This window comes from Promicromonospora iranensis (genome assembly GCF_028994775.1).
Taxonomy (GTDB): Bacteria; Actinomycetota; Actinomycetes; order Actinomycetales; family Cellulomonadaceae; genus Promicromonospora; species Promicromonospora iranensis_A.
Genome location: NZ_JAJQMN010000006.1, coordinates 1 through 56,842, shown reverse-complemented (window position 1 = coordinate 56,842; position 56,842 = coordinate 1). Strand labels below are relative to the sequence as shown.

Genomic DNA, 56,842 nt, shown 5'->3' with positions numbered 1-56,842 from the left:
CGCGGCAGGCGCCGCGCTGCGTCACCGCGAGTCCCTCATGGCTCAGGTCGCCACGCTGCGCGCCGAGCGCGACGCGTGCGTCGACTGGCTGCGCGCGCAGCGGCTCCCGAGCGGCCTCCCGTTCGAGGTCGCCGACACCGACGCCAACTTCGTCCTGTTCGGCAGGTTCAGCGATCGGCACGCCGTGTGGCAGGGTCTCCTGGACCGCGGTGTCCTGATCCGCGAGACCGGCCCCGAGGGCTGGCTGCGGGTGTCGATCGGCACGTCCGCCGAGATGGCCGCGTTCCGCGCGGCGCTCACCGAGGTCCTGCGGCAGCAGGGAGAGGAACAGTCATGAGCAGGACAGCACGCGTCGAGCGCGCCACCTCCGAGTCGAAGGTGCTGGTCGAGCTCGACCTGGACGGCACCGGGCGGACCGAGATCAGCACGAGCGTGCCGTTCTACGACCACATGCTCACCGCGCTCGGCAAGCACTCGCTGATCGACCTCACCGTGCAGGCGACCGGTGACACCCACATCGACGCCCACCACACGGTGGAGGACGTCGCCATCAGCATCGGCGAGGCGCTGCGTGAGGCGCTCGGCGACAAGGCGGGCATCTCCCGGTTCGGTGACGCCCTCGTGCCGCTCGACGAGGCGCTCGCCCAGGCCGTGGTGGACGTGTCGGGCAGGCCCTACCTGGTGCACGAGGGGGAGCCCGCCGGCCAGGAGTACCACCTCATCGGCGGCCACTTCACCGGCTCGCTGACGCGGCACGTGCTGGAGTCGATAGCCCACCACGCGGGTATCTGCCTGCACGTGCGGGTGCTCGCAGGCCGGGACCCGCACCACATCGTCGAAGCTCAGTTCAAGGCGCTGGCGCGTGCGCTGCGCGCCGCCGTCGCCGTCGACCCGCGGGTCGACGGCATCCCGTCCACGAAGGGTGCGCTCTAGCAGCCATGTCCGACAGCACCAGGCCCGAGAACGACGGGTCCAGCAGCAGCAGCACGCCGGCCGGCGACGACCTGCCCGACTTCGACCTCGACAACCTCGAGATCCCGGACGACCTGTCGTCCCTGACCGGTGGCGGCCAGCCCGAGTTCGCTGCGGTCATCACGCAGATCGCCGGCGCCGAACCGCTCGCGGCGGCCAGCTCCCTGGCACAGCTCGACCTCGACGCGGTACCCACGTCGATCGGCGCGGTCGCGGTCCTCAAGGACCTCGCCGGCGACGCCCCGGAACAGGCCGCCGCGGCGATCTCGCAGCTCGTGCGGGGTGTCCCGCTCGTCCTCGTGACCCGCACCGGCGAGCAGATGACCGCCGTCCGGTTCGCCGACGGCGTCCGCGGCGACGAGCTCGCCCCGGGCCTCGTGCTGGGCGGCGCCCCCGACAACGTGGTCGACCTGCTGACGGGTGCCACCAGCGTGGCCGACCTGGACGGCGTGGTCGGCTCCACGTCGATCAGCAAGTTCAAGGCGGTGTGGATGCTGACGTCCGCGGCCCGCAAGGCCCGCAAGGGCATGGGCAAGGGCGAGCCCGGCTCGGGCAGCACGGACGGGGCCTGAGCATGGGCGCAAGGGTCGTCGTCCTCGACTACGGCTTCGGCAACGTCCGGTCTGCCGTCCGCTCCCTGGAGCGGGTCGGCGCGGACGTGACGCTGACCGCCGACCGGGCGGCCGCGCAGGAGGCCGACGGCCTCGTGGTCCCGGGCGTCGGCGCGTTCGCAGCGTGCATGGCGGGCCTGAAGGTCGTCCGCGGGCACGAGGTGGTGGGCCGCAGGCTGGCCGGCAACCGTCCGGTCCTCGGTATCTGCGTGGGCATGCAGGTGATGTTCGACGCCGGGGTGGAGCACGGTGAGCGGGCCGAGGGCATGGGGGAGTGGCCCGGCGTCGTCGAGCGGCTGGGAGCCCCCGTCGTACCGCACATGGGCTGGTCGCCCGTGGAGGTGCCCGCTGGTTCGACCCTGTTCGAGGGAATCGCCGACGAACGCTTCTACTTCGTGCACTCCTACGCCGCGCAGACGTTCGCCAAGGGGCACGACGAGAACGCGGTGGGGGTCTTCTCGCCGCCGAAGGTGACCTGGGCCGACCACGGCGGGCGCTTCGTCGCAGCGGTGGAGGACGGCCCCCTGGCGGCGACCCAGTTCCACCCCGAGAAGTCGGGCGACGCCGGGGCGCGGCTCCTGGAGAACTGGGTCCGCTCGCTCGCCTGACCGCACCACTGCACGACCACACCACCGCACCACCCGCTGAGTGCTGGATATCTGTCGGCCTACGAGGGCCGATGCAACAGATACCCAGCACTCAGCTCCGACAGACACAGACCTTGGAGAGACATGACCGACCGCCTCGTGCTCCTGCCCGCCGTCGACGTCGCCGACGGCCAGGCCGTCCGCCTCGTCCAGGGCGAGGCCGGCTCGGAGACCTCGTACGGCGACCCCCTGACCGCTGCCCTGGACTGGCAGTCCGGCGGCGCCGAGTGGGTCCACCTCGTGGACCTGGACGCCGCCTTCGGGCGCGGTTCCAACGCCGAGCTGCTCGCGCGGGTCGTCGGTGAGCTGGACGTGCAGGTCGAGCTGTCGGGCGGTATCCGCGACGACGAGTCGCTGGAGCGCGCGCTCGCGACCGGCGCGCGGCGCGTCAACCTGGGCACCGCGGCGCTCGAGGACCCGGCCTGGACGGCCAAGGTCATCGCCCAGCACGGTGACCGCGTGGCCGTGGGGCTCGACGTGCGCGGCACGACGCTCGCCGCCCGCGGCTGGACCAAGGAGGGCGGCGACCTCTGGGAGGTCCTCGCCCGCCTGGACGAGGCGGGCTGCGCCCGCTACGTCGTCACCGACGTGACCAAGGACGGCACGCTGCGCGGCCCCAACCTCGAGCTCCTGTCCGACGTCGCCGCGCGCACCACCGCGCACGTCGTCGCCTCGGGCGGCATCTCCTCGCTCGACGACCTGACCGCCCTGCGCGCGCTCGGCACCATCGAGGGCGCGGTCGTCGGCAAGGCGCTGTACGCCGGGGCGTTCACCCTGCCCGAGGCGCTCGACGTCGCCGGCCGCCCGGCCGCCGAGGTCGGAGAGTGAAGTCGATCCAGCCGTCCAGCCAGTTCGCGGACGACGACGGCTCGGCCGACGATGAGCTGACCCGGCTGCTCGCCGGCTACACGACCGGGACCACTCCGCTGCGCGACGTCGTCCTGCGGCTGGCCGAGACCCGGGTGCTCGTGCCGGTCCTGGCCGAGCTCGGCGTCGCCGAGCAGAACCCGGACGGGCTCACCGTCGACAAGGAGGCGTCGTCCGGCGTCGTGGCGCTGGAGGCCCCGGACGGCCGCCGGGCACTGCCCGTGTTCACGTCGGTGGCGGCCATGCAGGCGTGGCGGGCCGACGCGCGGCCCGTGCCGGTCGAGGCGTCGCGTGCGGCGCTGTCGGCGGTCAACGAGAACTGGGCGCTGATCGTCGTCGACCCCGCCGGTCCGTCGACGGCGCTCGTACCCCGGCCCGCCGTATGGGCGCTGGCGCAGGGCAAGGAGTGGCGGCCGGCGCTGGTGCCGCACGAGGACGGCCTGGCGGTGGACCCGGAGGTCGCCGCGGAGGTGGCCGTCGCCGCCGCCCCGGTGCAGCACGTGGTGCGGGCGCACGCCGAGCCCGGCCGCAAGGCGGAGGTCGCGGTGGTGCTCGGCCTGAACCCGGGCCTGGACCGGGCCGGCCTCGATGCGGTGCTGGCCCAGGTCAACGCCCGGCTCGCGGCGTCAGAGGTGATCTCGTCGCGGGTGGACTCGCTGGAGCTGCGGATCGGCGCGGCCCGCTGACCGCCCGGACGGGTCCAGGCGCTCAGCAGCCCTTTGCCGGGGTGAATGCCGTGTCGTCGGCCAGCATGTCCTGGAGCGTCGACAGCGGCACGAGCAGGCTGTTGTCGTCCGCGGTCTTCGCATAGACGACGCCGATCACCCGCCCCTTGTCGTCCAGGGCCGCGGACCCCGACGAGCCGGGCTCGACGGGAGCGTCGGTGAGCAGCACCTCGCCGAGGTTCGCGTTGAGCGGGTCCCGCGTGGTGCCCATGACCTCGCCCTCCGTCACGGTGAGCTCGCCGCCTGCCGGGTAGCCCACCACGGTGACGGGGTCGCCGGGTTTCGGGTCGGACCCGGCGAGCTCCGGGTGCGACGGCAGGGGATCGGTGGTCCGGACGACGGCGAGGTCCGCGAGACCTGCCGTCGAGGTGGCACCGACCGTGATGTCATGCCCGTCGTACGTGCTGACCTCGAGATCCTTCGAGTCGGCGACCACATGCTTGTTCGTGATCAGCGTGTGCTCGTCGATCGCGAAGCCGGAGCCCGTGGACAGCTCCTCGCAGCCCACGTTGCGGATCCGGACCGCCATGCGCTCGACGGCGTCGAAGCCGTCGGGGCTCAGGGCGTCGCCGCCGGCAGCGGGGGAGAGCCCGACGGGGGTGGACGGGACGATGTCGCTCGGGACCGGCTCCGGCATCGGCGGCAGCACACCGCAGCCGCCCAGCGCACCGGTCAGGAAGAGCGTCCCGACGACGAGGGCGCGGCGCGCGAGCGAGCGCGGCCCCGACCTCACGGGCGCAGCTCCCGCTGCAGCGCCTGGTTCGCCTGCTCGGCGTCCTCGCACAGCGCGCCGACCTGACGCTCGTAGCGGCCCAGGTCGGCTGCCTCGTACTGGTCGGCGTCCTTGAGGTAGCCGACCAGCTGCTCCTGGCCCGACACGCACTGCCCGAGCGCCGAGGCCACGGTGGCCGCTGCCGCGCTGACCTGGGTCTGGTAGTCGAGGTACTGCTGCGACGCCACGTTCTCGTCACCGAGCTGGGCCTTCTCGTTCGCCAGGTCCGTGATCCGCGCCGTCGCGGTGGACAGCTGGTCGCGGGCGGCCTGCAGCTCGGTGTTGGCACCGTCGAGCTGCATCCGCAACGACGCCACCTCCTCGGCGTACTCGTGCGCCTTGCCCTCCCACTCGGCGGAGCTGCGCTGCCAGCGGACGGTCGTCACCCACAGGTAGGCGCCGACGGCGATCGTGGCGACCAGCAGTACGGCGAGCCAGCGTGAACCACGGCGCGGCCCCGGTGCCCGAGCAGGGCCGGGGGCCGCCACGACGGGGGCCTCGGTCATCAGACGACGGAACCCGTGTACTTCTCGCCCGGCCCCTCGCCCGGCGCGTCGGGGATGACCGACGCCTCACGGAACGCGAGCTGGAGGCTGCGCAGGCCGTCACGCAGCGAGCGGGCGTGCTGGTTGCCGATGTCGGGCGCGCTCGCGACCACCAGCGCGGCGAGCGCGGTGATCAGCTTGCGGGCCTCGTCGAGGTCTTTGAGCTCCTCGGCGTCGTCGCCCTCGGCCAGGCCGCACTTCACGGCGGCGGCACTCATGAGGTGCACGGCGGCGGTCGTGATGACCTCGACGGCCGCGACCTCGGCGATATCGCGTGTTGCCTGGTCAGGGCCTACCGGAGCCTGGAAGTCGGCAGGGGTCTCGTCGATGGAGCTCATGGAGACCATCTTTCCATCCCGACAGGGGTGCGGGTGAACATCTCTTCTGGGCTAGCCTGCCACCGTTCAACGGTGACACAGGGGAGGCCCTTCGATGCATGACGACATCACACTGACCACCGGGCGCGTACAACGCGTGCTGACGGAGCGCATCTGGCCGGCGGTCCACGGGACGTCCGTCCCGCTCGGCGTCGAGTGGCACGTGCTTCCGGGGGAACCGGTCCCCCCGCAGGAGGGCCTGGCCCTCGCCATGGAGCCCTACGAGGTGGGTACGCCGTGGGGCAGGGCCTGGGGCACCACCTGGTTCCGGCTGACCGGATCGGTGCCTGCCGAGTGGGCGGGCCGCGCCGTCGAGGCGGTGGTCGACCTCGGCTTCGACGCGAGCATGCCGGGCTTCCAGGCCGAGGCGCTGGTCTACCGGCCGGACGGCACCACGGTGAAGTCGATCAACCCGCGCAACCAGTACATCCCGGTGGTGGACGCCGCGGTGGGCGGCGAGCAGGTCGAGCTGCTCCTGGAGGCGGCCTCGAACCCGGTGCTGCTCGGGCACGACATGTTCCGGCAGACCCAGGAGGGCGACACCAGGACGTCCTCGCCGCGTCCCCTGTACACGACGCGGCGCATGGACCTCGTGATCTTCGAGGCAGAGGTGCACGGTCTCGCGCTCGACGTCGAGGTGCTGCTCGAGCTGCAGGCCGAGCTGCCCACGGGCCGGCGCCGCATGCGGATCCTGCAGGCCCTCGACGACGCCCTCGACGTGCTCGACCTGCAGCGCATCCCCGAGACGGCGGCGGCCGCCCGGACGGCGCTCGTGGACGTGCTCGCCAGCCCCGCGGAGGCGAGCGCTCACGAGATCTCGGCGGTCGGGCACGCGCACATCGACTCCGCGTGGCTGTGGCCGGTGCGGGAGACGATCCGCAAGGTCGCGCGGACCACGTCGTCCATGGCGGACCTCATCGACCGCACCGACGACTTCGTCTACGGCATGTCGTCGGCGCAGCAGTACGCGTGGGTCAAGGAGCACCGGCCCGAGGTATGGGCCCGGGTCAAGGAGGCGGTGGCGTCCGGGCGGTTCCTGCCGCTGGGCGGCATGTGGGTGGAGTCCGACACCGTGATGCCGTCGGGCGAGGCGCTCGCGCGCCAGTTCTCCCAGGGGCAGCGGTTCTTCGAGCGCGAGTTCGGCCTGCGGTCGCACGGCGTCTGGCTGCCGGACTCGTTCGGCTACTCGCCGGCTCTGCCGCAGCTCGTGCGCCGCGCCGGGTTCGACTGGTTCTTCACGCAGAAGATCTCGTGGAACCAGGTCAACAAGTTCCCGCACCACACGTTCTGGTGGGAGGGCATCGACGGCTCGCGGGTGCTGACCCACTTCCCGCCCATGGACACCTACAACTCGCAGCTCTCGGGCGAGGAGGTCGCCCGGGCGACACGCCAGTTCAACGAGTCCCGGCACGCCACCGGCTCGATCGCACCGGTCGGCTATGGCGACGGCGGTGGCGGCACCACCCGCGAGATGACCGGCAAGGCCGAGCGGCTCGCCGATCTCGAGGGCAGCGCGAAGGTCCGCTGGGAGCACCCGGACGCGTTCTTCGAGCGTGCTCGCGAGGAGCTGGCCGCGCACGCGACCAGTGACAGCGCTGTCTGGGTGGGCGAGCTCTACCTGGAGCTGCACCGGGCGACGCTGACCTCGCAGCACAAGACCAAGCAGGGCAACCGCCGCAACGAGCAGCTGCTGGTCGAGGCGGAGGTGTGGGCGGCGACGGCGTCCGCCCGGACCGGTGCGGACTACCCGTACGACGAGCTCGACGCGCTGTGGCAGCAGGTGCTGCTGCTGCAGTTCCACGACATCCTGCCCGGGACGTCGGTCGCGTGGGTGCACCGGGAGGCCATGGAGCAGCACGCGGCGATCACGGCGGGTGCGCAGGAGATCATCGAGCGCTCCCTGCGGACGCTGGTGGGCGAGGGCGACACCGCCCTGCGGGCGAACCCCGCGGTGTTCGCGCAGGCGGGGGTGCCGGCCCTGGGCGTGGCCCCGGCGTCGGGCCCGGCCGCCGCGGCCAGCACCCTGACCGAGCTGCCCGACGGCGGCTACGTGCTGGCGAACGACCTCGTCCGGGTCACCCTGGACGGGGCCGGGCACGTGACGTCCGCGATCGACCTGGCCACCGGCCGCGACGCCGTCGCGCCCGGCCGCGAGGCGAACGTGCTCCAGCTCCACCAGGACTTCCCGAACAAGTGGGACGCCTGGGACGTCGACCGGTTCTACCGCAACTCGGTGACGGACCTGCGTGCGGCCGAGAAGGTCACCGCCACCGTCGACGAGGGTGTGGCGGTCGTGACCGTGCGCCGGACGTTCTCCTCCTCCACCCTCGAGCAGGTGATCACCCTCGCGCCGGGCAGCCGGACCCTCGAGGTCGCGCTGGAGACCGACTGGCACGAGGCCGAGAAGTTCCTCAAGGTCGCGTTCCCGCTCGACGTGCGCGCCGAGCACATGGCGGCGGAGACCCAGTTCGGGTTCCACAAGCGGGTGACCCACACCAACACCAGCTGGGAGGCGGCCAAGTTCGAGACCTCCATGCACCGGTGGGTGCTCGCCGAGGAGCCAGGCTTCGGCGTCGGCCTGGTCAATGACTCGGTCTACGGGTACGACGTGACCCGTGAGGTGTCCGACGACGGGGTGGCGCCTGCGCCGGGCGTCCCCGAGGTGACGACCACCGTGCGCCTGTCGCTGCTGCGCGCGCCGCGGTTCCCCGACCCCGAGACGGACCAGGGGATCCAGACCCACCGGTACGGCCTCGTGGTCGGTGTGGACACCGCGGCGGCGACCGAGGCGGGTGCGACGTTCGGCGCGCGGCCGCGGGAACTGCGCGGTGGTGCCGGCGTCGAGCCTCTGGTCAGCGTGTCGGGCGGCGTGACGCTGTCGGCCGTCAAGCTCGCCGACGACCGGTCGGGCGATCTCGTGGTCCGCGTCTACGAGGCGCTGGGCCGTCGCGCGTCGGGCACCGTCACGGTGGCCGCACCGGTGTCCGGTGCACGCACCGTGAGCCTGATCGAGGACGACATCGAGGGCGGCGCCGCGGACCTGACGTCGGACGGCGCGGTCGCCGTGGAGCTCAGCCCGTTCGAGGTCCGCACCCTCCGCTTCACGCGGGCGTAGCGGGGCCCGGGGCCGGCGGCAGGTGGTCGGTAATTCGTCAGGTGGTCGGCAGTCCGAGCTGCCGACCACCTGACGGACTGCCGACCACTCCGACGGTCCCACGCGCCACCTGCCTTGACAGCAGGTGGGGAGCGCGGGACGCTGATCCGGCTAAAGCGCTTTAGTCGGGCGTCACGCACACGGCATGTCCCCCAGGACGCGACGAGGCATCTGCTGGAAGGAACTGTCATGACGATCACGAGGATCGGGGCCGCGGGAGCGGCCCTGACCGTGCTGGCCGCGATGGGCGGCTGCACCCTCGACGGCGCCGGCGGCACCGCGGGCGAACCCGCCGCGGACGCCGCCGCCACGGCGGCCGACGTGACCGGGGAGGTCACGCTCCAGACCTGGGCGCTCAAGCCGCACTTCACCGGATACGTCGAGGGAGTCATCGCCGACTTCGAGACGACGTACCCCGGTACCTCGGTGACCTGGCTCGACCAGCCGGGCGACGGCTACTCGGAGAACGTGCTCTCGCAGGCGGCCGCCGGCGAGCTGCCCGACGTCACGAACCTGCCGCCCGACTTCGCGTTCTCGCTGGCGCGCGAGGACCTCCTCACGGACCTCACCACCGTCGACGACGCGCTCGGTGACACCTACGTCCCCGGTGCGCTGGAGGCCTACGAGTACGCAGGCATCGAGGGCACGTTCGGGTACCCCTGGTACCTGACCACCGACCTGAACTACTGGAACACCGAGATGTTCGAGGACGCGGGTCTCGACCCGGCGACGCCGCCCACGACCCTCGCGGAGCTCATCGAGCAGGCACGTACGATGAAGGACGTCACCGGCGGCTACCTCATGAGCCGCAAGCCGGGCCTCGGCGACTTCGCGGCAGAGGGCATCCCGGTGCTGTCCGAGGACGGCACGAGGTTCACGTTCAACACGCCAGAGGCCGCCGAGCTGCTCGACGCCTACCGCGACGCGTACGCCGACGGCCTCATGCCCGACGACGTGCTCACCGACGCCTACCTCGGCAACAGCCAGCTGTTCATCGAGGGCAAGGTGGCCTGGTCGACCGGTGGCGGCAACTTCATCGACACCGTGCTCGAGAACACCCCGTCGCTCGAGGGCAAGATCACGTCGTCGCCGTACATGGGCGCCACGCCGCTGTACGTGCAGGGGCTGTCGGTGTCGAACCAGTCGGCCAACCTGCCGACCGCGGTGGCGCTGGCGCAGTTCATCACGAACGCCGCCAACCAGGAGGCGTTCGCGGCGGAGGTGCCCGGCGTCTTTCCGTCGACCACTGTGTCGCTGGAGAAGCCGGAGCTGGCCGAGAGCGACGGAACCCCGCAGGGCGCGGCCAAGCAGATCGCGTTCACCAGCCTCACCACCGCGGGGGTGCTGCAGCCGGTCGAGGTCAGCGAGGCGATGACCACCATCATCAACCAGCAGCTCGCGGCGGCGATCGCGGGGGACACGACGTCGCAGGAAGCCCTGGACGCGGCGGTCGAAGAGTGCAACAAGCTGCTTGCCGACCAGTGACGTCCGTCGAGCGCCCGGGCCGCAGGCCTACCATCGCCGACATCGCCGCGCAGGCGGGTGTCTCCCCGACGGCGGTGTCCTTCGCGCTGAACGACCGCCCGGGGATCAGCGAACAGACCAGGACCCGCATCCTGGCCGCCGTGGCGGAGCTCGGGTGGCGGCCGAACGTGGCCGCCCGCGCCCTGGGCGGCCGGCGGGCCGACACGGTGGGCCTGGTCGTCGCGCGCCCCGCGCGGACGCTGGGCGTCGAGCCGTTCTTCGCCCAGCTCGTCTCGGGGCTGCAGGCGCGGCTGTCGGCCGACCGGGTGGCCCTGCAGCTGCTCGTCGTGGAGGACGTCTCCGCAGAGCTCGACGTGTACCGCCGCTGGGCCGCCGAACGGCGTACGGACGGGGTGGTGGTGCTCGACCTGAAGCAGGACGACCCGCGACCCGAGGAGCTGGCGCGGGCGGGCCTGCCGGCCGTGCTGGTGGGCGGTGACGGCACGCCGGGCCCCGTCCCGGCGGTCTTCGCGGACGACCACGCCGCCATGATCGTGCTCGCGGAGCACCTGGCCGCACTGGGACACGTGCACGTCGGCCACGTCGGCGGCATCCCCGCCTCCATCCACTCCGCGCGCCGGGTCGCCGCGCTGCACGACACCGGGGCGCGCCTCGGCCTGACCATCACGACCGTGCCGACGGACTTCTCGCAGGACGAGGCCGCGGCAGCCACCCGGGCCCTCCTGGCCCACGACGAAAGGCCTACTGCAATCGTCTACGACTCCGACGTCGCCGCGCTCGCGGGCGTCACTGTACTGGCCGAGGCCGGACTCAGCGTCCCCGGGGACATCTCGGTGGCCTCTTTCGACGACTCCGCGCTCGTGCGTCTCGCGCACCCACCGCTCACCGCCATGACGACGGACACCTTCGAGCTCGGCGAGCTCGTGGGCCAGACCGTGCTCTCGCTGGTCCGGGGCCAGGCGGTACCCGACGTCGTCGGCGCTCCGCCACCGCGGCTGACGGTGCGGGGCAGCACGGGCCGCGTGCCGGAGGTGGTCGCATGACCGGCCCCGCACACGTCCCGGCCGGCCTGCCCGGTGTTGGGCTGACCAGCGAGGACGCACGACGGATCGACCACAGCGGCGAAGGCCGCACGGTGGTGCTCGACGGTCTGGACGTGCCGGTCGAGGCAGGCACCGAGCTGCGCTGGACGCTCCTGCCGGTGCTCGACCAGGAGCTCACCTACCGCTCGACCTACGTGGCGGTCGACCTGCTGCTCGACGACGGGACCTGGCTCTCGCAGACCGAGCCCGGCCGCGCGCTCACCGACCAGCACGGCATGCTCGCGACCGCCGTCGGGCAGGGCGAGGCCCGGATCCTGGTACCCGACCACTGGAACGTCGTCCGCGTCGACCTGGACGACGTGGCCGAGCGGCTGCCCGGCCGCCGCGTGCGCGCCGCCGCCGTCGTGACCGCGCCGCCGGACGGCGGGGACACCGAGGTGTGGCTCGACGCCGTGACGGTCGGGCCACGTCCGGAGCGGACCGTGTCCGGCCGCACCGACCTCGTCGACACCCGCCGCGGCACGCACTCCTCGGGCGCATACTCGCGCGGCAACAACGTGCCGGCGGCGGCCGTGCCGAACGGCTTCACCATGTGGGTGCCGCTGACCGACGCGTCCTCGGCGAGCTGGCTCTACTCCTGGGCCGCGCACAACGGGCCCGGCAACCGGCCGCGCCTGCAGGGCATCGGCATCTCGCACGAGCCGAGCCCGTGGATGGGGGACCGCAACCAGCTCGCGTTCCATCTCGTCCCGGCCCTGCCGGACGGGGACGGCGTGCCCGACGCGGGCCTGGAGGCCCGCGCCGTCGGCTTCTCCCACGACGACGAGACCGCCCGCCCGCACCGGTACACCGTCGACCTGGACGGCGGTGCGCGAGTCGACGTCGCCGCGGCCGACCACGGTGGCGTGCTCCGGTTCACGTTCCCGCCCGGGGCCACCACGGGCCACCTGATCGTCGACGCCGTGAGCGACGCCGGCGCCGCCGGCCCGCCCGTGGCCGTCACCGTGCACGACGACGGCACGCTCACCGGCTGGAGCGACCACGGCAGCCCGCTGTCGGTGGGCCGCAGCCGCATGTACGTGGTGGGCCAGGTCTCCCGGCCGGTCCTGCGCACGGGCCGGGCCCACGGCCGGGCGCACGCCACGTACGCGACGGTGGCGCTGGACCCGGCGGCCGCACCCGGCGACCAGCCGGACCGCACGGTAGAGGTGCGCGTGGCGACGTCGTACATCAGCGAGGACCTCGCCTGGCGCGCCCTGGACCGGGAGGTGAGCGGGTCCTTCGACGACGTGGCCGAGCGCGCCCGCGCCCAGTGGGAGGAACGCCTCGGCGTGCTCGACGTCGAGGGCGCGTCGCCGGAACAGCAGGTGACGCTCTACTCCAACCTCTACCGCCTCAACCTCTACCCCTCCTCGTACACCGAGGTCGGGACCGACGGCCAGCTCGTGCACGCCTCGCCGGTGCTCGACGGCGCACCCGTGGTACCCGGTGAGATGTTCGTCAACCACGGCTTCTGGGACACCTACCGCACCTGCTGGCCTGCCTACGCACTGCTCTATCCGGAGGTCGCCGCCCGGCTCGCCGACGGGTTCGTGCAGCAGTACCGCGAGGGCGGCTGGGTCGCGCGATGGTCGTCACCGGGCTACGCGGACCTGATGACGGGTACGTCGTCCGACGTCGCCTTCGCCGACCTCCACCTGCGCGGCGTCGACCTGCCCGACCCGCTCGGCACCTACGACGCGGGCCTGCGTAACGCGACGGCCCTGCCCACCCGGTCCGGGGTGGGCCGCAAGGGCCAGGAGTTCGCGCTCACCCACGGCTGGGTGCCGCGCGACGTCGACGAGTCGGTGTCCTGGAGCCTCGAGGGCTACATCAACGACGCCGGCCTGGCGCGCATGGCCGAGGTGCTCGCGGACGCGCCGGGCACTCCCGACGACCGCCGGCGCGCCCTGCGCGACGAGGCCGCCTATCTGCGGCAGAGCTCCCTCGGGTACGCGCACCTGTTCGACCCGGGGACGGGGTTCTTCCGCGGACGCGGCCGGGACGGGACGTTCGGCTCCGAGCCGTTCGACCCCGACGTGTGGGGCGGCGACTACACCGAGTCGGACGCGTGGAACTTCCTGTTCCACCCGGTGCACGACGGCGCGGGCCTGGCTGCCCTGCACGGCGGTCGCGACGGGCTGGAGCGGCTGCTGGAGCGGTTCTTCGCCACACCGGAGCGGGCGGACAAGCCCGGGTCCTACGGGTTCGTGATCCATGAGATGGCCGAGGCGCGCGACGTGCGCCTCGGACAGCTCGGCCAGTCCAACCAGGTGTCGCACCACATCCCGTACGTGTGGCTGTACGCCGGGCGCCCGGACCGCACGCAGGAGACGGTGCGCGAGATCCTGGCCCGGCTGTGGACCGGCAGCGAGATCGGGCAGGGCTACCACGGCGACGAGGACAACGGTGAGATGTCCGCCTGGTACATCCTCTCGGCGCTGGGGCTGTACCCGCTGGAGATCGGCTCCGCCCGCTGGGCCGTGGGCTCGCCGCTCTTCGAGCGGGCGGTGGTGCACCGGCCAGGCGGCGACCTGGTGGTCGAGGCCCCGGGCGCTGCGGACCGCTGGTACGTGGCGGGCCTGGAGGTGTCCGACGGCGCCGGTGCGGCCCGGGCGATCACGTCGCCGTCGGTGGAGCACGGCGAGCTGGCCGGGGGAGCGACCCTGCGGTTCGCCCTCTCCGAGACGCCGACCCGCTGGGGCGTGACTGCGCCGCCGGACGACCACGCGGGCGGGCCGTGGCAGCGGGCCGACGGCGGCTGGCACGGCACCGGGGGCTCTGTGCCGGGCCTGACCGACGGCGACCTGACGACCGCCGTCGAGGTGGCGGGGACGCTCGAGTGGCGGCCGTCCGGAGAGATGCCGGAGGGTGTCGTGCTCCGCGCCTACACGCTGACGTCGTCGGCCCGGGCGGAGGGAGCTGCCCGACCTGCCGGAGCGGGCGGAAGGCCGCCGTCCGCGTGGCGACTGGTCGCGGACGACGGCCGAGTGCTGGACGAGCGGTCCGGGCAGGAGTGGCGCTGGCCGGGCCAGCTGCGACCGTTCGTGCTGACAGAGCCTGTGGCGCTGACCGGCCTCCGGCTGGAGCTCCGCGACGGCGGGGTGCTGGCTCAGGTGGAGCTGCTCGTCGACTGAGCCCGAACCGCTCGGACAGGGTTGGTCCGGGGACTGTGTTGCCGAGAGTAGACATCGTCCACTCTCGGCAACATGGTCGCCTCGCCTGTACGAGCGCGAGGGCTGGCGCTGGACCGACCCCTGCCCGCCCAACCCGGCGCGATCGGGCGTCTGCGTCGAGAGACCGTTGTGACCCACGGAGTACCGTCAGCCCGGTGAACCCGGACGCGTGGCGACGCATCGCCGCTTGGCTCGTCGACTGGCTCTGCTTCCTCGTGTGGCTCGGGCTGCTCGCGGCGGTCGGGATCCCGCTGTACCTCTCCGGCGTGACGGGGCAGTGGTCCGCGACGGCGACGAACGTCGTCGCCGCGCTCGTCACGGCGGTGCCCCTGACGGTCTTCCTCGCCGTCCTGGAGTCGGGTGCCGGTCAGGCGACGGTCGGCAAGCGCATGCTCAGGCTCAGAGTGGTGGGGGCCAGGGACGGCGAGCGGCTCTCGTTCACCGCCGCCCTGACCCGGAACGCGCTCAAGATCGCCGTGCCCTGGACGATCGGCCATGCGGCGGCGATCGGCCTCGTCGGGGCGCCTGAGATCGGCCCCGGCCTCGCGGTCCTCACGGCTGCGGCGTACGTGCTCCCGATCGTGTACGTGATCACGCTGTTCGCCGGCGGGGGCCGCACCCCGTACGACCGGGCCGGGGGAGCCAGGGTCGTCCGCGCCTGACGACCACCCGGACCTGGCCCTCAGGAGCCGACGACGTCCGCCACGTGCGCGAACCAGCTCTCGCGTCCACCTCCGGCGTACCCGACGGAGTTGAAGTACTCCCAGCCGAACACCCCGCCGAAGTCCGGGTGCTCCGCGACCAGGGAACCGACCGTGGCGTCGAAGGTCGGCCAGTCCACGTACCCGCTGCAGTTGGCCGGGTTGGTGACGGTGCCCGCCACCACGCGGTCGGGCGTGAACCCGTTGGCGAGGATCTGGTCGTACACGGTGGTGGACCGCAGGTCGCCCCAGCCGCAGTAGAACTGGGTGTTGTACCAGTCGATCCGGTCGCCGGCCCGGCGCTCGAGCTCGGCGTAGGAGAAGCCGCCCGAGAAGCTCGTCCGCCCGGCCATGTCGGTGGCCACGGGCGTCAGCGTGATCACGAAGTCAGGGCCGAAGTCGGCGCGCAGCGTGTCGACCAGGCGGATCGTGTCCGCCAGCGAGAACGTCTCCTCGATGTCGAGGTCCACGCCGTCGAGCCCGTAGGCGCGCAGGAAGTCCCGCAGGACCGGGTAGAACCGGTCGAAGTCCTCGCGCAGGTACCGGTAGGTGCCGGGCGCCGCCCCGCCGAGGAACGCGCTGACCGTCACGCCCTGGTCCTGCATGGCGCCCAGGTCGTCCCACATGACGTCGAGCTCGGGGTGGTCCGCCGGGATGTCGTTGACCGTGAGGGACGCGTCGGCGTTGAGGTGGATGGCGCCGACGTTGACGTCCGTGACCGAGCCGAGGAGCGGCTTCGGGTCGACGTAGCGGCGGACGCCGTCGGAGCCGGTCTCGTAGATGGTCTGGTAGAAGGCCAGGACACGGTGGGAGGCGGAGGCGGGCTCCTGCTTCGGGTCCTGCTCCGGTGCGGAGGCGGCCGGGCCGGCTGCCGCCGTCAGCGCCAGCAGACCGGCCGCGAGAGCGGCGCCGATCCGGGTGAGCGAGCGAGACATCGTTGACTCCCTTGTTCTCGTTGCGGTGCGGTGAGCATCCCCACGGCGCTGATGCGCTGACGCGTTCGGACCGTAGCGGCAGCTGCCGTCGCCGGGCAACGGTGGCCTCGGAACCGTAGGGATATCCCTGATGCGAGCCACGCTCACGCGGGCCGCCCCCACGTCGCCCGGCGTAGGAACGGCCGAGGCCGGGCCCCCGACGGGGACCCGGCCTCGGCCGCAGCAGGTGGATCAGGCGGAGACGGCCGCGCGCAGCTTGGCGCCCAGCTCCTGGTCCACGTTGGTCCAGTACTGGAAGAAGCGCTCACGGATCTCGTCGATCGTGATCGCCTGGCCCTGACCGGTCAGGGTCTCCAGCAGACGGGCCTTCGCGCCGTCGTCGTAGACCTCACGGTAGAGCGTGCCCGGCTGGCCGAAGTCGCTGTCCTCGCTGTGCAGCGTGGCAGCGGTGCGCACCAGCTCGCCGTCCGACTCCCAGGCGCCGTCCTGGCCACGGGCCGGGTCGGCGACGGGGCCACCGAACGAGTTGGGCGCGTAGTTCGGGACGCCGACCTCGTTGAAGTGGTGGCGCTGCGAGCCGTCCTGCGAGTAGTTGTGCACCGGTGCGGCGTGCGGCTGGTTGACCGGGACCGACTGGTAGTTGGTGCCCACGCGGTAGCGCTGCGCGTCCGGGTACGAGAACACGCGGGCCATCAGCATCTTGTCGGGCGAGATGTCGGTGCCCGGGACCTGGTTGGCCGGGGACAGCGCGATCTGCTCGATCTCAGCGAAGTGGTTCTTCGGGTTGCGGTTCAGCGTGAAGTTGCCGAAGTGGATCAGCGGGTAGTCCGCGTGCGGCCAGACCTTGGTCAGGTCGAACGGGTTGAACCGGTAGGTCTTCGCGTCGTCGTACGGCATGACCTGGACCTTGATGTCCCACACCGGGTTGTCCCCGCGCTCGATCGCCTCGTACAGGTCGCGACGGTAGTAGTCGGCGTCCTGGCCGGCGATCCGTGCCGCCTCGTCGTTGTCGAGGAACTTCACGCCCTGGCGGGAGATGAAGTGGTACTTGACCCAGAACTTCTCGCCCTGGGCGTTGGTCCACATGTAGGTGTGCGAGCCGTAGCCGTTCAGCTCACGCCACGACGACGGCAGGCCGCGGTCGCCCATGAGGTAGGTGACCTGGTGCGCGGACTCCGGCGACAGGGTCCAGAAGTCCCACTGCATGTCGGCGTCGCGCAGGCCCGACCACGGGAGGCGCTTCTGCGAGTGGATGAAGTCCGGGAACTTGATCGCGTCGCGGATGAAGAACACCGGGGTGTTGTTGCCGACGATGTCGAGGTTGCCCTCGGTCGTGTAGAAGCGCAGGGCGAAGCCGCGCACGTCGCGCCAGGTGTCGGGGGAACCCATCTCACCGGCGACGGACGAGAAGCGCAGGGCCACCTCGCCCTTGGCGCCCGGCTGGAAGGCCGCGGCACGCGTGTACTGCGACACGTCTCCGGTGATCTCCCACTCACCGAAGGCGCCACCGCCCTTGGCGTGCACGATCCGCTCCGGGATGCGCTCGCGGTTGAACTGCGCGAGCTTCTCGACCAGGTAGCGGTCGTGGAGGACCGTGGCGCCGTCGGCGCCCACGGTCAGCGAGTGTGCGTCGCTGACGACCGGCGTGCCGGTCTGGGTGGTGGTGTAAGGAGTTGTCATCTGTGGACGTGCCTTCCTCTGCTGCTTGCGGGGGGTTCTTGGGGTTCGGCGTGGTCGGCGAAGTCGTGGTGCCCGGCTCTCCGGGCGAGCTTCACGCGCTGCAGTCGGGACACAGTCCCCAGTAGGTGACCTCGGCGGTCTCGACCACGAACCCGCGGTCGTCGCTCGGGGTCAGGCAGGGGGCATGGCCGACCGAGCAGTCCACGTCGCCGATGGCACCGCACTCGCGGCAGACGACGTGGTGGTGGTTGTCGCCCGTGCGGCGCTCGTAGCGCGCGGGGTGGCCGGCGGGCTCGATGCGGCGCAGGAGGTCGGCGTCGGTCAGCGCGTGCAGGACGTCGTAGACCGCCTGGACCGATACCGTGCCGAGCTCTGCGCGGACCGAGCTCAGGACATCGTCGGCTGTGGCGTGCTGGCTGTCGCCCACCGCGCGCAGAGCCGCCACGCGGGGGGCGGTCACGCGCAGGCCGACGCCGCGGAGGAGATCCTCCGGCGTGGCGGCTGTGGGGGCGGTCGACGTCATGTCAACGAGCCTAGCCCGTAAACTGGAATGATTCCAGTTGAGGTCGCCCAACGGTCTGCCCGACGGCGGGGCTCAGCCGGGCGGTCGACCTCACACCGGCCGGTATGGCGAGCGGTGTCGGCATGCTGCTATCGTTGAGCCACGACCGACCCGGTGTGAGCCGGGTGCACAAAGTGGATCACCATCCCACCCGAGTCACGACAGAGCGCCGCAAGGTGCCGACAGAGTCCGGGTCCTAGGTCGGGTGCAGAGGTTGGGCGCTGTTTCTCGCCGAACCCGTGCACCCTTTCCTTGTGATGGCTTCCACCTGTGTTCAGGGCGGGAGCCATTTCTCGTTCCTGGTGGTCAATCAACGACTTCTGAGGAGCATCACCATCACCGAGCCTCGCATCAACGACCGGATCCGTGTCCCCGAGGTCCGACTCATCGGTCCTGGCGGGGAGCAGGTCGGCGTGGTTGCCACGGCGGTCGCCCTGAAGCTCGCCCAGGACGCTGACCTCGACCTCGTCGAGGTTGCCCCGGACGCCCGCCCGCCTGTCACCAAGCTCATGGACTTCGGCAAGTTCAAGTACGAGTCCGACATGAAGGCGCGGGAAGCGCGGCGCAACCAGGCGAACACGGTTCTCAAGGAGATCCGGTTCCGTCTGAAGATCGACCCGCACGACTACGAGACCAAGAAGGGCCACGTCGTCCGCTTCCTCTCGGCAGGCGACAAGGTCAAGGTCATGATCATGTTCCGCGGTCGTGAGCAGTCGCGCCCCGAGATGGGACGTCGCCTGCTCGAGCGTCTGGCGGAGGACGTCGCCGAGCTCGGCTTCGTCGAGTCGATGCCGAAGCAGGACGGCCGCAACATGACCATGGTCCTCGGGCCGGTCAAGAAGAAGGCTGACGCGAAGGTCGAGCAGCGCAAGCGCGCCACCGAGATCAACGCGGGCCGGATGACCAAGTCCGAGGCCAAGGCGCAGGCACGTGCGTCCGACGAGCCCGAGACCTCGGAGCCGGAGGAGGACCAGGTCGACGAGACGGTCGAGACCACGGTCGAGGAGCCTGCCGCCGCGCCGGCTCCTGAGCCCGTCGTCGCGGAGGCCGAGCCCGTCGTGGAGGCAGAGCCCGTCGCGGAGCCCGAGCCGGAGCCCGTCGTCGAGCCCGAGCCTGTCGTCGAGCCCGAGCCTGTCGCCGAGGCCGAGCCGGAGCCCGTCGTCGAGACGCCCGCTCCGGAAGAGCCGAAGCCGGCCACCAAGCCTGCGGCCAAGACTGCCTCGAAGCCGGCAGCGAAGCCGGCCACCAAGGCGGCTCCGAAGCCTGTCTCGGCCCCCAAGCCGGCGCCGAAGCCCGTGGCCCCCAAGCCGCGTGCACCGCGCAAGGCCGGCTGAGGCCACGGTCCCCAAGACCACTACGACACCGGGCCGGCCTACCGGCCCAGGTACAACGTCGCCGCTCCAGCAGCGGTCGACCGACACGAGGAGATACGGCAGTCATGCCGAAGAACAAGACGCACTCCGGCTCGAAGAAGCGGTTCAAGGTCACCGGTAGCGGCAAGGTCATGCGCGAGCAGACCAACGGTCGCCACTACCTCGAGCACAAGTCCAGCCGTCGCACGCGTCGTCTGGCCATGGACCAGGCCGTTGCGCCGGCCGACGTCAAGAAGGTCAAGAAGCTGCTCGGTAAGTGACCTTTATGGCGCACGCCTGACGGGCGTCGCCAAGAACCCTTTCAGCCCCGAAGTACAAGGAGTCTCACGTGGCACGCGTGAAGCGGGCAGTAAATGCCCAGAAGAAGCGCCGTACAACCCTCGAGCGCGCCGCCGGTTACCGCGGCCAGCGCTCGCGCCTCTACCGCAAGGCGAAGGAGCAGGTCACCCACTCGCTCGTCTACGCCTACCGTGACCGGAAGGCGCGCAAGGGTGACTTCCGCAAGCTGTGGATCCAGCGCATCAACGCTGCGTCCCGCGCGCAGGGTCTGACCTACAACCGCCTCATCCAGGGCCTCAAGGCCGCTGGTATCGAGGTCGACCGCCGCATGCTCGCGGAGCTTGCGGTCAACGACGTCGCGGCGTTCAACGCCCTCGTCCAGGTCGCCAAGGACGCGCTGCCGGCGGATGTTAACGCCCCGGCCGCTGCCTGAGGTTGAGCAGTTCACCGGACGCCCGGCCAGTTTCCTCTTCGGAGGCCCGACCAGTGCTTGATGTGACGCTCGCGAATCCGCGAGCCGACCGGATCAAGCAGGTACGGGCACTGGCCGGGCGTTCGGCGCGCTCCCGGCACGGGCTGTACCTGGTCGAAGGGCCGCAGGGTGTGCGCGAGGCGGTCCGGCACGCGCCGTCGTCCGTCCGCGACGTCTACCTGACGCCCGCGGCCGCCTCCCGGTACGCGGAGATCGTCGACGACGCCCGCTCGGCCGGGTTGTTCCTGCATGTCGGCACCCCGGAGGTGCTCGAGGCGATGAGCGCCGACGCCCAGGGCGTGCTCGCCGTCGTGCGGTCCTCCGCGCCGTCGCTGCCTGAGGCCCTGGACGCTCGCGACCCGGAGCGTGCCGGGCGGCCCCTGCTGGCCGCCGTGCTCGCCACCGTCCGCGACCCCGGGAACGCGGGTACCGTCATCCGGGCCGCCGACGCGGCCGGGGCCGACCTCGTGGTCCTCGCGGGGGAGAGCGTCGACGTGCACAACCCCAAGGTGGTGCGCTCCACCGCCGGGTCGCTGTTCCACCTGCCGGTCGTCACCGGTCTCTCGCTGGAGGCCACGGTGACCGAGCTGCGTGCCGTGGGCTGCCACGTCCTCGCGGCGGACGGCACCGGACCGCTCGATCTGGACGACCTCCTGGACTCCGCGGGGTCCGGCGCGACTCCCGACCTGGCCGGCCCGACGGCCTGGGTGTTCGGCAACGAGGCCTGGGGCCTGCCCGAGGCGGACCGCGCACTGGCCGACGCCGTGGTGCGGGTGCCGATCCGCGGCAAGGCCGAGTCGCTCAACCTGGCCACGGCCGCGACCGTCTGCCTCTACGCGAGCAGCCGGGCCCAGCGCTGAGCGGGCGGCGGAGCGGCGGATGACGGCCGGCGTCTGGGGGGAGTGGGGCCACGTGCTGCGTCCCGCGGTGCTCGGTCTCCTCGCCGCGGGAGCGGCGATCCGGCTGCTCGTACGGCTACGGACCTTGCGCGGGGTCCCGAGGCGGCAGGCCTGGCGGCATTCCGTCGCCGAGGTCGGCATGGTCGCGGGAACCACCCCGTGGGTCTGGATGATCCTCACGCCCAAGCCTCGTGACAGCTCGCTCTCGCTCGTCCCGTTCCGGGACCTCGCGGACCAGCTCGGCGGCCCGGTCGCCGAGCTGGTGGTCCAGGTGGGTGGCAACCTCCTGGCCCTCGCCGCTCTCGGCTTCTTCCTGCCGATCCGGTTCCGCCTCGCGCCCGATGCCCGCCGGCGCACCGCGGCGGTCCTCGCTCGGGTCGCCGTGGTCGCCGCGGCCGTCTCCGCGGCCGTGGAGGTCCTGCAGTACGTGCTCGACCTGGGCCGCGTGAGCTCGGTGGACGACGTCCTCGTGAATACCGCGGGCGCCGTGCTGGCGGCTCTGTGCTCGCGCAGGTGGTGGGCCTAGTGGAGGCCCGGCCCACCACCGCTCCGGGCACCCGCCCGCTGGCTACCTGAAATCGCTTCGGTTGCCGGAGTCGACCGCATACGATCGGGTGGTGCGGCTCTTCACGGCGATCATTCCGCCCGCGAACGTCAAGGACCATCTCGGACTCGCCGTCGACGGCGTCCCGGCTTCTCCGCGCTGGGTGCCGCGGGAGAACCTGCACATCACTCTCGCGTTCTACGCGGACCTCCCCGAGGGGACGGTCCCGGAGCTGTGCGAGGAGCTCTCCGACGTGGCGCGCAAGCACGGGCCCGTCGACCTGCGCCTCCGAGGCGCCGGGTCGTTCGGGGCCCGCGTCCTGTGGATCGGCGTCGACGGCGAGACGGGCGCGCTGAAGGACCTGGCGTCCGACTGCCTGGCCGCCTCGCCCCGCGAGGTGCCGGAGGACGTCAAGCCGCACCGGGCGCACGTCACCGTCGCCCACGCGCGGGCCGGGCAGGTGCGTCCGCCGCGGGGGCGCGACCGGTGGGGCAAGCGCACGGTGGGAGAGCCCCGGTCGGCACTCGAGCCCGCCGCCCAGGCGCTGTCCGTCTATGCCGGACCCGACTGGACGGCGGACTCGTTCGCGCTCGTCGAGTCACGCCCCGGCGAGGGCGCGCAGGGCGGTCCCCGGTACGAGATCGTGGAGACCTGGGCCCTGGAGGGCTGACCGGCGGACGATCACCGGTCCGCGAGCAGGACGATCTTCCCGCGCACGCCGCCGGACTCCACGTACCTGGTCAGCTCCTCGATCTGGGCGCGCCGGGACGGCGACGCTCTACCGCCACTTCCCGACCGAGCGCGACGTCGTCACGGCGCTGACCGGGGACACGCCGGCCCGGCGCGTCGGCGGGCACTTCCTGCGCTCGTTCGGAACGGCGTAGCGCACGAGGTCGTCTCCACGGCCGGGACCAGGGCCGCCCCGGCCGTGAAGACGTGAGCGACGCTACGCGGACCCTCTGACATCAGAAAAAGTGTGCCAAGCGCGCCTGGCCCGACGAGGGAATCGACATTGCTCCGGCTCGCCCCGGCATGGAATGATGAGGCCATGCAGCCATTGACCCGTCGATTTATGCGGCCCGCTAGGGGCCGTGCGGCGAGCGCTGCGCGCGGGCACTGAGCAGCCCTGTGGACAACGCGTCCTGAGCCCTGGCGGGCACCTAGACTTCATCTGCCGGCACCGGTTCCCAGGCAGGGGACCGCGCCGGCTCCCGAATCCGCCAGGAAGGCAAGCATGTCCACGCCCGATGAGAAGGCACCCATCGATCCGCTCGACGAGGCGGCGCTCGACGCCGCGGTCAAGGCCGCCCTCGACGACATCGCCCAGGCCGGCGACCTCGACGCGCTGAAGGCCGTCCGTACCCAGCACACCGGGGACCGCAGCTCGCTGGCCCTCGCCAACCGGGGTATCGGCGCGCTGCCCGGCCCGGACAAGGCGAAGGCCGGCAAGCTCGTGGGTCCGCGTCGCGGTCGGATCAACCAGGCGATCGCGGCCCGGCAGTCGGAGCTCGAGGCCGAGCGTGACGCGCGCGTGCTCGCGGAGGAGACGGTGGACGTCACCCTCCCGGTCCAGCGCACGACGGCGGGAGCACGTCACCCGATCGAGCTGGTCCAGGAGCGCATCGCCGACTTCTTCGTCGGCCTCGGCTGGGAGATCGCCGACGGCCCCGAGGTCGAGGCCGAGTGGTTCAACTTCGACGCGCTGAACTTCGGACCGGACCACCCTGCCCGCCAGATGCAGGACACGTTCTACGTCGCCGGCGACGGTGAGAGTGGCGGCGAGTCGAACCTCGTGCTGCGCACGCACACGTCCCCGGTCCAGGCTCGCTCCCTGCTCGAGCGCGGCGTGCCCCTGTACATCGCCTGCCCCGGCCGGACGTTCCGCACCGACGCGCTGGACCAGACCCATACCCCGGTGTTCCACCAGGTCGAGGGCCTCGCGGTCGACAAGGGCCTGACGATGGCGAACCTCGTGGGCACGCTGGACGCGTTCGCGAAGGCGATGTTCGGACCGGAGGCCAGGACGCGCCTGCGCCCGGCGTTCTTCCCGTTCACGGAGCCGTCCGCCGAGATGGACCTGTGGTTCCCGCAGAAGAAGGGCGGTGCGGGCTGGATCGAGTGGGGTGGCTGCGGCATGGTCAACCCGAACGTGCTGCGCGCCGCGGGAGTGGACCCGGAGGAGTACACGGGCTTCGCGTTCGGCATGGGCATCGAGCGCACGCTCATGCTGCGCCACTCGATCGCGGACATGCACGACATCGTGGAGGGCGACGTGCGCTTCTCCACTCAGTTCGGGACGGAGATCTGAAGTGCCCCTCATCGTGAAGGACTGGCTCGCTGACCACGTAGAGGTGCCCGCGGACCTCACCGCCGAGCAGCTCGCGGCCGACCTCGTCAAGATTGGCCTGGAAGAAGAGGCGATCCACGGGGCGGCCGTGACCGGCCCCCTCGTGGTCGGCCGGGTGCTCGAGATGACGCCCGAGCCGCAGAAGAACGGCAAGACGATCAACTGGTGCCGTGTCGACGTCGGCCCCGAGCACAACGACGCCGAAGGCGCGCGCGGCATCGTCTGCGGCGCGCACAACTTCGCGCCCGGTGACCTCGTGGCCGTGGCACTGCCCGGCACCGTGCTGCCCGGACCGTTCCCGATCGCCGCCCGCAAGACCTACGGGCACGTGTCCGACGGCATGATCTGCTCGGTCCGGGAGCTCGGGATCGGGGAGGACCACGACGGCATCCTGGTGCTGACCCGGCACGGGTTCGCCGAGGAGGACCTCACCCCCGGCCAGGACGCGATCGCGCTCCTCGGCCTCGGCGAGGAGGTCCTGGAGATCAACGTGACGCCGGACCGTGGGTACGCGTTCAGCTACCGCGGCGTGGCGCGCGAGTACGCACACTCCACGGGTGCCAAGTTCACGGATCGTGGCCTGCCCACGGGTGCCGAGCCGGCCCCGACGGCCGACGGCTTCGAGGTCCAGGTGCGGGACGACGCGCCGATCAACGGCGTGGTGGGCTGCGACCGGTTCGTGACGCGCATCGTGCGTGGCATCGACCCGGCCGCGCCCACGCCCGCGTGGATGAAGCACCGGCTCGAGGGTTCCGGCATGCGGTCGATCTCCCTGGCGGTCGACATCACGAACTACGTGATGCTCGACCTCGGGCAGCCGCTGCACGCCTACGACCTCGCCAAGGTCTCGGCCCCTATCGTGGTCCGTCGTGCCACCCCGGGCGAGCGCCTCACCACCCTGGACGACGCTGACCGCGCGCTGGACGGTGAGGACCTCCTGATCACCGACTCGCCCGCCGGAGCGGGCAGCCGGGTGCTCGGCCTTGCCGGAGTGATGGGTGGTGCCTCGTCGGAGGTCAGCGAGACGACGACGGACGTGCTGGTCGAGGCGGCCCACTTCGACCAGATCACGGTCGCGCGTACCGCGCGCCGGCACAAGCTGTCGAGCGAGGCCGCCAAGCGGTTCGAGCGTGGGGTCGACCCGTTGCTGCCCCCTGTCGCGGCGCAGCGCGTGGTCGACCTGCTGGTCGAGCTGGGCGGCGGGACCGCCGACGCCGCAGTGAGCGACCTCGACAACACCGGGGCGACCCCGCAGAAGCAGATCGCGCTCAAGGTCACCGAGCCGACCCGGCTCTCGGGCGTCGAGTACACGCCGGAGCAGGTACGCAGCACCCTCGAAGAGATCGGCGCCACGGTGGCCGACGCCTCCGCGGCGGTCGAGCCTGTCGAGACTCTCCTCGTCACCCCGCCGTCCTGGCGCCCCGACCTCACCGGCCCGGCCGACCTGGTCGAGGAGGTCGTGCGCATCCAGGGCTACGACCAGGTGCCGTCGGTGCTCCCGGCCGCACCGGGTGGCCGCGGGCTCACTGCCGAGCAGCGCACGCGCCGTTCGGTCGCCCGCGCTCTGGCGGAGGCGGGCTTCGTCGAGACGCTCAGCTACCCGTTCGTCGGTACCCCCGAGTACGACGCGCTCGGCCTGCCCGCCGACGACCCGCGCCGTGTCTCGCTCCGGCTCGTCAACCCGATGGCCGACGACAAGCCGCTGATGCGGTCGAACCTGCTCGTGACGCTGCTCGACACCGTGCGCCGCAACGTCTCGCGCGGACTGACGGACCTCGCGGTGTACGAGATCGGCCTCGTCACGCGCCCGACGCAGGGCGCCCCCGCGGCGCCCACGCTGCCCGGCGGTGTGCGGCCCAGCGACGAGCAGCTCGCGGCGCTCGCCGCGGCGGTACCTGAGCAGCCGCGTCGGGTCGCCGGTGTGCTGACCGGCAGGCGGGAGCTCGCCGGCTGGTGGGGCGAGGGCCGCACGGCCGGCTGGGAGGACGCCCTGGCGGCGGCCCGGCTGGTGGCCGAGCGTGCCCGGGCCGACGTGGTGGTCGTCCCCGACGCCGAGCACATGCCGTGGCACCCGGGTCGTTGCGCACGCCTCGAGCTCACGGACGGCACGCTCGTCGGCCACGCCGGTGAGCTGCACCCCAAGGTCGTCGAGACGCTGGGGCTGCCTGCCCGTGCCGCGGCGTTCGAGGTCGACCTGAGCGTGCTGGTCGGTGCGGCGTCGGGCGAGCCCGTCGCGGCAGTGCCCGTGTCGGCGTTTCCCGCGGCCAAGGAGGACTTCGCCTTCGTGGTCGACGGCAGCGTGCCGGCCGAGGCCGTTCGGTCGGCGATCGTGGCGGGCGCCGGCGAGCTGCTCGAGGACGTCGCCCTGTTCGACGTCTTCACGGGGGAGCAGGTGGGCGAGGGCAAGAAGTCGCTCGCGTACTCCCTCCGCCTGCGTGCGGCGGACCGCACGCTCTCCGCCAAGGAGGTGCGCGCGGTGCGCGACGCAGTCGTGGAGGCGGCGGGGGAGAAGGTCGGGGCGGTTCTGCGTGGCTGACCCGCACCAGGCGGCCGGATCCGCCGCGACCCCGCCGTCGCGCACGGCGCTCGTCACGGGTGCCTCGCGCGGGATCGGCCGGGAGATCGCGCTCGGGCTCGCGCGAGCAGGGCTGGACGTCGCCCTGCTCGCGCGGGACGCGGGACGGCTCGCTGCCGTGGCCACGGAGATCCGGGCCGCGGGGGTGACGGTGGTCGAGCTGACCGCCGATGTGTCCGACCCGGTGGCGGTGCGTGCCGCCGTCGGACGGGCCGAGGAAGCGCTGGGATCGATCGACCTGCTGGTGAACAATGCCGGCGCGATCGAGTCGGAGCATCCCTTGTGGGAGGCCGACCCCGACGAGTGGTGGTCCGTGTTCGAGACCAACGTGCGTGCGCCTTTCCTGTTCAACCGGTACATCGTGCCGGGCATGATCGAGCGCGGTGGCGGCCGGGTCATCGACCTGGCCTCCGGTGCGAGCTCGCACGAGATGGCCGGCGGCTACTCCGCGTACAACGCGAGCAAGACCGCGCTGATGCGGATGGGGACCAACCTCCACGGTGACGGCTTCCGGCACGGGATCCGTGTCTTCGAGCTCGCTCCCGGGGTCGTGCGGACCGACATGTCGACGGGCATGACCCTGCACGAGGACCGCACCGACTGGACCCCGGTCGAGCGGGTCACCGACGTCGTGAACGCGATAGCGGCCGGCGAGCTCGACGCCTGCTCGGGCTGGTTCCTGCGCGTCACCGACGACACCCCCGAATCGCTGAAGGCGCTGGCGGCGGGTGTCGCGGAGCAGGGCGTCGAGGCGACGGCCCGCAGGTTGCGGGTGCTCCCCGCGGGGGACGACGACCCCCTGGCGGACACCCTCACGAAGCGCTGACCGGCGGCCATCGGACGTTCACCCGGCGGTACTGGTGTGAGGGGACGGGCACTCCCTACGGTGTGCAAGCAACCGTCCCCTCACGCAAGGAGACCACCATGCGTCATCGTCGTCGCCCCGCGCTCGCCGTCGCGAGCCTGGGACTGTGTGTCCTGCTCGGCTCCGCGGGCCAGGCGGTCGCAACGGAGACCGCGAGCGAAGCGGCCGGGCCGTCGGTAGCGGCCGCCGCGACACCGCTCACGGCGAGCAACTTCCGCTACACGCTGTCCGAGACGTCGTCGTCCCTGGTGGGAGCCCTCGACGCGGCACTGCCGAACGTGACCATGGGAGCGGTGGCCGACGACGCGAACCGCACCCCGAGCTGCGGCAGCGCACCGTCGGTCACGCACCGCACCGCGTACTACTGCTGGAACGACGGCGACCAGGACACCACCGCGTGGTACCCGCAGGGCATCACCACGAGCTCCGACGCGTACGGGGCGGGCACGTACGACGGCAAGCGCATCAACCTGGTGAGCTGGTACGACCACGCCGAGGACGGCATCGACAAGGGCGTGCGCATCAGCGTGTCCAACCTGTCCGCGAGCGCCTCGGCGCCTCCGTACCGGCACATCCTGCTGGTCGAGCCGAGCGGTACCGCGAGTGCGCCGTCGTACCGGCCGGTCAACATCCATGCGGGCGGCATCATGTGGTACGGCAACCTGCTGTACGTGGCGGACACGAGCGGTGGGTTCCGGGTGTTCGACCTGGATCACCTGTGGCAGGTCTCGACGGGTCGATCGTCTGCGGTCGGGCGCCAGGCGGACGGCTCGTACCACGCGTTCGACTACAAGTACGTGCTGCCGCAGACGGCGAAGTTCACCGACTCGACCGCCGGCGGGTATGCGCAGCTGCAGCACTCGTCGGTCGCGCTCGACCGGACGAGCTCGCCGGACTCGGTGATCGTGAGCGAGTACCGGAGTCCGGCGGACGTCGATGCGGGTGCGCAGGTCCGGACGATACGGGTCCCGATCGACTACACGAACCGGTACCTGAAGCCTGCGTCGGACGGCGTCATCAAGGCGACGGAGGCTTATCGGACCGACCTGGAGAGCGTGCAGGGCTCGACCGCCATCAACGGTGAGTTCTTCTTCTCGCAGAGTGACGGCTCGAACCACTCGGACCCGAACTCGGACGGTGACCTGCACACGTTTGCCGCGCCGTCGGGGCCGATCGTGCGGCACGGCAACGCGCTGACCGTGGGTGCGGAGGACCTGTCGTACGACCCGACCCGCGACTACCTGTGGTCGCTCGGTGAGTACCCGGGCTACCGCTGGGTGTACGCGGCGGACGCCTCGTCGTTCTGATCCGTCGGGCGTGCGACCGTCGGGGTTGTCGCCTGGTGGGCAGGGCCGCCAGAACCTAGGCTGAGGCACGATGACGCTCCGAATCGAAGATTACGGAATTGTCGGGGACCTCCATTCGGCAGCGCTGATCGGTCGGGACGGCTCGGTCGACTGGATGTGCATGCCGCGGTTCGACTCCCCGGCGTGCTTCGCCGCCCTGCTGGGGGACGACCAGCACGGGTCGTGGCGCCTGGGGCCGACCGCCGGTGGCCTGTGTACCAGCCGGCGGTACCGGGAGGGCACCCTGATCCTGGAGACGGAGTGGGAGCTTCCCGAGGGCAAGGTCCGCCTGATCGACCTGATGCCGCCGCGTGGTAACCATGCCGATCTGGTCCGTATCGTCGAGGGCATCAGCGGCGCCGTCCCGATGACCACCGAGCTGCGGCTCCGGTTCGACTACGGCAACGTCGTGCCCTGGGTGACGGAGGAGGGCGCTGCGCTGCGTGCGGTGGCGGGCCCGGACTCCGTCCGGATCGACACGGGCGTCGAGATGACGCACGACGGCGTCGCCGACGGTTCGGTCCTGCGTGCCCACTTCACCGTCAGGCCGGGGGACCGGGTGCCGTTCGTCCTGACGCACCACGCGTCCCACCTGCCCATGAAGGAGTCGGTGGAACCGGAGGCGGCGCTCCGGGACACCGAGGAGTTCTGGCGGTCCTGGATCGCGCACTCCACGTACACCGGCCCGTGGGCCGAGGCCGTGCACCGGTCGCTGATCACGCTGAAGGCCCTGACCTACGCTCCGACCGGCGCCATCGCGGCCGCCGCGACGACGTCACTCCCCGAGGAGCTCGGCGGGGCCCGGAACTGGGACTACCGGTACTGCTGGCTGCGGGACGCCGCCTTCACGCTGCAGGCTCTGGTCGGCACCGGGTTCATCGACGAAGCACGTGAGTGGCGAGCGTGGCTCCTGCGCGCCGTCGCCGGCGACCCGGCGGACCTGCAGATCATGTACGGGCTGGACGGGCGGCGTCGGCTGCCGGAGTACACGATCGACTGGCTGCCCGGGTACGAGGGTTCGAGCCCGGTACGGATCGGCAACGGTGCGGTAGGCCAGCTGCAGCTCGACGTCTGGGGCGAGACCCTGGACGGGCTGCACCTCGCACGCGAGGCGGGCCTCGAGACCGACCCCGAGGCCTGGCGCCTGCAGCTGGCGCTCCTGAACTACCTGGAGGAGCACTGGGACAAGCTCGACAACGGGCTCTGGGAGGTGCGCGGCCCGCGTCGTGCGTTCGTGCACTCCCGGGTCATGGCGTGGGCCGGCTTCGACCGGGCGGTGCGCGCGGTCGAGGAGCTGGGACTGGTCGGGCCCGTCGAACGGTGGCGTACCGTCCGCGACCGGATCCACGACGAGGTGTGCACCTACGGGTTCGACCCGGAACGGAACACGTTCACGCAGTTCTACGGCTCCGAAGGCCTCGACGCGGCCCTGCTGCTGATCGGGCAGGTCGGGTTCCTGCCCTGGGACGACCCGCGGGTGATCGGCACCGTGGACGCCGTGCAGCGCGAGCTGAGCCAGGACGGCCTCCTGCTGCGTTACCACACGCACGCCGACGACCGGGTGGACGGCCTTCCGGGCAGCGAGGCGACGTTCCTGGTCTGCAGCTTCTGGCTCGTGGACGCACTGCACGGCATCGGACGGCGCGACGAGGCGGTCGCCCTGTTCGAGCGCCTGCTCACCCTGCGCAACGACCTCGGGCTCCTGAGCGAGGAGTACGACGTGCACACGGGGCGCCACCTCGGCAACACCCCACAGGCCTTCAGCCATCTCGGCCTGGTCAACAGCGCGCTGCGGCTCGGCCGCGAGGTGACTCCCCGCGACGTCGAGTCGGGCGTGACCGACGAGGTGGCCGTCCCGTCCCCAGCGTCCGCAGCGTCCGCGGCGAAGGAGAACGTCTGATGCGCGCGCTGACCGTGGTTCCGCAGACGCCCGGCACGCTGGCCGTCACCGACGTGGACGAACCGGTCCCCGCGGACGGTGAGCTCCTGGTCGACGGCCTGGCCGTCGGCGTGTGCGCCACGGACCGCGAGATCGCGGCGGGTGAGTACGGCTGGGCGCCGCCCGGGCGCGAGCGGCTGGTGCTCGGGCACGAGTCGCTCGGCCGGGTCCGTTCGGCGCCGGACGGCTCCGGCTTCGCGCCCGGCGACCTGGTGGTGGGCGTGGTCCGCCGTCCGGACCCGGAACCCTGCGGGGCGTGCGCGCGGGGCCAGTTCGACATGTGCCGCAACGGCCGGTACACGGAGCGGGGCATCAAGGCGATCGACGGGTTCGCTTCCGAGCGGTGGACCGTCGAGGCCGACTACGCCGTCCGCCTCGACCCGGCGCTCGCCGACGTCGGCATGCTGCTCGAGCCGACCACCGTCGTCGCCAAGGCCTGGGAGCAGATCGAGCTGGTCGGGCAGCGCGCCTGGTTCGAGCCCAAGGTCGCGCTCGTGACCGGTGCGGGCCCGATCGGTCTGCTGGCCGCACTGCTCGGGGTCCAGCGTGGCCTCGAGGTGCACGTGCTCGACCGTGTCACCGACGGTCCGAAGCCCGAGCTCGTCGCCGACCTGGGCGCCGACTACCACACCGACTCCGTCAGCGACGTCGCCCACGCGTTGCGCCCGGACGTGGTCATCGAGGCCACCGGTGCGACCCAGGTGGTGGTCGACGCGCTCTCCGCGAGCGGGACCTACGGCGTCACCTGCCTCACGGGCGTCACCTCCGCGGGTCGCAAGCTCTTGTTCGACGTCGGCGCGCTCAACCGCGAGATCGTGCTGGAGAACGACGCGATCATCGGTTCGGTGAACGCGAACCTGACCCACTACCGGGCAGGTGCCGAGGCGCTGGCCCAGGCCGACGTCGACTGGCTGCGCCGCATCGTGACCCGCCGGGTGCCGCTCGAGGACGCGGTGGAGGCGTTCGCGAGCGACCCCGGCGGGATCAAGACGGTGCTGGAGCTGTAGCACCGGCCCGGTCGCTGGCCCGGTCGCTGGCCCGGCGCGAGCTCAGCGGCGCTCGTCGCGCCAGTCGACCCAGGACTGGACGGTGCTCAGGTCGTAGTCCGGCCCGCTCGAGCCGATGGTGAGCAGGGTCGCCCCGGCCGCCACCAGAGCCTCGCCGGTCGCCTCCGGCGGGCCGCTGACCCCCACCGACCGCTCGACCAGCGCGGCGGTGTCCCGGCCGACGGCAGCCCCGTGCTCGTCAAGGATCGCGGACTTGGTCCGCAGGACGTCGACGTCGCCGAAGCTGTGCCAGACGTCGGCGTGCTCGGCCACGATGCGCAGCGTCTTCTTGACACCGCCGCCACCGATCAGGATGGGGATCTTCCGCTCGGGTGCCGGGTTGCCGGCGGCGAGGCGGGACTTGATCCGCGGCATGGCGTCGGCCAGGCTCGCGATACGGGACCCGGCGGTACCGAACTCGTAGCCGAACTGGTCGTAGTCCTTCTCGAACCAGCCCGCGCCCAGGCCCAGGATCAGGCGCCCGCCGGAGATGTGGTCGACGGTGCGTGCCATGTCGGCCAGCAGGTCCGGGTTCCGGTAGCCGATCCCGGTCACCAGCGCGCCGATCTCGACCCGATCGGTCTGCTCGGCCCAGGCGCCGAGCATGGTCCAGGCCTCGAAGTGCTTGCCGTCCGGGTCACCCGTGAGCGGGTAGAAGTGGTCCCAGTTGAAGATGACGTCGACCCCGATGTCCTCGGCGCGAAGCACCGCGTCGCGGAGGGCGGAGTAGTCGGCGTGCTGCGGCTGCAGCTGCAGCGCAATGCGGATGGGGCGATCGGTCATATCCGCAGCCTATGACGACGCCGAGCCTGTCGCGCTCGGCGGAGCCGGCCGGCCCCGGAGGCGTGTCGGTCACCCCGCGCGAGATGCCATGGGGCCGAGACTATGGGTGTGCCGCCGGTCGGCGACAACCGGAGATGACAGGAGCACGCATGCCGAACTACAGCACGTCCGCAGAGATCGACGCCTCGCCGGAGGCCGTATGGGCTGTCCTGTCCGACGTCGAGCACATGCCTGACTGGACGTCGTCCATGACGTCGGTGTCGATCATCGACGGGCCGAACCCGCCCGACGTCGGCACGCAGGTGCGGATCGAGCAGCCGAAGATGCCCCTCGCGGTCTGGCTGATCGACGAGTGGGACCCGCCCCGCCACTTCGCGTGGATCAGCGAGGCGCCCGGTGTGACCACGCAGGCGGAGCACCTGGTGGAGCGGCTGCCCGACGGCCGTTCCCGGGTGACGCTCGCGATCACGCAGACCGGTGGTCTCGCGTGGCTGATCGGCAAGCTGGCCATGGGGCGCACGCGTCAGTACGTCGACACCGAGCTCGCCGGACTCCGGGCCAGGTTGAGCTCGTAACCGGCCTCCCCAGGCCCCGGAGCTCGCCCGGAACGGGCTCGACCCGGGCAGGCTCGGGCAGGCTCGGGCGGAGCCAGGGCTCAGGCCCGGGTTGCCACCGCGAAGACCCGGCGGAACGTCAGCGGCGTGCCATAGCTGTGCTCCGGGTAGGCCTCCCGCAGCGCCGCGCCGAACTCGTCCTCGAACCGGGCGCGCAGGGCCGGGTCCATGACCTCCAGCGCTCGCAGCGTGGGCTGGGCACCGGTCGCCGAGATCCAACGCAGCACGGGGTCCGGCCCGTGCAGCAGGTGCGTGTAGGTGGTCTCCCACGTGTCGACCGTCCATCCCGGGCGCGCGAGGCGGTCCAGGTACTCGGCGGGGTCGGCGGTGGCCCGCCGTTCGACCGGCCCGACGACGCCGGCGTACGGGTCCCGCGCGGCGACCTCGCGCAGCAGGACGTGGCTGGGCGCATCGTGGTTCCCCGGGACCTGGAAGGCGAACGTCTGTGCCGCCCGGTCGGCGAGCGTCGTGAGCAGGTCGCGGTGCCCGGGCACCCACTGCAGCGCCGCGTTGCTGATGACGAGGTCGGCGGTGTGGTCGTCGGTGCTGAGGTCGCCCAGCACGTACTCGGTGCCGGGATCCGCGGCGCGGGCCCGCTCGATCATGGCGGGGGAGGCGTCGACGCCGGTCACGTGAGCGTCGGGCCAGCGCGCGCGGAGCACTGCCGTCAGGTGCCCCGGCCCGCACCCGAGGTCGACGATCGTGGCGGGTGTCCCGGGAACCCTGGCGACCAGCTCGGTGAACGGACGGGACCGCTCGTCCGTGTACTGCAGGTATGCGCTGGGGTCCCAGTCGGCCATGATCACTCCTCGTCGTCGAGTATCTTGACGTCAAGATACATGATGCGGGCGGGCCGGGGAACGCAGACGTGCCGCAGCCCAGCGATTGCGTCCGGAACGTTGGGCTGTTCCGGGCACAATCGCTGGGCTGCGGCGTCCGCGGCGTCCGCGGCGTCCGCGGCGTCCGCGGACGTCGGGACCGCTCGGTTGGTCGTGGTTATGCGACCTCGAGGTAGTCGATCTCCGCGAATGCCGTTCCCTTGCCGAGGCGGATGGTGTTCCAGCCCGCCTGGAGGGTCACGTCCTTCGTCGCCTGGCGCCAGGTGTCCCAACCGGTCACCGGATAGCTGATCGACCCGGCCGCCGTCCCGTTCACCGCGACCGTGTGTGAGGCGGTCCCGGCCGAGCCGTTGGCATAGCCGACGTGCAGCGAGTAGCTGCCGGTGGTGGGTACGTAGATCGAGCCGACGTCGACGGAGCTGTCGGCGTGGTCGATGTACGCGACGACCTTGCCGTCCGAGGCGCCGGCGGCGTTCGAGCGGACGGAGCAGTTGTTCAGCGTCCCGCGCTCGGCCTCGTAGCGGACGCGGCTGCCCCGCACCACGGGGTAGCCGTTGGCCCAGCCGAGGTCGGCGACGTACATGCCCCGACCACCCGCCGCGCGGTGCCCGTGGAAGACGAGCTTGTCGCCCCCGGCATCACGCAGCACGTCGGCGCCGCCAGGCCCGCCCACCGCGCCGTCGAGCGAGTCGGTGGTCATCAGGAAGCGGAACGCCTTGGTGTAGGGCCCCGTGATCGAGCTCGACACCGCATAGTTCGTGCCGTACTGGTTGGTCGTGTACGGGCCGGCCGAGTAGAACAGCACGTACTGGCTGCCCACCTTGGTGATGACCGGCGCCTCGATGATGCCCGCCTCGTCGGCCCGGTCGTTGCGCAGCACCTGGGTGGCGTTGCCCTGGAAGGTGATGCCGTCCGCCGCCACCCGCTGCACATGGATCCATGTCGTCGCGCCGATGGCGTTGCCGTCGTTCTTCCAGATCAGGTACCGCGTCCCGTCGCTGTCGACGAAGCTGGACGCATCGATCGCGCCGCCCGCGCCCAGCGGGCAGACGAGCGGCTGGGTGCCGACCGGCGCGAAGGGTCCGCCGGGGGAGTCGGAGAGGGCGGCACCGATGCACTGCCGTCCGGACGCCGCGTGCCAGGCCGTGTAGTAGAGCAGGTAGCGGCCGTCGGCGCGGCGGGAGACGTCGGGCGCCCACGTGCGACCCTCCTGCGCCCACGCGCCGAGGTCCGGCAGCGCGTCGGTGGACCGGTAGGTCCACGGTCCGTCCGGGTCGGGCGCGGTGGCCCAGGGCAGGTTCTTGCCCTCGTTCGTCGCGTACGCGTAGTAGATGTCCCCGAACTTCGACACGTCGGGGTCAGGGAAGTCGCGGTCGAGCACCAGGCTCGGGCGCACGGCCGCCTGGGCGGAGAGGTCGTCACCCGCGATGGCGGCGGTTCCGGACCGGGCGGGGGTGTTGGTGCCGCCTGCGGGAGCTGCTGCTGCGGAGCTGGTCGTGAGGAGCCCGAAGGCCAGAGCGGCGACGGCGGTGCCGGCGACAAGAGCACGGGAGAAGCGAGGAAGTACCACGTTGAACCTCCGGGCGAGAGAAAACTCGACGGGTGAATTGTCGCGACTGGGCAATTCGCTGTAAAGGCCCAGGGCGCGCTGAACTCGCCCGCCGGAAGATTCGCTCCAACGTTAGACCCGGTGATGGGGCACGTGGGCGCTGAGATCGGTCGCCTGCATCAGCCGTTCCCCGACTTCGGTCCGTTGCTCTGAGATCGGTCAATCAACCGACCGATCTCAGAGCAACGGACCGAAGTCACGGAGTCCGCACCGAGTCAGAGCAACGGACCGAAGTCATGGCGTCCGCGTCGAGAGGGCTCGGCTCACGGGACGAGCAGCACCTTGCCCGTCGTGCCCCGCCCCTCCAGCGCCGCGTGCGCCGCACCGGCGTCGGCCAGCGGGAGGGTGGAGCCGATGTGGACCTTCAGGTCACCCGACGCCGCGGACCCGAGCACCTCGGACGTACGCCACTCGAGCTCGCTGCGGCTGAGCGCGTAGTGGGCGATCGTCGGCCGGGTGAGGAACAGGGAGCCGGCCTTGTTGAGCCGCTGCGGATCGAAGGGCGGCACCTGGCCCGACGCCCCGCCGAACAGCACGAGCATCCCGCGCGGGCGCAGGGAGGCGAGCGAAGCCTCGAAGGTGGCCCGGCCCACGCCGTCGTACACGACGTGCACGCCCTGGCCGTCGGTGAGCTCGCGCACGCGGGCCGGAAGCTCCGCCGTGAGGTCGTCCATCGCCGCGTAGTCGATGGTGTGCGCAGCGCCCGCCGACGCCGACAGCTCTGCCTTCTCCGCGGTCGAGACGGTGGTGATGACCCGCCCGCCGCGCGCGACGGCGAGCTGGGTGGCCAGCAGGCCGACGCCGCCCGCGCCCGCCGTCAGCAGGACGTCGTGCTCCGGACCCACCTCGAACGTGGACCGTACGAGGTAGTGCGCGGTGATGCCCTGCAGGGGCAGCGCGGCAGCGGTCGTGAGGTCCAGCCCGTCGGGTACCGGCACGACGCCCGCGGCGTCCACGGCCACCAGCTCCGCGTAGGAGCCGTGCCCGTCGTGCCAGGCCACGCGGTCACCGACCGCGAAGCCCGTGACGTCGTCGCCGAGCGCCTCCACGGTTCCGGCGCCCTCGACGCCCGCCACGTGCGGGTACTCCATGGGGTAGACGCCGGAACGTCGGTAGGTGTCGATGAAGTTCACGCCGGCTGCTGCGACGCGGACCAGGAGCTGCCCCGGACCCGGCGTCGGATCGGGGAGCTCTGTGTAGGACAGGACCTCGGGGCCGCCCGCCTCACGGGCTACGACTGCATGCATGAGCCGAGCCTATGTCGCAGGGTGAGGAGAGCGTCGGGGGTCAGGTTTCGCCGGGCTGCATAACTATGTATAGTGCGGAATATGTCCAGCAGCCAGCTCATCCGAGTCGCCGTCGCCGGCGCGTCCGGGTACGCGGGAGGGGAGGTTCTGCGCCTCCTCGCGGCCCACCCCTTCGTCGAGATCGGCACGCTCACCGCGCACACCAGTGCGGGGTCGAGCCTCGGCGAGGTCCAGCCGCACCTGCGCGGCCTCGCGCACCGCATCCTCGAGCCCACCACGCCTGACGCGCTGCGCGGGCACGACGTGGTGGTGCTGGGCCTCCCGCACGGCGCGTCGGGACAGGTGGCCGCCCAGCTCCCGGACGACGTCCTCGTCGTGGACCTCGGGGCCGACCACCGGCTGGAGTCGGCGAGCGACTGGGAGCAGTTCTACGGGTCCACGCACGCGGGCACCTGGCCCTACGGCCTGCCCGAGCTGATCCATGCCGAGACATCCGGCGCCGACCTCACGACCGCCGCCCGCCAGCGCGACAAGCTGGCCGGCGCGCGCCGTATCGCGGTGCCCGGCTGCAACGTCACGGCCGTCACCCTCGGGCTGCAGCCCGGCGTCGCGGCGGGCGTGGTGGAGCCGACCGACATCGTGGCGGTGCTGGCCAACGGGTACTCCGGGGCGGGCAAGGCCCTCAAGCCGCACCTCCTCGCGAGCGAGGCGTTCGGCGCCGCGCAGCCGTACGCCGTGGGCGGCACCCACCGGCACATCCCGGAGATCCGGCAGAACCTGCGGGCCGCCGGCGCGCCGGAGGTGAGCATCAGCTTCACGCCCACCCTCGTGCCGATGGCGCGCGGCATCCTCGCCACGGCGACCGCCCCGCTCGCCAAGGGCGTCGACCCGGAGCAGGTTCGCGCCGCGTGGGAGACCGCGTACGCCGACGAGCCGTTCGTGCACCTGCTCCCCGAGGGCCAGTGGCCCAGCACCGCGATGACGCTGGGCGCCAACACGGCGTGCGTGCAGGTCGCGGTCGACGCCGCGGCGCGCCGCGTGGTCACGATCACCGCCATCGACAACCTCGTCAAGGGGACCGCCGGCGCCGCCGTCCAGTCCATGAACCTCGCCCTCGGCCTGCGGGAGACCGCCGGCCTCATCACCGAAGGAGTCGCACCATGACCGGGGGAGCACAGTGAGCGTCACCGCAGCACAAGGGTTCCGGGCGGCAGGGGTCACGGCCGGCCTCAAGGCGTCCGGTACACCGGACCTGGCACTCGTCGTCAACGACGGCCCCGAGCACACCGCCGCCGCGGTGTTCACGAGCAACCGCGTGGTCGGTGCGCCCGTGATGTGGTCGCGTCAGGCGGTCAAGGACGGCGTCGCCCGCGCGGTGGTGCTCAACTCCGGCGGCGCCAACGTGTGCACCGGCCCGGGCGGGTTCCAGGACGCGCACGCCACCGCGGAGAAGGTCGCCGAGGAGCTCGGGATCGGCGCCATCGACGTGCTGGTGGCGTCGACCGGGCTGATCGGCGTGCGGCTGGCCGCCGACAAGCTCCTGGCGGGCATCCCCGTCGCCGTCGGCACCCTCGCGTCCGACGACGCAGCGGGCACGGCCGCCGCCACCGCCATCATGACCACCGACACGGTCGCGAAGACGGCGGTCCGCACCGTCGAGACCCCGCAGGGCACCTTCACGGTGGGCGGCATGGCCAAGGGCGCCGGCATGCTCGCGCCCGCCCTCGCGACGATGCTGTGCGTGGTGACCACCGACGCCGTCGTCGACGCCGCGGACGCCGACGCCGCCCTGCGCGCCGCGACCCGGGTCACCTTCGACCGCGTCGACTCCGACGGCGCCATGTCCACCTCCGACACCGTGGTCCTGATGGCCTCGGGCGCCACGGGCGTGCTGCCGGACCTGGACGTGCTCACCGAGGCCGTCACGGCGATCTGCGCCGACCTCGCGCGCCAGCTCGTGGCCGACGCCGAGGGTGCCTCCCACGACATCGCCATCACCGTCACGAACGCCACCACCGAGGACGCGGCGCTCGCCGTCGCCCGCGCCGTGAGCCGGTCCAACCTGGTCAAGGCAGCGGTCTTCGGCAACGACCCCAACTGGGGCCGCATCCTGTCCCAGGTCGGCACCGTGCCGGAGGAGGTCGCGCCGTTCGACCCGGCCGAGCTCGACGTGAGCATCAACGGCGTGCTCGTCTGCAAGGCGGGCGGCGCCCACGAACCGCCGGAGAAGGTCGACATGGCCGCGGCGCGCGACGTCACGTTCACCATCGACCTGCATGCCGGCGACGCCGAGATCACACTCTGGACCAACGACCTCACGCACGACTACGTCCACGAGAACAGCGCGTACAGCTCATGAGCAGCGACATCGTCAACGGGCTGCGGCCCGACCAGAAGGCCGAGGTCCTCATCGAGGCCCTGCCCTGGCTGCGCGAGTTCTCCGGCGCGCTCGTCGTCGTCAAGTACGGCGGCAACGCGATGCTCGACGCCGGGCTCAAGGCCGCCTTCGCCCAGGACATGGTGTTCCTGCGGCAGGTGGGGCTGCGGCCCGTCGTCGTGCACGGCGGGGGACCGCAGATCAACGCGATGCTCGACCGTCTCGGCATCGCCTCCGAGTTCAAGGGCGGACTGCGCGTCACCACACCCGAGGCCATGGAAGTGGTCCGCATGGTCCTGACCGGCCAGGTCAGCCGCGAGCTGGTCGGCCTGATCAACGCCCACGGCCCGGTCGCCGTCGGCCTGTCCGGCGAGGACGGCGGCCTGCTCGGCGCCGAGCGCCGCCACGCCGTCGTGGACGGCGAGCCCGTCGACGTCGGCCTCGTGGGCGACGTCGTCCAGGTCGACCCGCGCGCCGTGGAGGACCTGCTGCAGGCCGGCCGTATCCCCGTGGTGTCCACCATCGCCCCCGACAAGGACGACCCCACCCAGGTGCTGAACGTCAACGCGGACACCGCGGCCTCGGCGCTCGCGGTGGCCCTGGGCGCCAAGAAGCTCATCGTGCTGACGGACGTCGAGGGGCTGTACACCTCGTGGCCCGACAGGGGCTCGCTGGTGGAGCGGATCACGGCGCCCGAGCTGTCCGAGCTGCTGCCCAGCCTGGAGTCCGGGATGGTGCCGAAGATGGAGGCGTGCCTGCGCGCGGTCGAGGGCGGCGTGGCCGCCGCGACGGTCATCGACGGCCGGCAGCCGCACAGCGTGCTGCTCGAGGTCTTCACCACGCGGGGCAACGGCACGATGGTCGTCCCGGCCGCACCACAGGTCGAGCCTGTCGGGACCCTGGAGAGGGGCAGCAACGCATGAGCACGGTGATCCCCCAGGACGCCTCGGCTCTGTCCGCCAACGGCTCGGTCGCCGCGTGGACCGAGCGGTACACGGGCGCGGTGATGGACACGTTCGGCCCGCCGCAGCGGGTGCTGGTGCGTGGTGAGGGCGCGTACGTGTGGGACGCGGACGGCAAGCGGTACCTCGACCTGCTCGGCGGCATCGCGGTGAACTCGCTGGGCCACGCCCACCCGACCCTCACCGCGGCGATCAGCGCCCAGCTGGGCACGCTCGGGCACGTCTCGAACTTCTTCGGCACCCCCGCCCAGATCGCGCTCGCCGAGACGCTGCTGCGCGCGGCCGAGGCGCCGGACGGGTCGCGGGTGTTCCTGACGAACTCGGGCACCGAGGCGGTCGAGGCGGCGTTCAAGATGACGCGCCGGGTCGCGTCGTCGTCCGGGGTGGGGACCCGCACGCGGGTGCTCGCGCTGGAGGGCGCCTTCCACGGACGGACGATGGGCGCCCTCGCGCTGACCGCGAAGCCTGCCTACCGGGAGCCCTTCGAGCCGCTGCCCGGCGGTGTCGAGCACCTGCCGTTCGGTGATCTCGCCGCCCTGGACGCGGCGTTCTCGCCGCAGGCGATCGCCGAGCGCGGCGAGGTGGCGGCACTGGTCGTCGAGCCCGTGCAGGGTGAGGCCGGCGTGCGGTCCCTGCCGCCGGGCTACCTCGCGGCCGCCCGCCGGCTCACCACCACGCACGGCGCGCTGCTCGTGCTGGACGAGGTCCAGACCGGCATGGGCCGGTGCGGCTCCTGGTTCGCCTACCAGCAGCCCGAGATCGGCGGGGGCATAGTGCCCGACGTCGTCACGGTCGCCAAGGGTCTCGGCGGCGGCTTCCCCGTCGGCGCGGTGATCGCGTACGGCGCCGCCGCGAACCTGCTCGGACGTGGGCAGCACGGCAGCACGTTCGGCGGCAACCCCGTGGCCGCGGCGGCAGCGCTCACGACCATCGGCGTGATCGAGCGGGACGGCCTGCTGGCCAACGTGCGCGAGGTCGGGGCGCTGCTGCGCCAGGAGATCGAGATGTGCGGAAGCCCGCTCGTGAAGGAGGTCCGCGGGCGTGGTCTGCTGCTCGCGATCGTGCTCCACGAGCCCGTGGCGCCGCAGGTGGCCAGGGCGGCCCTGGAGGCCGGGTTCATCGTGAACGCCGTGGCCCCCGACGCCATCCGGCTCGCGCCGCCCCTGATCCTGACCGCCGAGCAGGCGATGGACGCCGCGCGCTTCTTCGCGACCCTGGCGGTCGAGCCTGTTCCTCCGGTGGTCGAGCCTGTCGAGACCCCTTCCGACCAGTCCGAGGAGGACGACGCATGACCCGCCACTTCCTGCGCGACGACGACCTGACGCCGGCCGAGCAGAAGGCCGTCCTGGAGCTCGGCCTCGCCCTGCGCGAGGACAGGTACCTGAGCCTGTCGAAGGACGGCCGGCGCCCCCTGGAGGGTCCGCGCGCCGTCGCGTTCATCACGGACAAGCCGACGCTGCGCACCCAGGTGTCGTTCGCGGCGGGTATCGCCGAGCTCGGGGGATTCCCGCTTGTCGTGGACGGCAACCTCGCCAGGATCGGTGTGCGCGAGTCCATCGCCGACACCACACGGGTCCTCGACCGGCAGGTCTCCGCCATCGTGTGGCGCACGTTCGGCCAGGACCGCATCGAGGAGATGGCCGCCGTCTCGCGTGTGCCGATCATCAACGCCCTGACCGACGACTTCCACCCGTGCCAGATCCTCGCGGACCTGCTCACGGTGGCGCAGCACCGCGGGCTCGACGCGCTCCCGGGCAGCACGTTCGCCTACGTGGGCGACGCCGCCAACAACATGGCGAACTCGTACCTGCTGGGCGGCGCGACGGCCGGCATGCACGTGCGGGTGGCCGGCCCGGATGGCTTCCTGCCCGACGCCGCGATGGTCGCCCGGGCGCGTGAGATCGCCGGCGAGACGGGCGGGTCGGTGACCGTGACGACGTCGGCCAAGGAGGCGGTCGCGGGGGCCGACGTCGTGGCCACCGACACCTGGGTGTCGATGGGTGACGAGGACGAGGCCGAGGAGCGCGCCAAGCCGTTCTGGGACTACCAGCTGAACGCAAAGCTGCTCGCGAGCGCCGCCCCGCACGCCCTGGTGCTGCACTGCCTGCCCGCCTACCGCGGCAAGGAGATCACCGCCGACGTGATCGACGGCCCGCAGTCGGTGGTCTGGGACGAGGCCGAGAACCGCCTGCACGCGCAGAAGGCGCTGCTGGCCTGGCTGCTGGAGCAGGGCTGATGGTCACACGACAGACGGCGACCACCGCGACCACGAAGGCCGCCCGGCACGCCCGCATCATCGAGATCGTGCTCCGCAACGCCATCCATTCCCAGGCGGAGCTGGCCGACGCGCTGGCGGCCGACGGCGTGAGCGTCACGCAGGGCACGCTCTCGCGTGATCTCATCGAGCTGCAGGCCGAGAAGGTGCGCGGCTCGGACGGCGCGCTCGTCTACGCGGTTCCCGGTGAGGGCGGGGACCGCAGCACACAGTCGGACGCGAGCGAGGAGTACTTGTCCGCGCGACTGGCCCGGCTGGCCAAGGAGCTGCTGGTCTCGGCCGAGTCGTCGGGCAACCTCGTGGTGCTCCGAACCCCGCCGGGGGCAGCGAACCTGCTGGCCTCGGCGATCGACCACTCGGTGTTCCCGGGGATGCTCGGCACCATCGCGGGCGACGACACGATCCTCGTCATAGCGCGGGACGCCGACGGCGCCGCGCTGGCGGGACGCTTCCTCGCGCTCAGCACCTGAAGATTGTCTGCAGGCAGACAAGCATCGTAATGACACCACCACCGGAAAGAGATCGTCAATCATGACTGAACGCGTCGTGCTCGCCTACTCGGGCGGCCTGGACACCTCCGTCGCCATCGGCTGGATCGCCGAGGCCACAGGGGCCGAGGTGGTCGCCGTGGCCGTCGACGTCGGCCAGGGCGGCGAGGACATGAACGTCATCCGCCAGCGCGCGCTGGACTGCGGCGCCGTCGAGGCGTACATCGCCGACGCGCGCGACGAGTTCGCTGCGGAGTACTGCATGCCCGCCCTGCGGGCCAACGGCATGTACCTCGACCGCTACCCGCTGGTCTCCGCCATCTCCCGGCCGGTCATCGTGAAGCACATGGTGCGCGCGGCCCGCCAGTTCGGCGCCTCGACCGTGGCGCACGGCTGCACCGGCAAGGGCAACGACCAGGTCCGGTTCGAGGTGGCCACCACCTCGCTCGCGCCCGACCTGAAGTCGATCGCCCCGGTGCGCGACCTCGCGCTGACCCGCGAGAAGGCCATCGACTACGCGGAGAAGCACGACCTGCCCATCGCGACGACGAAGAAGAACCCCTTCTCCATCGACCAGAACGTGTGGGGCCGCGCCGTCGAGACGGGCTTCCTCGAGGACATCTGGAACGAGCCCACCAAGGACGTCTACTCCTACACGGACGACCCGACCTTCCCGCCGGTGGCGGACGAGGTCATCCTCACCTTCGAGCAGGGCGTCCCCGTGGCGATCGACGGCGTCGCCGTCACGCCGCTGCAGGCGATCCAGGAGATGAACCGCCGCGCCGGCGCGCAGGGTGTCGGCCGCATCGACATCGTCGAGGACCGGCTCGTGGGCATCAAGTCCCGCGAGGTCTACGAGGCTCCCGGTGCGATCGCGCTGATCGCCGCGCACCAGGAGCTGGAGAACGTGACGATCGAGCGCGAGCAGGCGCGCTTCAAGCGGCAGGTGGAGCAGCGCTGGAGCGAGCTCGTGTACGACGGCATGTGGTTCTCGCCGCTGAAGAAGTCGCTCGACGTCTTCATCGACGACACCCAGAAGTACGTCTCCGGGGAGATCCGCATGGTGCTGCACGGCGGCCGGGCCACCGTGACCGGACGCCGCTCGGAGCAGTCGCTGTACGACTTCAACCTCGCGACCTACGACGAGGGCGACGCGTTCGACCAGTCGCAGGCCCGCGGGTTCATCGAGATCTACGGTCTCACCGCGAAGCTCGCCGCTGCGCGGGACGAGAAGTTCGGCAACGGCGTGGACCTGGGGGTCGGGGCACTGTGACGGAGCACGACGGCACAGGGCAGGACGGCGCCGGTAACGACGGCGCAGGCAAGGACGTCGAGCAGTCGGCGTCCGGCACCGTCGGCGCGCACTCCGGCGAGAAGGTCGCCCTCTGGGGCGGCCGGTTCGCCGGCGGGCCGGCGCCGGAGCTGGCCGCGCTCTCCCAGTCGACGCACTTCGACTGGAAGCTCGCGCCCTACGACATCGCCGGCTCGAAGGCGCACGCCCGGGTCCTGGCGGGCGCCGACCTGCTCACGGGGCCGGAGCTCGCCCGGATGATCGACGCCCTGGACATGCTGGAGCAGGACGTCGCCTCGGGCGCGTTCCTCCCGGTGCTCGACGACGAGGATGTGCACACCGCCCTCGAGCGCGGCCTGCTGGAGCGCGCGGGGGACGAGCTGGGCGGCAAGCTCCGCGCCGGCCGGTCCCGCAACGACCAGATCGCCACGCTGGTGCGGCTCTACCTGCGCGACCAGGCGAGGGTCATCGCCGCGCAGGTGCTGGACCTGGTGGACGAGCTGATCACCCAGGCGGACGCCGCGGGCGACGCACCCATGCCGGGCCGCACCCACCTGCAGCACGCCCAGCCCGTGCTGCTGGCGCACCACCTGCTGGCGCACGCCTGGCCGCTGCTGCGTGACGTCGACCGGTTCATCGACTGGGACGTGCGGGCCTCGAAGTCGCCCTACGGCTCTGGTGCGCTCGCAGGCTCGTCCCTCGGCCTGGACCCGGCGGCGGTGGCCGCTGACCTGGGCCTGGAGGGCGGCCCCGTCGAGAACTCCATCGACGGCACGGCATCGCGTGACGTGGCGGCGGAGTTCGCGTTCGTCGCGGCGATGATCGCCGTCGACCTGTCGCGGATCGCGGAGGAGGTGATCCTCTGGAACACGAAGGAGTTCGGGTTCGTCCGCCTGGACGACGCGTACTCGACGGGCTCGTCGATCATGCCGCAGAAGAAGAACCCGGACATCGCCGAGCTCGCTCGTGGCAAGGCCGGCCGGGTGATCGGCGACCTCGTGGGGCTGCTCACCACGCTCAAGGGCCTCCCGCTCGCGTACAACCGCGACCTGCAGGAGGACAAGGAGCCCGTGTTCGACCAGGTCGCGACGCTCACGACGGTGCTGCCCGCCTTCTCGGGCATGGTGCGGACGATGGTCTTCGACACGGACCGCATGGCGGAGCTCGCCCCGCAGGGCTTCTCGCTCGCCACCGACATCGCCGAATGGCTCGTCCGGCAGGGCGTCCCGTTCCGGGTCGCCCACGAGGTCGCGGGCGCGTGCGTGCAGGAGTGCGAGGCGCGCGGCATCGAGCTCTGGGACCTGTCCGACGAGGACCTTGCCACGATCTCGGCGCACCTCACGCCCGAGGTGCGCGGCGTGCTGTCCGTCGAGGGCTCGCTCGCCTCGCGCGACGGCGTGGGTGGCACCGCGCCGGTGCGCGTCCGGGAGCAGATCGAGGCGGCGAAGGAACGCTCGACGGAGTACCGCTTCTGGGCCCAGCCGTAGTAGTCCTGTCCGCTTCGCTGTCCGTTTCGCTGCCAGCCCAGCGTTTGTGCCCGGAACCCACGTGGGTTCCGGGCACAAACGCTGGGCTGGCGGATCAACCCGGTGGGGAGTCGTGTGATGAGTGTTTCGCCTGGGGTGCTTGGAGGGCTGCTGGACCGGATCCGGTCCGCCGACGCGCGGCTCGTGTGCGTCGACGGACCAGCCGGTTCCGGCAAGACGACGCTGGCCGCCCAGCTGGCCGACGCGTTGGAAGCCCCTGTGATCCACATGGACGACCTCTACGAGGGCTGGGCCGGTGGGCCCGACGCCGGGGCTGCGAACCTCCGCCGGTGGGTCCTGGACCCGCTGGCGGAGGGGGAGCCTGTCCGGTATCAGCGGTACGACTGGTACGCGGACGACTGGGCCGAGTGGCACGACGTCCCGCGGTCGGCCCACCTGGTGGTGGAGGGCTGCGGCGCGGCCGCGCGCCAGGTGGACGCGCTGGGCGCGCTGCGCATCTGGGTGGAGGCCGACGACGCCGAACGGCTGCGCCGGGGTCTGGAGCGGGACGGTGAGGATGCGCGCGACCACTGGCTGCGCTGGATGACCGACGAGGCCGGCCACTACGAGCGGGAGGACACCCGGGAGCGCGCTGACGTGCGGCTGGACGGGTTCGGCGAGCCGCTCGACGAGGCGTAGATCCGATACATAGATCTGCTAGGCCTAGATCTGCTAGGGTTTCAACCCTAGAAGATCTAGGCATAGGAGTGCTGTGCACATCGACAAAGATCTGGTCGCGGCGTCGGCCACACCGCTCGTCCTCGGCATCCTGGCCGACGGCGAGTCGTACGGTTACGCGATCGTCAAGCGCGTCAACGAGCTCTCCGGCGGCCGCATGCAGTGGACCGACGGCATGCTCTACCCCCTCCTGCACCGTCTCGAGCGGCTCGGGTACGTGGAGGCGAGCTGGGGCACGTCCGAGGCCGGCCGCCGCCGCAAGCACTACGCGATCACGCAGGCCGGCAGGGAGACCCTCGCCGACCGGCAGCAGCAGTGGTCAGTGGTCGCCGACGCCCTGAAGCAGGTGTGGCAGGACGTCCAGCGCCCGCCCACCGTCGCCGAAGGGTGGGCATGATGAGCACCAACCCCGAGCTCGAGGCACAGATCGACCAGTGGCGCGGCTACGTCCAGCGCCGTCGGGCCATCTCGGCGAGCGACGTCGAGGAGATGGAGGACCACCTGCGTGAACAGGTGACCGACCTGACCCGCACCGGGCTCGACGACGACGAGGCGTTCCTGGTCTCGGTCAAGCGCATGGGCAACCTCGACGAAGTCTCCCGTGAGTTCGCCCGCGAGCACTCCGACCGGCTGTGGAAGCAGCTCGTGCTCGTCCCCGAACCGTCCGACGGCGGTGCGCGGTCCTGGCGCGAGCTCGGCGTCGTCCTGGCACTCGCCCTCGGAGCGGGTGCCGCGGTCAAGATCGGGGTCGAGCTGTTCGCGGACGAGATGGTCGTCCTGCGCAACATCGGGCTGCTCGTGCTCCCGTTCCTCGCCGGCTACTTCGCCTGGAAGCGCAAGCTGACCTGGAGGGTCGGCGCGGCGCTCCTTCTCCCGTTCGCCCTGCTCGCGGTGGTCCTGAACGTCTACCCGTTCGAACCGGACGGCTCGACCCTGTTCCTCGCCGCCAGCCACTCGATCGTCGCCCTGTGGGCGCTGATCTCGGTCGCGTACGCGGGCGGCCGATGGCGGTCGGACGCGCGCCGGATGGACTACGTCCGCTTCACCGGCGAGCTCGCGATCTACTTCGTGCTGATCGCGCTCGGCGGGGGAGTGCTGATCGGGCTCACGCTCGGCACCCTCTCTCTGGTCGGCGTCGACTTCGAACCGGTCCTCGAGTCCTGGATCCTGCCGTTCTGCGTGCCCGGCGCCCTCATCGTCGCGGCCTGGCTCGTCGAGGCCAAGCAGAACGTGGTCGAGAACATCGCGCCTGTCCTGACCCGCGTCTTCACGCCGCTGACCATCGTGATGCTGCTGGTCTTCCTCGGCGTCTTCGCGACGACCGGCGGTCTGCTCGACGTCGACCGCGAGCTGCTCATCCTCATGGACATGGTGCTCGTGCTGGTCCTGTGCCTCCTGCTCTACTCGATCTCCGCCCGTGACTCGCTCGCACCGCCCGGGCTGTTCGACGTGCTGCAGCTGGTGCTCGTGGTCGCGGCGCTCGCCGTCGACGCGGTCACCCTGAGCGCCATGCTGACCCGGATCGCCGAGTTCGGGTTCAGCGCCAACAAGGCTGCGGCCCTGGGGCTGAACCTGGTGCTGCTGGTGCACCTGGCCTGGTCGGCCTGGCTATCGGTCGGGTTCCTGCGGGGCAAGCGCCCGTTCGACCCGATCGAGCGGTGGCAGACCCGGTACCTGCCCGCGTACGCCGGGTGGGCGCTGGTGGTGGTCGTGATCTTCCCGCCGGTCTTCGCGTTCGCGTAGCGGGTCCGTGCATGATCGGAGCATGAGCTCTTCCGACGGCGCCCCCGGCAGTGTTCCCGGTAGGGACTGGTACGCGCGGCCAGTCCTCGACGTCGCCCGGGACCTGCTGGGGGCCACGCTCACCCGGCGCACCGCCGACGGCGTCGTCTCCCTGCGCCTCACCGAGGTCGAGGCGTACGACGGCGCCACCGACCCGGGCTCGCACGCCTATCGCGGCCGCACCCGGCGCAACGCGACGATGTTCGGCGAGCCCGGTCGGCTGTACGTGTACCGCCACCTGGGCCTGCACCACTGCGTCAACGTCGTGTGCGGGCCGGACGGGGAGGCGTCGGCGGTGCTGCTGCGGGCGGGAGAGGTCGTCGACGGCGCAGACCTGGCCCGCTCGCGCCGCCTCGCCTCCGGCGTCGCGCGGACCGACCGCGACCTCGCGCGCGGCCCGGCCCGCCTGGCGGTCGCCCTGGCCCTCGACCTGTCCGACGACGGCGCCGACGTCACCGCACCCGACGGTGCGGTGGTGCTCAGCCGCCCGCCGGCCGAGCCCCGCTCGCCGGCAGAGTCCGACCCGCTTGCCGAGCGTGACCCGCTTGCCGAGCCCGGTCCGCTGGTCGAGCCTGTCGAGACCCCCGCCGTCCGAACGGGCCCGCGCGTCGGCGTGAGCGGCGACGGAGGCCGTGCCGACCTGTTCCCCTGGCGCCTCTGGCTGGACGGCGAGCCGACGGTGTCCGTCTACCGCCGCGCACCCCTGCGCGTCTGAGCGGCGTGGGCGGTCATGGGCCGGCATCCGTAAGGCGTACCTGCTGAACGCCGGACTCGTGCGCCGGGAGCGCCGCATCGTCCTGCCGGTCCTGGCACGCGATGAACAGGAACAGGACCACAAGTGCGACAACCAGGAGGCCCATGCCGCTACCACCGCCGGGTGGGCGGAAGCCGCCACCTCCGGGGCCTCGATCGTTGTTGCCGCCGCCGTAGCCCTGCGGGGGACCGTAGCCCCCGCCGTCGTGGTCGCTCATGCCGCTGGCCTCATCCGGTTGTCGTGGCGCGGAGAAGAAGTGAACGGTCTCGCCCAGGCAGATCAGGTAGAACGACGAACAGGGCACCCAGCGTACCGAGTGCCCTGCGACGGTCTTGGCGTTGGGAAGTGCCCGCGCCGGTCGGGGCTCCCGACGTGCGGGAGCCCTCTATCTCACCGGCTGCCGGGGTACGTCTCCTGCAGCACGCGGGCGAGGTGTCGCACGATCTCGCGAGGGCCCGACCGTGCGGTGCCCTGCTCGACGTCGCTGTTGTAGTTCGTGTTGGTGTTCACGTCGTACGTCAGGACGCGGCCGTCGGCGGTCCGGATGTTCTCGATGCCGGCGATCTCGATGCCGTGCCGCTCCGTGAACTCGAGGTACCTGGCCACCACAGGGTCGTCGTAGCCCTCGCGCTCGGAGAACAGGCCCCATTCCTCGTCGGGTGCCATGGAGATGGTCGCGCCGACCGGCGGGATCGGACGGCCGGTCTCCGGGTCGATGGCACAGGCGTCTGCCGGGCAGAGCTGAAAACCGCCACGCTCGGTGTCGCCGCGGACGGCGTAGACCATCTCGCCGCCCACGATCTCCACGCGGGTGATGCCGCCGTCGGCCGCGACGACGTACTCCTGGATCAACGTGATGCCGTCCACCGGCTCCTCGTACTCGTCGGACCCGACGTGGTCGGCGAGGTCGTCGAACGAGTCGAACTTCCGCACCCCGAGGCCCTTGCCGCCCTGGTTGTGCTTGGTGACGAACGGGGTGGGGAAGCCCTGCGCGGCCTTCAGCACCTGGTCCCGCCCGACGGCGGCCACCGTGCGGGGCGTGTCGATCCCGGCGGCACGCAGCGCCGTGAGCTGGTCCACCTTGCTGACCTCGAGCTCGAGCACGCGGCGGCCGTTGACCGTGCGGCGGCCGTACGCCTCCAGCCAGGACAGCACCGCGCGCGAGTAGTCCTTGGTGAGGCCGTGGTCCCGCGTGTGGCTGCTCGCCGAGATGCGGGACCAGAAGATGCCCTCCGGCGGTGCCTCATCGAGGTCGAGCACCCCGTCGGTCAGCACCCACTCCTCGTACTCGACACCTTCGGCCGCGAACGCCTCGGCGAACGGCGGGAACCACTCGGGGTTCTCGTGCAGGGCATAGATCTTGGGGGTGCTCACAGGAACCTTCCGAACGCACGGCTGCCGGCTATGGAACACATCAATACTGGCATGCGGTCCGCGCCGGTCGGCTGTGTCCTGCGGCACACGAGCCGTGGACGGTGCCGGACCGCGGACCGCCTCGGCGGTCCTCCGGATCCGGCACCGTCCGCGTGCCGCTCGGGCTACCGGCGCTCGGGTCCTGGCGCCGCGGTGGCGTCGACCGTCTCGCCGACGGTCTCCGCGACCGTGTCGCCGATCGGCCCCCCGGTCGCGTCACCGTCCGCCCCGGTCTCCGCGGCGGTCTCGCCGGCCGGTTCCGGCGCCGTGTCGACCTGCGCGAGGGAGCGCCGGGCCGCAGGCAGCGCCAGGATCGCACCCAGCACGACGACCAGCAGGATGCCCGCGAGGACCAGGAGCGTCTGCACGGAGTACCGGTCGGCCAGCGGCCCGAACACGACCATGGACAGCGGCATCGCCACCGTCATGACGATCCCGACGAAGCCGAACACCCGGCCCTGCATCTCGGGCTCGACCCGCTCCTGGATGATCGTGAACGCCGGGGTGTTGAGCGCGGAGAACATGATGCCGATCAGCAGACCGAGCCCGAAGAACACCCACATGTTCGTGGACACACCCAGGCCGGCGACCAGCACACCTGTCAGGAGCACGGCGCCGACCATGAGGCGCACGCGGCGCTTGATCCGCGGTCCGAAGCTGGCCATGAGCAGCCCGCCCAGCAGCATGCCGCCGCCCCAGAACAGCTCGTTGGCGGTCAGCTTCCACACCTCGTCGCCGAAGGTGCGGGTGACCATCAGCGGCGTCAGATAGCTCGGCGCCCCGACCAGGAACATGACCAGCGCGAACAGCGCGACCAGCCACTTCACCGGGGCGTTCGAGCCGATGTACCGCACGCCCGCCACGAGGTCACCGAAGTAGCTGACCGGACCGTTCTCGGCGTCGGACCGGACAAGCCGCGGCACGGTGACCATCGCGAGCATGCCCACGCCGATCAAAGCGGTCGCGGCGTCGACGAAGAACACCGCGACGATGTCGAAGGACGCGTAGACCACCGCGGCGAGGGCCGGCGCGAGCAGCATCATCCCGGACTGGATGGACTGGAACATGCCGTTGACGCGCATCAGCTGGTCGGCCGGTGTGATCTGGGGGATCATCGCGCCCACCGCCGGCGTCTGGATGCCGGCGAACACGGATCGTACGGCGAGCGCCAGGTAGATGACCCACAGGTCGTCGACGCCGCTGAGCATGAGCAGCGCCAGCCCGAGGGTCACGACGGCGATCGTCGTGTCGGCGCCCATGATCAGGAGCTTGCGCGAGTGCCGGTCGGCCCACACTCCGCCGAAGATCGACATGAACGCCTGCGGCAGCATGCCGAACACGATGCTCATCATGAGCACCGCGCCGGACCGGGTCTCGATGGTCAGGTGCCACATGACCGCGAACATCACGAGCATCGACCCGAGGAGGGAGACGGTCTGTCCGGTCAGGAACAGCGCGACGTTCCGCTTCCAGTGGGGCATGTCGATGTCGCTCATGGCTCAACTCTGCCTGACGTGATGGCCGGAGGAAGAGGCTTTTTCAGGTTCATGCAACGTCCGACGACGGGGCGTGCCAGAACTCATCGGGTAGGGAATACCCCGGGTGTGCCGGGGCGGGCCTGTTCTCATGCCCCTACCCTTGTTCCTCAACTTTGGTTGAGGTCAAGACTCGCGCCTGGCGCGCCCTGCGCACGTCGTCGGGCAGACTATGACTCACGGCCTGTCCTGGCCGCGAGACACGATCAAGGAGCAACCACGGTGACCGACATCCTCGACGAGCTGCAATGGCGAGGCCTGGTGGCACAGTCCACCGACGAGGCCGCGCTGCGTTCTGCACTGTCGGAGGGCACCGTGGACTATTACGTGGGCTTCGACCCCACCGCGCCGTCCCTGCACATCGGCAACCTGGTCCAGATCCTGACCGCGCGCCGGTTGCAGGACGCGGGGCACCGCCCCACCGCGCTGGTCGGCGGCGCGACCGGGCTCATCGGCGACCCCAAGATGGCCGGCGAGCGCACGCTCAACGATCCTGAGGTCGTCGCCGGATGGGTGGAGCGGATCCGCAAGCAGATCGAGCCGCTCCTCATCTGGGACGGGCCGAACGCGGCCAAGATGGTGAACAACCTCGACTGGACCTCGGGCCTGTCGGCGATCGCGTTCCTGCGCGACATCGGCAAGCACTTCCGGATGAGCACCATGCTGGCCAAGGACACGGTGGCACGGCGCCTGGGTTCGGACGAGGGCATCAGCTTCACCGAGTTCAGCTACCAGGTGCTGCAGGGCATGGACTTCCTGGAGCTGTACCGGCGGCACGGGGTGACCATGCAGACGGGCGGCAACGACCAGTGGGGCAACCTGCTGGCTGGGGTCGAGCTGATCCGCAAGGCGGAGGGGGTGAGCGCGCACGCGCTCACGACACCGCTGATCACCAAGGCGGACGGCACCAAGTTCGGCAAGACCGAGGGCGGCGCCGTCTGGCTCGACCCGGACATGACGAGTCCGTACGCGTTCTACCAGTTCTGGCTCAACCAGGCCGACGCCGACGTCGTGAGCTACCTCAAGGTGTTCACGTTCCGGTCGCGCGAGGAGATCGCGGAACTCGAACGCGAGGTGGCTGAGCGGCCCTTCGCCCGCGAGGCCCAGAAGGCGCTCGCGGGCGACGTCACCACACTGGTGCACGGCGCCGATGCCACGGAGGCGGTCATCGCGGCGAGCCAGGCGCTGTTCGGCCGCGGTTCGCTCGAGGACCTCGACGCCCGCACCCTCGACGGTGCGGTGTCCGAGCTGCCGCGCGTGACGGCCAAGGCCGGTGACCTGATCGTCGACCTGCTCGCGGGCTCGGGGATCGTCGCCTCCAAGGGCGAGGCGCGCCGTGCGGTCAAGGAGGGCGGCGCCTACGTGAACAACGTCAAGGTCACCGCCGAGGACCAGGCCCTGACGGCGGAGGACCTGCTCCACGGCAGGCACGCCGTGCTGCGCCGGGGCAAGAAGACCCTGGCGGTCGCGACGTCGGAGTGACGTCCTCCGACCGGGGGTGCCGGTAGCGCGACGGCGGTCGCTCGCTGACAAGCGGGCGGCCGCCGTTCGCATGTCCGGAGACTGTGTTGAGCCTATTCTTGCCCGATTCCGGGCAAGAAATTGCTATTGGCGATCCGGATGGGTCAGGCTCGTCGGCATGAGGACGTCTTCCGACCTCGTCGCCCACGTGGCGGCGACCACAGCACTCACACCCGCCGAAGCGGCGAGGGTGATCGGCGACGTCGTCGCGTACTACGCCACGCCGGTCGAGGACGTCGTCCGCCGGCGGCATGCCGAGCTGAAGACCCACGGCGCCAAGAACCCCGAAATCTTCGCGCGCATCGCCGCCGAGCTCGAGCACCGCGTCGTCGCGGCACCCCAGCTCAGCGAGCGGCAGCTGCGCCGGATGATCTACGGCTGAGCCGGCTCGGACGAACACACCCCCGAAGGAGCAACAGCATGTGCGGAATAGTTGGTTACGTCGGCGGCCAGAACGCGGCCCCGCTGCTCGTCGAGGCGCTCGGGCGGTTGGAGCACCGAGGGTACGACTCGGCGGGCGTCGCCGTCGTCGGATCCAGGACACGGGTGGCCAAGCGGGCGGGGCGGGTCCGCGACCTCGCCGAGGTCCTGCCCAAGCGGATGTCCGGTCAGGTGGGCATCGGCCACACCCGCTGGGCGACGCACGGCCCCGCGACCGACGTCAACGCCCACCCGCACACCGACGAGAGCGGCGCGGTGGCGGTGGTGCACAACGGCATCGTCGACAACGCCGCCGCACTCCGCGCACGCCTCGTCGACCAGGGTGTGACGCTCGCGAGCGACACCGACTCGGAGGTGTTCGCCCATCTCGTCGCGCTGTCCACCGCCGACACGCTGGAGGGCAAGGTCGTCGACGCCCTGGACGCGGTGGAGGGGACCTACGGCCTGGCGGTGGTGCACGCGGACTTCCCGGACCGGGTGGTCGTGGCCCGGAACGGGAGCCCGCTGCTGGTCGGGGTGGGGGACAAGGAGATGTTCGTGGCCTCCGACCTGGCGGCGCTCGTTCGCCACACCACGACGGTGGCCCACCTGACCGACGGCGAGCTGGCGACCGTCACGGCGTCAGGCTTCACGACGTTCCGCCGCGACCTGACGCGGACGCAGACGACGGCGCGCGAGGTGGACGTCGACCCCAGCGCCTACGAGCACGGGCTGGTCGACGGCCGCCCGCGCATGTACACGGAGATGCTCGAGCAGCCGGCCAGCGTGGAGCGCGCGCTGCGCGGGCGGCTCGACGAGCGGTTCGCCACCGCCCACCTGGGCGGTCTCGAGATGGACGCCCGCGAGCTGCGCGCCGTCCGACGGGTCAAGATCCTGGGCTGCGGGTCCGCGTACTACGTGGGACAGATGGGCGCCTCGCTGATCGAGGAGCTCGCCCGCATCCCCGCCGACGCCGAGGCCGCCAGCGAGTTCCGGTACCGCAGCCCGGTGATCGAGCCGGACACCCTGTACGTGGCGGTGAGCCAGTCGGGCGAGACCATCGACACGCTCCTGGCCGTGGAGGAGATCCGGCGCAAGGGCGGCCGGGTCATCGGCCTCGTCAACGTGGTCGGGTCCGCGATCGCCCGCGCCTGTGACGGGGGGATCTACCTCCACGCCGGCCCGGAGATCGCCGTCGCCTCCACCAAGGCGCTCACCACGATGTTCGTGGGCTTCGCCCTGCTGGCCCTGCAGCTCGGGCGGGTGCGGGACCTGTCCGTCGCGGACGGACGCCGTCTGGTGGCCGGCCTGCAGAACCTGCCGGCCCAGATCGAGCAGGTGCTCGAGGGTGAGGAGCGGATCGCGCAGGCAGCCAAGGCGCTCGCGACGGCGGAGAGCCTGTTCTTCGTGGGCCGGGTGCGCGGATACCCGGTCGCGCGCGAGGGCGCGCAGAAGTTCAAGGAGATCAGCTACCGGCACGCCGAGGCGTACCAGATGTCGGAGCTCAAGCACGGGCCGCTCGCGCTCATCTCGCCCGAGGTGCCCACGGTCGCCATCGTTCCTGACGACGAGCTGACCGACCGCAACGTGGCGGCCCTGCACGAGATCGCCGCCCGCGGCGGCCCGCTGGTCGTCGTGACGCATCCCGGCGTCGACCTGGGTGAGCTGCAGGCCGAGCGGATCGACGTGCCCCGCAACGAGCGGGAGCTCGACCCCCTGCTCCTCACGGTGCCGCTGCAGCTGCTGGCGTACCACGCGGCCCTGACCCTCGGGCACGACGTCGACAAGCCGCGGAACCTGGCCAAGTCCGTCACCGTGGAGTGACGGGTGGGCCCGCTGCGGCATGGCTGGTCCGTGCCGCGGCGGGCCATGCCGTGCCGTGCTGTGCCCGGACAAGGGACACCAGTGTGGGACCACGGTGGTGCACTGGCACTGGCACTGGCACTGGCACTGGCACTGGCATGCCGGCGACCCGCGCGAGGGGCGCTCCAGGCCGTTCTCCGGCGGTTCCTGGGGCGGCGCAGAGCCCCAGGAAGAGCCGATTTGGCGCGAGGGCTGGTTGCTGTGTACTGTTCCGGTTGTTCGCCCGACAGGGAGGCACGGACAGGAAGCGCGAACAGCGCAACTGGCCGGTCCCGGGGTGGAAACCAACCCAGATCTCGTAGTAGCCTTGTGCGCTCCGGAACTGGGCGGGGGCTTGTCAGATCGCCTCCCAGACTCGGATCCTGATCGGGATCCTTGCGGCGGGGAACGTGATAGGGTAAGTTACACAGGTTGCCTCCGAACGGCAGATCGAGCGGCTAGCGCCGCGAACTGCTGGGAGGCGTCCCTACCTCGCCAGATCGTCGAAGCTAACGCTTCGCACGGTGGCTAAAATGGGTACCGGAATTCATTCGGAAGATCGAAGAATTCCCTCGGCCAGCAGGCCGGCGGGGATTTGGAAAAGTCCGAATGAGCCTGGTAAGTTAGAGGAACTGCCCCGGACAGGGAAGCGATCGGAAAGATTGCGACTTTGACGGTGTGCGTCGGTTGTTTGAGAACTCAACAGTGTGCTTGATAGTCAATGCCAAATGTTTTAACCCTTGTCGGGTGTGGCTTTGCTGACCGTCCGGTTGGTGGGGTTGCATTGTCGCGAGGGGTTGTTTGGACGGACACAAATCATCAGATTTGTATCTGGCCGGTATCATTGTTCATGCTCGCCTTTTGGGTGGGTGTGGATGTTTCTCTTTTACGGAGAGTTTGATCCTGGCTC

At 71.5% G+C, this 56,842-nt stretch carries 52 protein-coding genes (1 of these 52 cut by a window edge); 39 read left to right on the top strand and 13 right to left on the bottom strand.

Features of this window, described 5'->3' with window-relative positions:
- The 6 genes from LUU90_RS12400 to LUU90_RS12375 all read left to right on the top strand — a co-directional run.
- Positions 1-337 carry the 3' portion of a histidinol-phosphate transaminase gene (locus LUU90_RS12400; protein WP_275004039.1) on the top strand. It extends 851 nt beyond the left edge of the window, so the window shows 337 of its 1,188 coding nt (coding positions 852-1,188); its start codon lies off the left edge, out of view; the stop codon is at positions 335-337.
- The gene (gene hisB / locus LUU90_RS12395; RefSeq protein ID WP_275003739.1) at positions 334-933 is read left to right on the top strand and encodes an imidazoleglycerol-phosphate dehydratase HisB; all 600 of its coding nucleotides are present in this window, start codon (positions 334-336) and stop codon (positions 931-933) included. Before LUU90_RS12400 ends, hisB begins: the two co-directional genes overlap by 4 nt.
- A 5-nt stretch (positions 934-938) precedes the next feature.
- A complete protein-coding gene (locus tag LUU90_RS12390) occupies positions 939-1,544 on the top strand; it encodes a hypothetical protein (protein ID WP_275003738.1) in 606 nt (201 codons plus the stop codon).
- A gap of 2 nt (positions 1,545-1,546) precedes the next feature.
- Complete coding sequence (gene hisH, locus LUU90_RS12385; RefSeq protein ID WP_275003737.1) at positions 1,547-2,191, top strand: imidazole glycerol phosphate synthase subunit HisH; 645 nt, start codon at positions 1,547-1,549, stop codon at positions 2,189-2,191.
- A 123-nt stretch (positions 2,192-2,314) separates the two neighbouring features.
- Entirely contained in the window at positions 2,315-3,058 is a 744-nt protein-coding gene (priA, locus tag LUU90_RS12380; RefSeq protein WP_275003736.1) for a bifunctional 1-(5-phosphoribosyl)-5-((5-phosphoribosylamino)methylideneamino)imidazole-4-carboxamide isomerase/phosphoribosylanthranilate isomerase PriA, read from the top strand.
- The gene (locus tag LUU90_RS12375; protein WP_275003735.1) at positions 3,055-3,783 is read left to right on the top strand and encodes an SseB family protein; all 729 of its coding nucleotides are present in this window, start codon (positions 3,055-3,057) and stop codon (positions 3,781-3,783) included. Before priA ends, LUU90_RS12375 begins: the two co-directional genes overlap by 4 nt.
- Before the next feature lie 22 nt (positions 3,784-3,805).
- Here the strand turns inward: LUU90_RS12375 and LUU90_RS12370 are convergent, their stop codons facing one another.
- Genes LUU90_RS12370 through LUU90_RS12360 form a run of 3 tightly spaced genes read right to left on the bottom strand, consistent with a single transcriptional unit; the run spans position 3,806 to position 5,477 of the window.
- Positions 3,806-4,555, bottom strand: coding sequence for a S1C family serine protease (locus tag LUU90_RS12370; RefSeq protein WP_275003734.1), 750 nt, complete (start codon positions 4,553-4,555; stop codon positions 3,806-3,808).
- Positions 4,552-5,100, bottom strand: a complete 549-nt coding sequence (locus LUU90_RS12365; RefSeq protein WP_275003733.1) for a hypothetical protein — start codon at positions 5,098-5,100, stop codon at positions 4,552-4,554. Before LUU90_RS12365 ends, LUU90_RS12370 begins: the two co-directional genes overlap by 4 nt.
- A complete protein-coding gene (locus tag LUU90_RS12360; protein WP_275003732.1) occupies positions 5,100-5,477 on the bottom strand; it encodes a DUF1844 domain-containing protein in 378 nt (125 codons plus the stop codon). Before LUU90_RS12360 ends, LUU90_RS12365 begins: the two co-directional genes overlap by 1 nt.
- Before the next feature lie 94 nt (positions 5,478-5,571).
- Between LUU90_RS12360 and LUU90_RS12355 the strand changes: the two genes are divergently transcribed.
- The 5 genes from LUU90_RS12355 to LUU90_RS12335 all read left to right on the top strand — a co-directional run bounded on the left by LUU90_RS12355 (position 5,572) and on the right by LUU90_RS12335 (position 15,075).
- Positions 5,572-8,631: an alpha-mannosidase gene (locus LUU90_RS12355; protein WP_275003731.1), complete on the top strand. Its 3,060-nt coding sequence runs from the start codon at positions 5,572-5,574 to the stop codon at positions 8,629-8,631.
- Between the two features lie 228 nt (positions 8,632-8,859).
- The gene (locus LUU90_RS12350; protein WP_275003730.1) at positions 8,860-10,155 is read left to right on the top strand and encodes an extracellular solute-binding protein; all 1,296 of its coding nucleotides are present in this window, start codon (positions 8,860-8,862) and stop codon (positions 10,153-10,155) included.
- Positions 10,152-11,198: a LacI family DNA-binding transcriptional regulator gene (locus LUU90_RS12345; RefSeq protein ID WP_275003729.1), complete on the top strand. Its 1,047-nt coding sequence runs from the start codon at positions 10,152-10,154 to the stop codon at positions 11,196-11,198. The genes LUU90_RS12350 and LUU90_RS12345 overlap by 4 nt, the downstream gene beginning before the upstream one ends.
- A complete protein-coding gene (locus LUU90_RS12340; RefSeq protein WP_275003728.1) occupies positions 11,195-14,374 on the top strand; it encodes a GH92 family glycosyl hydrolase in 3,180 nt (1,059 codons plus the stop codon). Before LUU90_RS12345 ends, LUU90_RS12340 begins: the two co-directional genes overlap by 4 nt.
- 194 nt (positions 14,375-14,568) lie before the next feature.
- A complete protein-coding gene (locus LUU90_RS12335; RefSeq protein WP_275003727.1) occupies positions 14,569-15,075 on the top strand; it encodes an RDD family protein in 507 nt (168 codons plus the stop codon).
- Between the two features lie 20 nt (positions 15,076-15,095).
- Here the strand turns inward: LUU90_RS12335 and LUU90_RS12330 are convergent, their stop codons facing one another.
- The 3 genes from LUU90_RS12330 to LUU90_RS12320 form a co-directional block, all read right to left on the bottom strand.
- Entirely contained in the window at positions 15,096-16,049 is a 954-nt protein-coding gene (locus LUU90_RS12330; RefSeq protein ID WP_275003726.1) for a glycosyl hydrolase family 18 protein, read from the bottom strand.
- Between the two features lie 231 nt (positions 16,050-16,280).
- Positions 16,281-17,729: a catalase gene (locus tag LUU90_RS12325; protein ID WP_275003725.1), complete on the bottom strand. Its 1,449-nt coding sequence runs from the start codon at positions 17,727-17,729 to the stop codon at positions 16,281-16,283.
- Positions 17,730-17,820: 91 nt separating this feature from the next.
- Positions 17,821-18,252: a Fur family transcriptional regulator gene (locus LUU90_RS12320; RefSeq protein WP_275003724.1), complete on the bottom strand. Its 432-nt coding sequence runs from the start codon at positions 18,250-18,252 to the stop codon at positions 17,821-17,823.
- A gap of 296 nt (positions 18,253-18,548) precedes the next feature.
- On the opposite strand from LUU90_RS12320, the gene infC reads away from it, so the two are divergent.
- The 12 genes from infC to LUU90_RS12260 all read left to right on the top strand — a co-directional run bounded on the left by infC (position 18,549) and on the right by LUU90_RS12260 (position 31,937).
- Positions 18,549-19,625, top strand: a complete 1,077-nt coding sequence (gene infC / locus LUU90_RS12315; protein ID WP_275004038.1) for a translation initiation factor IF-3 — start codon at positions 18,549-18,551, stop codon at positions 19,623-19,625.
- 104 nt (positions 19,626-19,729) lie between these two features.
- Positions 19,730-19,924 carry a 50S ribosomal protein L35 gene (gene rpmI, locus LUU90_RS12310; RefSeq protein WP_275003723.1) on the top strand — a complete coding sequence of 65 codons (195 nt, stop codon included), beginning with the start codon at positions 19,730-19,732 and terminating at the stop codon, positions 19,922-19,924.
- A gap of 68 nt (positions 19,925-19,992) precedes the next feature.
- Entirely contained in the window at positions 19,993-20,376 is a 384-nt protein-coding gene (gene rplT / locus LUU90_RS12305; RefSeq protein ID WP_274994336.1) for a 50S ribosomal protein L20, read from the top strand.
- A gap of 62 nt (positions 20,377-20,438) precedes the next feature.
- Positions 20,439-21,275, top strand: a complete 837-nt coding sequence (locus tag LUU90_RS12300) for a TrmH family RNA methyltransferase (protein ID WP_275003722.1) — start codon at positions 20,439-20,441, stop codon at positions 21,273-21,275.
- 19 nt (positions 21,276-21,294) lie between these two features.
- Positions 21,295-21,840 carry a VanZ family protein gene (locus LUU90_RS12295; RefSeq protein WP_275003721.1) on the top strand — a complete coding sequence of 182 codons (546 nt, stop codon included), beginning with the start codon at positions 21,295-21,297 and terminating at the stop codon, positions 21,838-21,840.
- A 91-nt stretch (positions 21,841-21,931) separates the two neighbouring features.
- Entirely contained in the window at positions 21,932-22,528 is a 597-nt protein-coding gene (gene thpR / locus LUU90_RS12290; RefSeq protein WP_275003720.1) for an RNA 2',3'-cyclic phosphodiesterase, read from the top strand.
- A 564-nt stretch (positions 22,529-23,092) separates the two neighbouring features.
- Positions 23,093-24,166, top strand: coding sequence for a phenylalanine--tRNA ligase subunit alpha (pheS, locus tag LUU90_RS12285; protein ID WP_275003719.1), 1,074 nt, complete (start codon positions 23,093-23,095; stop codon positions 24,164-24,166).
- Position 24,167: 1 nt separating this feature from the next.
- The gene (gene pheT, locus LUU90_RS12280; protein WP_275003718.1) at positions 24,168-26,741 is read left to right on the top strand and encodes a phenylalanine--tRNA ligase subunit beta; all 2,574 of its coding nucleotides are present in this window, start codon (positions 24,168-24,170) and stop codon (positions 26,739-26,741) included.
- Positions 26,734-27,606 carry an SDR family NAD(P)-dependent oxidoreductase gene (locus LUU90_RS12275; RefSeq protein WP_275003717.1) on the top strand — a complete coding sequence of 291 codons (873 nt, stop codon included), beginning with the start codon at positions 26,734-26,736 and terminating at the stop codon, positions 27,604-27,606. Before pheT ends, LUU90_RS12275 begins: the two co-directional genes overlap by 8 nt.
- A gap of 98 nt (positions 27,607-27,704) precedes the next feature.
- Positions 27,705-28,952, top strand: a complete 1,248-nt coding sequence (locus LUU90_RS12270) for a hypothetical protein (RefSeq protein ID WP_275003716.1) — start codon at positions 27,705-27,707, stop codon at positions 28,950-28,952.
- Between the two features lie 70 nt (positions 28,953-29,022).
- Positions 29,023-30,891: a glycoside hydrolase family 15 protein gene (locus tag LUU90_RS12265; RefSeq protein WP_275003715.1), complete on the top strand. Its 1,869-nt coding sequence runs from the start codon at positions 29,023-29,025 to the stop codon at positions 30,889-30,891.
- Positions 30,891-31,937 carry a glucose 1-dehydrogenase gene (locus LUU90_RS12260; RefSeq protein WP_275003714.1) on the top strand — a complete coding sequence of 349 codons (1,047 nt, stop codon included), beginning with the start codon at positions 30,891-30,893 and terminating at the stop codon, positions 31,935-31,937. The genes LUU90_RS12265 and LUU90_RS12260 overlap by 1 nt, the downstream gene beginning before the upstream one ends.
- Positions 31,938-31,979: 42 nt before the next feature.
- Here the strand turns inward: LUU90_RS12260 and LUU90_RS12255 are convergent, their stop codons facing one another.
- Complete coding sequence (locus LUU90_RS12255; protein ID WP_275003713.1) at positions 31,980-32,759, bottom strand: LLM class F420-dependent oxidoreductase; 780 nt, start codon at positions 32,757-32,759, stop codon at positions 31,980-31,982.
- 149 nt (positions 32,760-32,908) lie between these two features.
- On the opposite strand from LUU90_RS12255, the gene LUU90_RS12250 reads away from it, so the two are divergent.
- On the top strand, positions 32,909-33,334 hold the full coding sequence (locus LUU90_RS12250; RefSeq protein ID WP_275003712.1) for an SRPBCC family protein: 426 nt from the start codon (positions 32,909-32,911) through the stop codon (positions 33,332-33,334).
- 80 nt (positions 33,335-33,414) lie between these two features.
- On the opposite strand, the gene LUU90_RS12245 is transcribed toward LUU90_RS12250, so the two are convergent.
- The 3 genes from LUU90_RS12245 to LUU90_RS12235 all read right to left on the bottom strand — a co-directional run bounded on the left by LUU90_RS12245 (position 33,415) and on the right by LUU90_RS12235 (position 37,068).
- Entirely contained in the window at positions 33,415-34,173 is a 759-nt protein-coding gene (locus LUU90_RS12245) for a methyltransferase domain-containing protein (protein WP_275003711.1), read from the bottom strand.
- Positions 34,174-34,369: 196 nt separating this feature from the next.
- On the bottom strand, positions 34,370-35,782 hold the full coding sequence (locus LUU90_RS12240) for a family 43 glycosylhydrolase (protein WP_275003710.1): 1,413 nt from the start codon (positions 35,780-35,782) through the stop codon (positions 34,370-34,372).
- Between the two features lie 302 nt (positions 35,783-36,084).
- Positions 36,085-37,068 carry a quinone oxidoreductase family protein gene (locus LUU90_RS12235; protein ID WP_275003709.1) on the bottom strand — a complete coding sequence of 328 codons (984 nt, stop codon included), beginning with the start codon at positions 37,066-37,068 and terminating at the stop codon, positions 36,085-36,087.
- 81 nt (positions 37,069-37,149) lie between these two features.
- Between LUU90_RS12235 and argC the strand changes: the two genes are divergently transcribed.
- The 12 genes from argC to LUU90_RS12175 all read left to right on the top strand — a co-directional run bounded on the left by argC (position 37,150) and on the right by LUU90_RS12175 (position 49,162).
- Positions 37,150-38,232: an N-acetyl-gamma-glutamyl-phosphate reductase gene (argC, locus tag LUU90_RS12230; protein ID WP_275003708.1), complete on the top strand. Its 1,083-nt coding sequence runs from the start codon at positions 37,150-37,152 to the stop codon at positions 38,230-38,232.
- A gap of 13 nt (positions 38,233-38,245) precedes the next feature.
- Positions 38,246-39,427: a bifunctional glutamate N-acetyltransferase/amino-acid acetyltransferase ArgJ gene (argJ, locus tag LUU90_RS12225; protein ID WP_275003707.1), complete on the top strand. Its 1,182-nt coding sequence runs from the start codon at positions 38,246-38,248 to the stop codon at positions 39,425-39,427.
- A complete protein-coding gene (argB, locus tag LUU90_RS12220) occupies positions 39,424-40,368 on the top strand; it encodes an acetylglutamate kinase (protein WP_275003706.1) in 945 nt (314 codons plus the stop codon). Before argJ ends, argB begins: the two co-directional genes overlap by 4 nt.
- The gene (locus LUU90_RS12215; protein WP_275003705.1) at positions 40,365-41,699 is read left to right on the top strand and encodes an acetylornithine transaminase; all 1,335 of its coding nucleotides are present in this window, start codon (positions 40,365-40,367) and stop codon (positions 41,697-41,699) included. Before argB ends, LUU90_RS12215 begins: the two co-directional genes overlap by 4 nt.
- Positions 41,696-42,643, top strand: a complete 948-nt coding sequence (gene argF / locus LUU90_RS12210) for an ornithine carbamoyltransferase (RefSeq protein ID WP_275003704.1) — start codon at positions 41,696-41,698, stop codon at positions 42,641-42,643. The genes LUU90_RS12215 and argF overlap by 4 nt, the downstream gene beginning before the upstream one ends.
- Complete coding sequence (locus LUU90_RS12205) at positions 42,643-43,152, top strand: arginine repressor (protein WP_275003703.1); 510 nt, start codon at positions 42,643-42,645, stop codon at positions 43,150-43,152. The genes argF and LUU90_RS12205 overlap by 1 nt, the downstream gene beginning before the upstream one ends.
- A gap of 61 nt (positions 43,153-43,213) precedes the next feature.
- Positions 43,214-44,443 carry an argininosuccinate synthase gene (locus LUU90_RS12200; RefSeq protein ID WP_275003702.1) on the top strand — a complete coding sequence of 410 codons (1,230 nt, stop codon included), beginning with the start codon at positions 43,214-43,216 and terminating at the stop codon, positions 44,441-44,443.
- Positions 44,440-45,948 (top strand): argininosuccinate lyase, encoded by a 1,509-nt coding sequence (gene argH / locus LUU90_RS12195; protein WP_275003701.1) that lies wholly within the window; start codon positions 44,440-44,442, stop codon positions 45,946-45,948. Before LUU90_RS12200 ends, argH begins: the two co-directional genes overlap by 4 nt.
- Before the next feature lie 117 nt (positions 45,949-46,065).
- Complete coding sequence (locus LUU90_RS12190) at positions 46,066-46,626, top strand: uridine kinase family protein (protein ID WP_275003700.1); 561 nt, start codon at positions 46,066-46,068, stop codon at positions 46,624-46,626.
- Positions 46,627-46,699: 73 nt separating this feature from the next.
- Positions 46,700-47,062, top strand: a complete 363-nt coding sequence (locus LUU90_RS12185; RefSeq protein WP_275003699.1) for a PadR family transcriptional regulator — start codon at positions 46,700-46,702, stop codon at positions 47,060-47,062.
- A complete protein-coding gene (locus LUU90_RS12180; protein ID WP_275003698.1) occupies positions 47,062-48,408 on the top strand; it encodes a permease prefix domain 1-containing protein in 1,347 nt (448 codons plus the stop codon). Before LUU90_RS12185 ends, LUU90_RS12180 begins: the two co-directional genes overlap by 1 nt.
- A 22-nt stretch (positions 48,409-48,430) precedes the next feature.
- Entirely contained in the window at positions 48,431-49,162 is a 732-nt protein-coding gene (locus LUU90_RS12175) for a DNA-3-methyladenine glycosylase (protein WP_275003697.1), read from the top strand.
- Positions 49,163-49,175: 13 nt separating this feature from the next.
- Here the strand turns inward: LUU90_RS12175 and LUU90_RS12170 are convergent, their stop codons facing one another.
- From LUU90_RS12170 to LUU90_RS12160, 3 genes are all read right to left on the bottom strand, one after another.
- Positions 49,176-49,418, bottom strand: coding sequence for a hypothetical protein (locus LUU90_RS12170; protein ID WP_275003696.1), 243 nt, complete (start codon positions 49,416-49,418; stop codon positions 49,176-49,178).
- A 173-nt stretch (positions 49,419-49,591) separates the two neighbouring features.
- A complete protein-coding gene (locus tag LUU90_RS12165) occupies positions 49,592-50,575 on the bottom strand; it encodes an ATP-grasp domain-containing protein (protein WP_275003695.1) in 984 nt (327 codons plus the stop codon).
- 164 nt (positions 50,576-50,739) lie between these two features.
- Entirely contained in the window at positions 50,740-52,110 is a 1,371-nt protein-coding gene (locus LUU90_RS12160; RefSeq protein ID WP_275003694.1) for an MFS transporter, read from the bottom strand.
- A 261-nt stretch (positions 52,111-52,371) separates the two neighbouring features.
- On the opposite strand from LUU90_RS12160, the gene tyrS reads away from it, so the two are divergent.
- The 3 genes from tyrS to glmS all read left to right on the top strand — a co-directional run bounded on the left by tyrS (position 52,372) and on the right by glmS (position 55,914).
- A complete protein-coding gene (gene tyrS / locus LUU90_RS12155; RefSeq protein WP_275003693.1) occupies positions 52,372-53,631 on the top strand; it encodes a tyrosine--tRNA ligase in 1,260 nt (419 codons plus the stop codon).
- Between the two features lie 157 nt (positions 53,632-53,788).
- On the top strand, positions 53,789-54,052 hold the full coding sequence (locus LUU90_RS12150; protein WP_275003692.1) for a hypothetical protein: 264 nt from the start codon (positions 53,789-53,791) through the stop codon (positions 54,050-54,052).
- 38 nt (positions 54,053-54,090) lie between these two features.
- The gene (glmS, locus tag LUU90_RS12145) at positions 54,091-55,914 is read left to right on the top strand and encodes a glutamine--fructose-6-phosphate transaminase (isomerizing) (RefSeq protein ID WP_275003691.1); all 1,824 of its coding nucleotides are present in this window, start codon (positions 54,091-54,093) and stop codon (positions 55,912-55,914) included.
- Positions 55,915-56,842: the final 928 nt, after the last annotated feature.

What these genes read in the sequence shown, in the direction of transcription:
- infC (WP_275004038.1), top strand. Translation starts at nt 18,549, where the DNA reads ATGGCTTCCACCTGTGTTCAGGGCGGGAGCCATTTCTCGTTCCTGGTG.
- LUU90_RS12255 (WP_275003713.1), bottom strand. Translation starts at nt 32,759, where the DNA reads ATGACCGATCGCCCCATCCGCATTGCGCTGCAGCTGCAGCCGCAGCAC.
- LUU90_RS12250 (WP_275003712.1), top strand. Translation starts at nt 32,909, where the DNA reads ATGCCGAACTACAGCACGTCCGCAGAGATCGACGCCTCGCCGGAGGCC.
- priA (WP_275003736.1), top strand. Translation starts at nt 2,315, where the DNA reads ATGACCGACCGCCTCGTGCTCCTGCCCGCCGTCGACGTCGCCGACGGC.
- rpmI (WP_275003723.1), top strand. Translation starts at nt 19,730, where the DNA reads ATGCCGAAGAACAAGACGCACTCCGGCTCGAAGAAGCGGTTCAAGGTC.
- LUU90_RS12320 (WP_275003724.1), bottom strand. Translation starts at nt 18,252, where the DNA reads ATGACGTCGACCGCCCCCACAGCCGCCACGCCGGAGGATCTCCTCCGC.
- argF (WP_275003704.1), top strand. Translation starts at nt 41,696, where the DNA reads ATGACCCGCCACTTCCTGCGCGACGACGACCTGACGCCGGCCGAGCAG.
- LUU90_RS12260 (WP_275003714.1), top strand. Translation starts at nt 30,891, where the DNA reads ATGCGCGCGCTGACCGTGGTTCCGCAGACGCCCGGCACGCTGGCCGTC.
- LUU90_RS12160 (WP_275003694.1), bottom strand. Translation starts at nt 52,110, where the DNA reads ATGAGCGACATCGACATGCCCCACTGGAAGCGGAACGTCGCGCTGTTC.
- hisH (WP_275003737.1), top strand. Translation starts at nt 1,547, where the DNA reads ATGGGCGCAAGGGTCGTCGTCCTCGACTACGGCTTCGGCAACGTCCGG.
- argC (WP_275003708.1), top strand. Translation starts at nt 37,150, where the DNA reads ATGTCCAGCAGCCAGCTCATCCGAGTCGCCGTCGCCGGCGCGTCCGGG.
- LUU90_RS12180 (WP_275003698.1), top strand. Translation starts at nt 47,062, where the DNA reads ATGAGCACCAACCCCGAGCTCGAGGCACAGATCGACCAGTGGCGCGGC.
- LUU90_RS12265 (WP_275003715.1), top strand. Translation starts at nt 29,023, where the DNA reads ATGACGCTCCGAATCGAAGATTACGGAATTGTCGGGGACCTCCATTCG.
- LUU90_RS12170 (WP_275003696.1), bottom strand. Translation starts at nt 49,418, where the DNA reads ATGAGCGACCACGACGGCGGGGGCTACGGTCCCCCGCAGGGCTACGGC.
- LUU90_RS12365 (WP_275003733.1), bottom strand. Translation starts at nt 5,100, where the DNA reads ATGACCGAGGCCCCCGTCGTGGCGGCCCCCGGCCCTGCTCGGGCACCG.
- hisB (WP_275003739.1), top strand. Translation starts at nt 334, where the DNA reads ATGAGCAGGACAGCACGCGTCGAGCGCGCCACCTCCGAGTCGAAGGTG.
- argB (WP_275003706.1), top strand. Translation starts at nt 39,424, where the DNA reads ATGAGCAGCGACATCGTCAACGGGCTGCGGCCCGACCAGAAGGCCGAG.
- LUU90_RS12205 (WP_275003703.1), top strand. Translation starts at nt 42,643, where the DNA reads ATGGTCACACGACAGACGGCGACCACCGCGACCACGAAGGCCGCCCGG.
- LUU90_RS12175 (WP_275003697.1), top strand. Translation starts at nt 48,431, where the DNA reads ATGAGCTCTTCCGACGGCGCCCCCGGCAGTGTTCCCGGTAGGGACTGG.
- LUU90_RS12325 (WP_275003725.1), bottom strand. Translation starts at nt 17,729, where the DNA reads ATGACAACTCCTTACACCACCACCCAGACCGGCACGCCGGTCGTCAGC.
- LUU90_RS12295 (WP_275003721.1), top strand. Translation starts at nt 21,295, where the DNA reads ATGACGGCCGGCGTCTGGGGGGAGTGGGGCCACGTGCTGCGTCCCGCG.
- LUU90_RS12340 (WP_275003728.1), top strand. Translation starts at nt 11,195, where the DNA reads ATGACCGGCCCCGCACACGTCCCGGCCGGCCTGCCCGGTGTTGGGCTG.
- glmS (WP_275003691.1), top strand. Translation starts at nt 54,091, where the DNA reads ATGTGCGGAATAGTTGGTTACGTCGGCGGCCAGAACGCGGCCCCGCTG.
- LUU90_RS12200 (WP_275003702.1), top strand. Translation starts at nt 43,214, where the DNA reads ATGACTGAACGCGTCGTGCTCGCCTACTCGGGCGGCCTGGACACCTCC.
- LUU90_RS12150 (WP_275003692.1), top strand. Translation starts at nt 53,789, where the DNA reads ATGAGGACGTCTTCCGACCTCGTCGCCCACGTGGCGGCGACCACAGCA.
- LUU90_RS12190 (WP_275003700.1), top strand. Translation starts at nt 46,066, where the DNA reads ATGAGTGTTTCGCCTGGGGTGCTTGGAGGGCTGCTGGACCGGATCCGG.
- LUU90_RS12245 (WP_275003711.1), bottom strand. Translation starts at nt 34,173, where the DNA reads ATGGCCGACTGGGACCCCAGCGCATACCTGCAGTACACGGACGAGCGG.
- LUU90_RS12235 (WP_275003709.1), bottom strand. Translation starts at nt 37,068, where the DNA reads ATGCATGCAGTCGTAGCCCGTGAGGCGGGCGGCCCCGAGGTCCTGTCC.
- LUU90_RS12350 (WP_275003730.1), top strand. Translation starts at nt 8,860, where the DNA reads ATGACGATCACGAGGATCGGGGCCGCGGGAGCGGCCCTGACCGTGCTG.
- LUU90_RS12390 (WP_275003738.1), top strand. Translation starts at nt 939, where the DNA reads ATGTCCGACAGCACCAGGCCCGAGAACGACGGGTCCAGCAGCAGCAGC.
- pheS (WP_275003719.1), top strand. Translation starts at nt 23,093, where the DNA reads ATGTCCACGCCCGATGAGAAGGCACCCATCGATCCGCTCGACGAGGCG.
- LUU90_RS12270 (WP_275003716.1), top strand. Translation starts at nt 27,705, where the DNA reads ATGCGTCATCGTCGTCGCCCCGCGCTCGCCGTCGCGAGCCTGGGACTG.
- LUU90_RS12355 (WP_275003731.1), top strand. Translation starts at nt 5,572, where the DNA reads ATGCATGACGACATCACACTGACCACCGGGCGCGTACAACGCGTGCTG.
- LUU90_RS12215 (WP_275003705.1), top strand. Translation starts at nt 40,365, where the DNA reads ATGAGCACGGTGATCCCCCAGGACGCCTCGGCTCTGTCCGCCAACGGC.
- LUU90_RS12360 (WP_275003732.1), bottom strand. Translation starts at nt 5,477, where the DNA reads ATGAGCTCCATCGACGAGACCCCTGCCGACTTCCAGGCTCCGGTAGGC.
- LUU90_RS12330 (WP_275003726.1), bottom strand. Translation starts at nt 16,049, where the DNA reads ATGTCTCGCTCGCTCACCCGGATCGGCGCCGCTCTCGCGGCCGGTCTG.